The 57671-nt window shown below is 69.5% G+C and carries 54 protein-coding genes, 1 tRNA gene and 1 pseudogene (1 of these 56 running past the window's edge); 22 read left to right on the forward strand and 34 right to left on the reverse strand.

Features of this window, described 5'->3' with window-relative positions; genetic code table 11:
• Positions 1-273 precede the first annotated feature (273 nt).
• Both FJ108_06140 and FJ108_06145 read left to right on the forward strand, forming a co-directional pair.
• Positions 274-555, forward strand: a complete 282-nt coding sequence (locus tag FJ108_06140; protein MBM4335480.1) for an antibiotic biosynthesis monooxygenase — start codon at positions 274-276, stop codon at positions 553-555.
• A 40-nt stretch (positions 556-595) separates the two neighbouring features.
• Positions 596-1573 (forward strand): annotated as a pseudogene (locus FJ108_06145) (hypothetical protein).
• A gap of 73 nt (positions 1574-1646) precedes the next feature.
• On the opposite strand, the gene FJ108_06150 reads toward FJ108_06145, so the two are convergent.
• Positions 1647-1722: transfer RNA gene (locus FJ108_06150), tRNA-Ala, on the reverse strand.
• 90 nt (positions 1723-1812) lie between these two features.
• Between FJ108_06150 and FJ108_06155 the strand changes: the two genes are divergently transcribed.
• Positions 1813-3936: a hypothetical protein gene (locus FJ108_06155; GenBank protein ID MBM4335481.1), complete on the forward strand. Its 2124-nt coding sequence runs from the start codon at positions 1813-1815 to the stop codon at positions 3934-3936.
• Here the strand turns inward: FJ108_06155 and FJ108_06160 are convergent.
• From FJ108_06160 to FJ108_06180, 5 genes are read right to left on the reverse strand one after another with little or no spacing between them, the layout of a single operon-like run.
• Positions 3933-5573: an SIS domain-containing protein gene (locus tag FJ108_06160; protein ID MBM4335482.1), complete on the reverse strand. Its 1641-nt coding sequence runs from the start codon at positions 5571-5573 to the stop codon at positions 3933-3935. The two genes, FJ108_06155 and FJ108_06160, sit on opposite strands and share 4 nt — an antisense overlap.
• Positions 5555-6655 (reverse strand): dihydrodipicolinate synthase family protein, encoded by a 1101-nt coding sequence (locus tag FJ108_06165; GenBank protein ID MBM4335483.1) that lies wholly within the window; start codon positions 6653-6655, stop codon positions 5555-5557. The genes FJ108_06160 and FJ108_06165 overlap by 19 nt, the downstream gene beginning before the upstream one ends.
• Positions 6656-6664: 9 nt before the next feature.
• The gene (locus FJ108_06170; protein ID MBM4335484.1) at positions 6665-7609 is read right to left on the reverse strand and encodes an ABC transporter permease; all 945 of its coding nucleotides are present in this window, start codon (positions 7607-7609) and stop codon (positions 6665-6667) included.
• A 56-nt stretch (positions 7610-7665) separates the two neighbouring features.
• A complete protein-coding gene (locus tag FJ108_06175) occupies positions 7666-8694 on the reverse strand; it encodes an ABC transporter permease (GenBank protein ID MBM4335485.1) in 1029 nt (342 codons plus the stop codon).
• Between the two features lie 11 nt (positions 8695-8705).
• A complete protein-coding gene (locus FJ108_06180; GenBank protein ID MBM4335486.1) occupies positions 8706-10640 on the reverse strand; it encodes a hypothetical protein in 1935 nt (644 codons plus the stop codon).
• On the opposite strand from FJ108_06180, the gene FJ108_06185 reads away from it, so the two are divergent.
• Together FJ108_06185 and FJ108_06190 are read left to right on the forward strand one after the other, a co-directional pair.
• The gene (locus tag FJ108_06185) at positions 10639-10872 is read left to right on the forward strand and encodes a hypothetical protein (GenBank protein MBM4335487.1); all 234 of its coding nucleotides are present in this window, start codon (positions 10639-10641) and stop codon (positions 10870-10872) included. The two genes, FJ108_06180 and FJ108_06185, sit on opposite strands and share 2 nt — an antisense overlap.
• A 5-nt stretch (positions 10873-10877) precedes the next feature.
• Positions 10878-11630: a hypothetical protein gene (locus tag FJ108_06190; protein MBM4335488.1), complete on the forward strand. Its 753-nt coding sequence runs from the start codon at positions 10878-10880 to the stop codon at positions 11628-11630.
• Positions 11631-11658: 28 nt separating this feature from the next.
• On the opposite strand, the gene FJ108_06195 is transcribed toward FJ108_06190, so the two are convergent.
• The 7 genes from FJ108_06195 to FJ108_06225 all read right to left on the reverse strand — a co-directional run bounded on the left by FJ108_06195 (position 11659) and on the right by FJ108_06225 (position 17757).
• A complete protein-coding gene (locus tag FJ108_06195) occupies positions 11659-12318 on the reverse strand; it encodes a hypothetical protein (protein ID MBM4335489.1) in 660 nt (219 codons plus the stop codon).
• Complete coding sequence (locus FJ108_06200) at positions 12315-13604, reverse strand: phosphopyruvate hydratase (GenBank protein ID MBM4335490.1); 1290 nt, start codon at positions 13602-13604, stop codon at positions 12315-12317. Before FJ108_06200 ends, FJ108_06195 begins: the two co-directional genes overlap by 4 nt.
• Positions 13605-13614: 10 nt before the next feature.
• Complete coding sequence (locus tag FJ108_06205) at positions 13615-14442, reverse strand: ABC transporter ATP-binding protein (protein MBM4335491.1); 828 nt, start codon at positions 14440-14442, stop codon at positions 13615-13617.
• A complete protein-coding gene (locus FJ108_06210) occupies positions 14439-15530 on the reverse strand; it encodes an iron ABC transporter permease (GenBank protein MBM4335492.1) in 1092 nt (363 codons plus the stop codon). The genes FJ108_06205 and FJ108_06210 overlap by 4 nt, the downstream gene beginning before the upstream one ends.
• The gene (locus tag FJ108_06215; protein MBM4335493.1) at positions 15389-16258 is read right to left on the reverse strand and encodes a hypothetical protein; all 870 of its coding nucleotides are present in this window, start codon (positions 16256-16258) and stop codon (positions 15389-15391) included. The genes FJ108_06210 and FJ108_06215 overlap by 142 nt, the downstream gene beginning before the upstream one ends.
• Before the next feature lie 84 nt (positions 16259-16342).
• Complete coding sequence (locus FJ108_06220; GenBank protein MBM4335494.1) at positions 16343-16681, reverse strand: helix-hairpin-helix domain-containing protein; 339 nt, start codon at positions 16679-16681, stop codon at positions 16343-16345.
• 65 nt (positions 16682-16746) lie between these two features.
• A complete protein-coding gene (locus tag FJ108_06225; GenBank protein ID MBM4335495.1) occupies positions 16747-17757 on the reverse strand; it encodes a polyprenyl synthetase family protein in 1011 nt (336 codons plus the stop codon).
• Between FJ108_06225 and FJ108_06230 the strand changes: the two genes are divergently transcribed.
• The 4 genes from FJ108_06230 to FJ108_06245 all read left to right on the forward strand — a co-directional run bounded on the left by FJ108_06230 (position 17726) and on the right by FJ108_06245 (position 22823).
• Positions 17726-19021 (forward strand): 8-amino-7-oxononanoate synthase, encoded by a 1296-nt coding sequence (locus FJ108_06230; protein MBM4335496.1) that lies wholly within the window; start codon positions 17726-17728, stop codon positions 19019-19021. The two genes, FJ108_06225 and FJ108_06230, sit on opposite strands and share 32 nt — an antisense overlap.
• A 1099-nt stretch (positions 19022-20120) precedes the next feature.
• Positions 20121-21044 carry a dethiobiotin synthase gene (gene bioD / locus FJ108_06235; protein ID MBM4335497.1) on the forward strand — a complete coding sequence of 308 codons (924 nt, stop codon included), beginning with the start codon at positions 20121-20123 and terminating at the stop codon, positions 21042-21044.
• Between the two features lie 37 nt (positions 21045-21081).
• Positions 21082-21672 carry a hypothetical protein gene (locus tag FJ108_06240; protein ID MBM4335498.1) on the forward strand — a complete coding sequence of 197 codons (591 nt, stop codon included), beginning with the start codon at positions 21082-21084 and terminating at the stop codon, positions 21670-21672.
• Positions 21673-21737: 65 nt separating this feature from the next.
• Entirely contained in the window at positions 21738-22823 is a 1086-nt protein-coding gene (locus FJ108_06245; protein ID MBM4335499.1) for a DegT/DnrJ/EryC1/StrS family aminotransferase, read from the forward strand.
• A 21-nt stretch (positions 22824-22844) separates the two neighbouring features.
• Here FJ108_06245 and FJ108_06250 read toward each other — a convergent pair whose 3' ends face one another.
• From FJ108_06250 to FJ108_06345, 20 genes are all read right to left on the reverse strand, one after another.
• Positions 22845-23876 (reverse strand): ferritin-like domain-containing protein, encoded by a 1032-nt coding sequence (locus tag FJ108_06250; protein ID MBM4335500.1) that lies wholly within the window; start codon positions 23874-23876, stop codon positions 22845-22847.
• Positions 23809-24042 carry a ferredoxin gene (locus FJ108_06255; protein ID MBM4335501.1) on the reverse strand — a complete coding sequence of 78 codons (234 nt, stop codon included), beginning with the start codon at positions 24040-24042 and terminating at the stop codon, positions 23809-23811. The genes FJ108_06250 and FJ108_06255 overlap by 68 nt, the downstream gene beginning before the upstream one ends.
• A gap of 10 nt (positions 24043-24052) precedes the next feature.
• Positions 24053-24709 carry a TetR/AcrR family transcriptional regulator gene (locus FJ108_06260; GenBank protein MBM4335502.1) on the reverse strand — a complete coding sequence of 219 codons (657 nt, stop codon included), beginning with the start codon at positions 24707-24709 and terminating at the stop codon, positions 24053-24055.
• 88 nt (positions 24710-24797) lie between these two features.
• Entirely contained in the window at positions 24798-26300 is a 1503-nt protein-coding gene (locus tag FJ108_06265) for an arylsulfatase (protein MBM4335503.1), read from the reverse strand.
• Between the two features lies 1 nt (position 26301).
• A complete protein-coding gene (gene atpC, locus FJ108_06270) occupies positions 26302-26706 on the reverse strand; it encodes an ATP synthase F1 subunit epsilon (protein MBM4335504.1) in 405 nt (134 codons plus the stop codon).
• A gap of 6 nt (positions 26707-26712) precedes the next feature.
• A complete protein-coding gene (gene atpD, locus FJ108_06275) occupies positions 26713-28125 on the reverse strand; it encodes a F0F1 ATP synthase subunit beta (protein MBM4335505.1) in 1413 nt (470 codons plus the stop codon).
• 11 nt (positions 28126-28136) lie between these two features.
• Positions 28137-29003, reverse strand: coding sequence for an ATP synthase F1 subunit gamma (gene atpG, locus FJ108_06280; GenBank protein MBM4335506.1), 867 nt, complete (start codon positions 29001-29003; stop codon positions 28137-28139).
• Between the two features lie 6 nt (positions 29004-29009).
• A complete protein-coding gene (locus FJ108_06285) occupies positions 29010-30551 on the reverse strand; it encodes a F0F1 ATP synthase subunit alpha (GenBank protein MBM4335507.1) in 1542 nt (513 codons plus the stop codon).
• On the reverse strand, positions 30548-31102 hold the full coding sequence (atpH, locus tag FJ108_06290) for an ATP synthase F1 subunit delta (protein MBM4335508.1): 555 nt from the start codon (positions 31100-31102) through the stop codon (positions 30548-30550). The genes FJ108_06285 and atpH overlap by 4 nt, the downstream gene beginning before the upstream one ends.
• Positions 31099-31674, reverse strand: coding sequence for an ATP synthase F0 subunit B (locus FJ108_06295; GenBank protein ID MBM4335509.1), 576 nt, complete (start codon positions 31672-31674; stop codon positions 31099-31101). The genes atpH and FJ108_06295 overlap by 4 nt, the downstream gene beginning before the upstream one ends.
• Positions 31674-32315 carry a hypothetical protein gene (locus FJ108_06300; protein ID MBM4335510.1) on the reverse strand — a complete coding sequence of 214 codons (642 nt, stop codon included), beginning with the start codon at positions 32313-32315 and terminating at the stop codon, positions 31674-31676. The genes FJ108_06295 and FJ108_06300 overlap by 1 nt, the downstream gene beginning before the upstream one ends.
• Before the next feature lie 114 nt (positions 32316-32429).
• Positions 32430-32792 carry a polymer-forming cytoskeletal protein gene (locus FJ108_06305; protein MBM4335511.1) on the reverse strand — a complete coding sequence of 121 codons (363 nt, stop codon included), beginning with the start codon at positions 32790-32792 and terminating at the stop codon, positions 32430-32432.
• Complete coding sequence (locus tag FJ108_06310; GenBank protein MBM4335512.1) at positions 32786-33688, reverse strand: ParB/RepB/Spo0J family partition protein; 903 nt, start codon at positions 33686-33688, stop codon at positions 32786-32788. The genes FJ108_06305 and FJ108_06310 overlap by 7 nt, the downstream gene beginning before the upstream one ends.
• Positions 33675-34451, reverse strand: coding sequence for a ParA family protein (locus tag FJ108_06315; protein MBM4335513.1), 777 nt, complete (start codon positions 34449-34451; stop codon positions 33675-33677). Before FJ108_06315 ends, FJ108_06310 begins: the two co-directional genes overlap by 14 nt.
• An 83-nt stretch (positions 34452-34534) precedes the next feature.
• Positions 34535-35179: a 16S rRNA (guanine(527)-N(7))-methyltransferase RsmG gene (gene rsmG / locus FJ108_06320; protein MBM4335514.1), complete on the reverse strand. Its 645-nt coding sequence runs from the start codon at positions 35177-35179 to the stop codon at positions 34535-34537.
• Positions 35083-36042 (reverse strand): hypothetical protein, encoded by a 960-nt coding sequence (locus FJ108_06325; GenBank protein ID MBM4335515.1) that lies wholly within the window; start codon positions 36040-36042, stop codon positions 35083-35085. The genes rsmG and FJ108_06325 overlap by 97 nt, the downstream gene beginning before the upstream one ends.
• A gap of 22 nt (positions 36043-36064) precedes the next feature.
• Positions 36065-37738 carry a membrane protein insertase YidC gene (gene yidC / locus FJ108_06330; GenBank protein ID MBM4335516.1) on the reverse strand — a complete coding sequence of 558 codons (1674 nt, stop codon included), beginning with the start codon at positions 37736-37738 and terminating at the stop codon, positions 36065-36067.
• Positions 37739-37749: 11 nt separating this feature from the next.
• A complete protein-coding gene (gene yidD, locus FJ108_06335; GenBank protein MBM4335517.1) occupies positions 37750-38091 on the reverse strand; it encodes a membrane protein insertion efficiency factor YidD in 342 nt (113 codons plus the stop codon).
• Positions 37941-38381, reverse strand: a complete 441-nt coding sequence (gene rnpA, locus FJ108_06340) for a ribonuclease P protein component (protein ID MBM4335518.1) — start codon at positions 38379-38381, stop codon at positions 37941-37943. The genes yidD and rnpA overlap by 151 nt, the downstream gene beginning before the upstream one ends.
• Complete coding sequence (locus tag FJ108_06345) at positions 38317-38466, reverse strand: 50S ribosomal protein L34 (GenBank protein ID MBM4335519.1); 150 nt, start codon at positions 38464-38466, stop codon at positions 38317-38319. The genes rnpA and FJ108_06345 overlap by 65 nt, the downstream gene beginning before the upstream one ends.
• 188 nt (positions 38467-38654) lie before the next feature.
• Between FJ108_06345 and FJ108_06350 the strand changes: the two genes are divergently transcribed.
• From FJ108_06350 to FJ108_06405, 12 genes are all read left to right on the forward strand, one after another.
• Positions 38655-39971 carry a hypothetical protein gene (locus tag FJ108_06350; GenBank protein ID MBM4335520.1) on the forward strand — a complete coding sequence of 439 codons (1317 nt, stop codon included), beginning with the start codon at positions 38655-38657 and terminating at the stop codon, positions 39969-39971.
• Positions 39972-40167: 196 nt separating this feature from the next.
• Positions 40168-41274 carry a DNA polymerase III subunit beta gene (gene dnaN, locus FJ108_06355; GenBank protein ID MBM4335521.1) on the forward strand — a complete coding sequence of 369 codons (1107 nt, stop codon included), beginning with the start codon at positions 40168-40170 and terminating at the stop codon, positions 41272-41274.
• A 183-nt stretch (positions 41275-41457) separates the two neighbouring features.
• Positions 41458-43893: a DNA topoisomerase (ATP-hydrolyzing) subunit B gene (gene gyrB / locus FJ108_06360; protein MBM4335522.1), complete on the forward strand. Its 2436-nt coding sequence runs from the start codon at positions 41458-41460 to the stop codon at positions 43891-43893.
• A gap of 10 nt (positions 43894-43903) precedes the next feature.
• The gene (gyrA, locus tag FJ108_06365; protein MBM4335523.1) at positions 43904-46369 is read left to right on the forward strand and encodes a DNA gyrase subunit A; all 2466 of its coding nucleotides are present in this window, start codon (positions 43904-43906) and stop codon (positions 46367-46369) included.
• Positions 46366-47652: a glutamate-1-semialdehyde-2,1-aminomutase gene (gene hemL, locus FJ108_06370; protein MBM4335524.1), complete on the forward strand. Its 1287-nt coding sequence runs from the start codon at positions 46366-46368 to the stop codon at positions 47650-47652. The genes gyrA and hemL overlap by 4 nt, the downstream gene beginning before the upstream one ends.
• On the forward strand, positions 47653-47901 hold the full coding sequence (locus tag FJ108_06375; GenBank protein ID MBM4335525.1) for an AtpZ/AtpI family protein: 249 nt from the start codon (positions 47653-47655) through the stop codon (positions 47899-47901).
• A 76-nt stretch (positions 47902-47977) separates the two neighbouring features.
• Positions 47978-48955 carry a F0F1 ATP synthase subunit A gene (gene atpB / locus FJ108_06380; protein MBM4335526.1) on the forward strand — a complete coding sequence of 326 codons (978 nt, stop codon included), beginning with the start codon at positions 47978-47980 and terminating at the stop codon, positions 48953-48955.
• A 13-nt stretch (positions 48956-48968) separates the two neighbouring features.
• Positions 48969-49277 (forward strand): ATP synthase F0 subunit C, encoded by a 309-nt coding sequence (locus tag FJ108_06385; GenBank protein ID MBM4335527.1) that lies wholly within the window; start codon positions 48969-48971, stop codon positions 49275-49277.
• A gap of 72 nt (positions 49278-49349) precedes the next feature.
• Positions 49350-50111 carry a dTMP kinase gene (tmk, locus tag FJ108_06390; protein ID MBM4335528.1) on the forward strand — a complete coding sequence of 254 codons (762 nt, stop codon included), beginning with the start codon at positions 49350-49352 and terminating at the stop codon, positions 50109-50111.
• Positions 50108-50698, forward strand: a complete 591-nt coding sequence (locus FJ108_06395) for a nicotinamide mononucleotide transporter (GenBank protein MBM4335529.1) — start codon at positions 50108-50110, stop codon at positions 50696-50698. Before tmk ends, FJ108_06395 begins: the two co-directional genes overlap by 4 nt.
• A complete protein-coding gene (locus FJ108_06400) occupies positions 50533-51276 on the forward strand; it encodes an ATP-binding protein (protein MBM4335530.1) in 744 nt (247 codons plus the stop codon). Before FJ108_06395 ends, FJ108_06400 begins: the two co-directional genes overlap by 166 nt.
• A gap of 38 nt (positions 51277-51314) precedes the next feature.
• The gene (locus tag FJ108_06405; protein ID MBM4335531.1) at positions 51315-52553 is read left to right on the forward strand and encodes an ATP-binding protein; all 1239 of its coding nucleotides are present in this window, start codon (positions 51315-51317) and stop codon (positions 52551-52553) included.
• Positions 52554-52584: 31 nt separating this feature from the next.
• On the opposite strand, the gene FJ108_06410 is transcribed toward FJ108_06405, so the two are convergent.
• A complete protein-coding gene (locus FJ108_06410; protein MBM4335532.1) occupies positions 52585-56184 on the reverse strand; it encodes a hypothetical protein in 3600 nt (1199 codons plus the stop codon).
• Positions 56185-56356: 172 nt separating this feature from the next.
• Here FJ108_06410 and FJ108_06415 point away from each other — a divergent pair.
• The coding region annotated (locus FJ108_06415) for a hypothetical protein (protein ID MBM4335533.1) crosses the window boundary (this coding region is incomplete at its 3' end): on the forward strand, positions 56357-57671 show 1315 of its 1342 nt. 27 nt of the annotated region lie beyond the right edge of the window.

Raw genomic sequence — 57671 nt, forward strand, 5'->3', positions numbered from 1 at the left:
CCCCTCGAGCACGTGCACGACCATCGGCTTGCCGCCGACCTCGACGAACGCCTTGCTGCGGCCGCGAATCGCGCGGCTCGCGCCGCGGTCTCCGGCCACCAGAATCGCCTGCACGCGCATGCCCAATGGTGACCCGACACGAGGAAAAGTGATACCCCGCCCGGGCTTGCGGGAGTCCAACCGACGGCAGCAAGCGCGCGACCCGCCGCCCCAATTGCCCGTCGCGCGAGGCTTCGTGCAGACTACCGGCACGACGACTCGAGAGGAGCAGAGATGCCCAGCGTAGTGGCCACCCTGAAGGTGAAGAAGGACAAGATCGACGAGGCCAGGAGCTTCCTGCGCACGCTCGCGGCAACCGTGCGCGCGAACGAGCCGGGCACGACGGCCTACGTCTTCCACCAGCGCAAGGACGATCCCAGCGTCTTCGTCGTGTACGAGAAGTACGCCAGCGACGAGGCGTTCAAGAAGCACGGCGAGAACCTGCGCGCCCAGGGGGCCGGCTTCGTCGCGATCCTCGACGGGCGGCCCGAGATCGTGATGCTCGACGAGATCTAAGACCGGCCAAGCCGAAACAGCGCCGGGAGAGCGAGCCGCGATGATCCGCAACCTGGGGGTGAGCCTGCTCGCGATCCTGTTGGCGCTCGCCGTCTGTGAGGGGCTCTTGCGCCTGTTCGGCGCCGACGTTCTGCCCAAGCCGGACCTCTACGTGATGGATCCCGAGGTGGGCAAGCGCATGCGCCCCGGCTGGGAAGGCGACGAGTTCAAGGCGCCGGTCAAGATCAACTCGAAGGGCCTGCGCAACCCCGAGACGCCGTACGAGAAGCCCGAAGGCGTGTACCGGGTCCTGGCGGTCGGCGACTCCTGGACGTTCGGATTTCGCATGAACGAGCCGGACGCCTACCCGAGGCAGCTCGAGCGCATCCTGAACGAGCGCGCTTCGCTGCGCGGCGATCCGCGCCGCTTCGAGGTGATCAACGCCGGCGTGATCGGATACTCGACCGACCAGGAGGCCGCCTGGCTCCGGGTCGAGGGTTGGAAGTACCAGCCCGACGTGGTGCTGCTCAGCTACTACCCGGTGAACGACACCCACAACAAGCTCGCGATCTACAAGAAGCGCTTGGCGCTGCACGAGATCCACCCCTGGCTGCTCGAGCTGGCGGAGGCGCCCAAGCGCCTGTACCTGCGGCAGTTCTGGAAAGGGGCGAAGCGCACGGTCCAGCAGCGCTTCCGGGTGGCTCGAGCGGGCGGCGACCCGAAGGCCGGCGGGACGGACTGGACCCGCGCCTATCGCGAGGGCGGCGCGGGCTGGGAGGCAGTACGCACCGCGCTGGCCGAGATCGGCCGCGACGCGCGTCCCCGCCAGATACCGGTGCTTGCGGTGCTGCTGCCGGATGCCCAGAACCTGGAGCGCTACTCGTCCGAGTACCACCCGAAGGTCGCGCCGATGATCGCGGGAGCGGTCGCCGAGGCGGGCCTGGACTTCTTCGACCTCGAGCCGACGTTCGCGCCGTGGAAGAACAGGGAGGACGAGGTGCGCTTCGGGGTGCTCCGCCACCCGAACGCCAAAGGCTACGGCGTCATCGCCAGCGCGGTCGCCGACGAGCTCGGACGGCGCTACCTGGGGTGGAACGCGCCGCCGAAGGCGATGGTGGAGATGAGCGGGATCGAACCGCCGACCTCTGCGTTGCGAACGCAGCGCTCTCCCAGCTGAGCTACATCCCCTTCCGGTAGGGGCGTACCTTAGACCCCCGCTCCGCCGCGTGCCAGCGGGGCTCCCGCTCAACGGCTGCACATCCCTGCCGATAGGGAGGCGTGGCCGGGCCGGTCGTCGGTATCGATCTCGGAACGCTGAACAGCTGCGTCGCCGTCGTGAAGGACGGCAAGGCGGTGGTTCTGGCGGACGAGGCCCGCACCACGACCCCCTCCTGCGTGGCGATCCACCAGGGGCGGGAGCTGGTCGGAGCCGCCGCCCGACGCCACGCGGTCACCTCGCCGCAGAGCACGGTGATCGCCGTGAAGCGCCTGATGGGCCACGCCTTCGATTCGGACGAGGTCCGCGCCGCCGCCGCGCGCGTGCCCTACACGCTCTCGGCGAGCCCGCTCGGCGGCGTGGTGCTCGAGGTAGAGAACTCGCAGCTCACGCCCGTGGAGGTCTCGGCGAAGATCCTCGCGCGAGTCCGCGAGGTTGCCGAGAAGGCGCTCGGCGAGCCGGTGACGCGAGCGGTGATCTCCGTCCCCGCCCACTTCAACGACGTGCAGCGCAAGGCGACCAAGCTCGCCGCGGAGCGCGCCGGCCTCGAGGTCCTGCGGCTGATCAACGAGCCGACGGCCGCTGCGTTCGCCTACGGGTACAAGAAGCACCAGGACTTCACGCTCGCCGTCTACGATCTGGGCGGAGGCACGTTCGACGTCACCGTGATGCGCGCCCGCGGCGACACCTTCGAGGTGGTCGCGACCGACGGCGACTCGTACTTGGGCGGCGAGGACTTCGACTACGCGATCGCGGAGTGGCTCGAGAGCGAGTTCAACGCCGAGCACGGGAGCGATCTCTCGACCCAGCAGGCCGCGCGGCTGCGCCTGAAGGAGGCCGCCGAGAAGGCCAAGGTCGAGCTCGCCGCGGCCGAGGTCGCGCAGATCGACCTGCCGTTCCTCGCGGTGCTTCCGGACGGCAGTCGCGTGAACTTCTCGCGCACGCTCTCGCGCCAGAAGCTCGCGGACCTGTGCAAGCCCTTGATCGAGCGCACGCTCGAGCTCTGCGACCGCTGTCTCTCCACCGCCCGCATCGTGCGCGGCGAGGTCGGCGAGGTTCTTCTCGTCGGGGGTCAGAGCCGCATGCTCGCGGTGCGAGACGCGGTCAAGTCGTACTTCGCCAAGGAGCCGCGCCGGGACATCAACCCCGACGAGGTGGTCGCGATCGGCGCGGCGCTCTACGCATACTCGATCTCGGCCGACGAGCTCCAGCAGGCGGCCGTCGACGCCGCCGAGGACGCGTACGACGTCGCGGTGCGGCGCACCGAGGTCGCGCGCAAGATCGTGCGCGAGGTCGAGGATCTGCGCGCGAAGCCCCTGGATGATCGGGGTCTCGCGGCGCGCCTGCAGACGCTGCTCGCGGCCACGCAGGCGGACGGCACGATCCCGCCCGAGTTCAACGACACCACCGTTCCCGGCTCGATCGGGCCGATCACCTTCGGTGTCAGCGAGTCGCAGGAAGACGACTCGCCGCGCATGCTGGAGCCCGCGCACGAGCCGCTGCAGCTCGAGGGGCTGCTGGGAAACTCCGCCGGCGGCGACAGCGAGCTTCCATCGGCGGTCAAGGATCTCAAGGACGAGCTGCTGCAGCTCGACTACAAGGCCGCGGAGCTGATCGAGCAGCTCGCCGTCGACGTGCGCGACGGCGAGGCGTCGAAGCTGCTCGAGGTCGCGAAGGAGCGGCTCAGCGACAACCTCGAGGTCGCGAAGGACGCGTCCGACGAGGTCGTCGAGCAGATCAAATCCGCCGTCGAGCACAAGCAGGCGCGGCGCGTGAATCTTCGCGACGTGACGTCGCTTCCGCTGGGGATCGCCAGCGCCGGAAACATCTTCACCGTGCTGATCGATCAGAACGTCGTCGTTCCCACCGAGCTGAAGCGCGTCTTCACGACCCATCAGGACGGCCAGGCCGAGGTCGAGATCCGCGTCTTCCAGGGACGCGCCCGCAACGTCGGCGACAACCAGCTGCTCGGCTCCTTCGTGCTCGAGGGCATCGCTCCGGCCCGGCGCATGGAGCCGAAGATCGAGGTCGCCTTCCGCATCGACGAGAACGGCATCCTGGCGGTTCGCGCGTGCGATGCGGAGTCCGGCGCGCAGCAGGGCATCCGGATCGAGGACCCGCTCGGCCTGCAGCAGGTCGAGCCGGCCGAGCCCGCTGGCGAAGACGGTCTGGACGTCGAGCGCTAGGCGCCCGACCCGGAGCTCTTCTTGCCGAGCGCGCCCGCTGGATGCCGCCTGGCGTAGTCCTCGCGGGTGAATCCCTTCGCTTCCTGGAGCGCCACCGACAGCGCGGCCAGAACCAGCGTCTCGGCCAGGATGCTCGCGCGCGGCGCGAAGCCGAGCGCGTCGCCCTCCTCCGAGACGTGCGCCGCGAGCACGACGTCGGCCTCGCGCGCGAGCGCGGAGTCCGGGTTTCCGGTCACCGCGATCAGCTTCGCCCCGAAGCGCTGAAGCGCCGCGACCCCGCGCAGCAGCTCTTCGGTTCCGCCGCTGTTCGAGATCGCGATCACGACGTCGCCGGGCCGGGTCTGTCCGACGCTTCCGTGTGTCACTTCGGTGCCGTGCAGGAACGAGGCGGGCGTGCCCGTGCTCGAGAGCAGCGAAGCCGCGTAGCGCGCGACGTGCTCCGGCTTTCCCACACCCGTGACGTGCACGCGGCCACCCGCGCTCTCCGCGGCGAGGATCAGGTCCGCCGCCGCGGTGAGCGCCGCGAGGTCGGCGCGCGCGGCCACGTTCGCGAGCTCGCCCGGGACGACCTTCAGGAACTGCTCGAGCGCGCGGGTCGCCGAGTTCGCGTCGCGGCCGAGCGGCCGCAGCACGAGCGGGCCGCCACCGAGCGCGGCGTAGAGTTCGAGGACGCGCGCGCGCGCCTGCTCGGGCGCATCGGGGAAGGCTCCGATCTGCTCGCAGCAGGCGCCGCCGGCGGCATTCCCGAGCTTGGCCGCGCTCTCCAGATCGAGCCCCGCGTGCAGCCCGGCGAGCAGACCGCCGAGGAAGGCGTCGCCCGCGCCGGTGGTGTCGACGACGCGAACCTGCGCCGCCGGCACCGCGATCGCCTCGCCCTCGGCGAGCAGAAGCGAGCCGGCGGGGCCGAGCGTGAGCGCGATCAGCTTCGCGCCCGTGCGCTCGGCGAGCTCGAGCGCGCGCGAGCGAGCCGCGCCTGGTGCGACCAGCCCGTCGAGCGCGGCGAGCGACGGCTTGATCACGTCGGCGAGGCGGAGCACCGCGAGAAGCTCCTTTTCGCTGCCGAGCGCGGGCACCGCGTCGGCGAGCGAGACGTCGAGATCGACGACGGTCCGCGCGCCTGCCGCACGCGCCAGCTCGAGCACCCTTCGCACCGTCGCGAGCGGAAGCTGCGAGACTTCACTCGTGACCACGCTCGCATCCGCGACGATCGTCGCGTGCTGCGCCTCGACCTCGGCGGCGGTGTACTCACCGGTCGCCCCGCGCGCCATGTAGATCGCGCGCGCGCCGCTCGGATCGACGTAGACCTGCGCGAACGACGACGCGCTGCCGTCGCGCAGGATGCGATGCGCGATTCCGATCCGCTCCATTCCCGCACGCAGGAGGCGACCGTTCGGATCGTCGCCTTGTTTGCCGAAGATGACCGTGCGCAGCCCCAGCAATCGCGCCCAGCCCAGATGGTTCAGCACCACGCCGCCGACCAGTCTGCGCACGACGTTGCCGCGCTCGTCGCTGCGCAGCAGGCTCTTCTCGTCGGCGCCGAGGATGCGCTTGGCCAGGTGGATCTCGTCGACCACCATGCTGCCCGTGCCCGCGACGTCCCAGGACTTCGCGCGCGCGCTCACGGCTCCTCCGCGCATTCGGGGTCCGAGCACCAGCGGGCGGGCAGCGCCTTCGAGAAGCCCTGGCAGAGCCGCTCCAGCGCGTCGTCGAAACGCGCCGCTTCGTCGGCGGCGAATGCCGCGGTTCCGCGCGCGACGGCGTCGCTCGAGAGCACCCCGCGGCGCAGCAGCCCGCGCTTCAGCGCGGCCAGGCTCCGTTTGCCGGACGCGAAGCGGTAGCTGGCGGAGAAGGCGCGGAAGAGCGCGGCGAGCTCGTCCATGCGCTCGACATCGCCCGCGCTCGCCACCTGCCAGGCACGCCGCCACTCGCGAGGAAACAGGTTCGCGGGCCCGGAGACCACCCCGGCCGGGAGCAGATCGTGGAGCAGGAAGCGGTTCCAATGCTCGCGCAGAACGGCGAGCAGGCCGGTGCGGGGGCGCATCATCTCGAGGATGTGCATCGCTTCGCCGACGTAGATGCCGAACGCACCCAGGTCGCGGAACTGTCGCGCGGCCTTGGTGTAGTGGCCCAGCTTGCGCGCGGGCGCCGAGACCTTGATCCCGCGCACGAAGTCGAGCCGCGAGAGCTGCTTCACCCACTTCGTGCGCAGGTGCGCGACGTCACCCGCCGAGATGTCCGCGTTGTCGTACAGGAAGATCGGGAGCCGGTGGTCGCGCGCGTCGAGCAGGTCGGCGATGTCGCGCGTGACGAAGCGCACCGGATCGTCGACGTCGCGGATCGCCAGCGGAGCGATCACGCCGGCGTGCGCCCCGAGATCGAGCGCGAGCTCGAGCGTCTCGAGCGTCTCCTCGCGCGTCGGTGCGGTCAGACCGACCCAGGCTTCCACCGGCTGGTGCCCGGCCTGCGCGAGCCGCGCCTCGTGCTTGCGCGTCTCTTCGACCACGACACGGATCACGCGGTGGCGGCGCGTCTGGTCCAGGCGGTTCCACTCGCCGGTCGTGCCCATCACGAAGATCACGTCGGCGCCGCGGCCCTCCTGGATCAGGTAGCGCACCAGGCGACGCTGATCGGCGTCGATCGGCTCGCCGCCCGCGTCGAGGCAGGTGATGCAGGGGATCGAGAGACCGCTGCGCGGCCGGTAGTCCTCGAGCGTGCGCACGCCCCGAACTTACGTCCCCTGCCGGCGCGGGTCGAGGGCGTCGCGGAGCCCGTCGCCGAGCAGGTTGTAGGCGGTCACCGTGACGAAGATCGCGGCGCCCGGGAAGACGGCGAGCCACCAGGCGGTGGTGTTGGACTGCGCGACCGCCAGGATCGAGCCCCAGGTGACGACGTGCGCGGGCACTCCGATGCCCAGGAACGACAGCCCCGACTCGGTCAGGATCGCGCTCGCCACGCCGAACGACATCGACACCAGCACGGGCGCGATCGCGTTGGGCAGGATGTGGCGAAGCATGATCCGAGTGTCTCGCGCGCCGAGACTCTGGGCCGCCGCGACGTAGTCCATCGCGCGCACGCGCAGGAACTCGCTGCGGATCAGCCGTGCGATCCCGACCCAGCCCGTGAGTCCGAGAATGACCATGATGAGATAGATCGAGGGCTTGAAGACCGCGGCGACGGTGATGATCAGGAAGAAGGTCGGGATTCCGAGCATGACTTCGAAGATCCGCGAGAGCAGAAGGTCCGCCGGTCCACCGTAATAGCCGGCGATCCCCCCGAGCAGCACGCCGATCGACGCCTGGATCGCGACGACCACGAGACCGATCGTGAGCGAGACGCGTATGCCGTGGATCAGTCCGGCGGCGACGTCCCGCCCCAGGCCGTCGGTGCCGAGCCAGTGCGCGGAGGAGGGCGGCTCGAAGACGTCGCCGCTGATGTCCGGCACCGTCGCGCTGTAGGGGATCGGCGGCCAGAGCACGACGTCGGCCGATTCCGCGAGCTTGGAGAAGCGCTGATTCGCGAGCTGCGCCGGCCACTGCCGCAGGCCGAGCCAGACCTGGTAGTCGATCAGCACCGGGAAGTGGCTCTCGCCTTCGAGCTCGATGTAGTACGGCTTGTCGTTGGCCACGAAGTCGGCGGCCAGCGCGAGCGTCGCGAGCAGGCCGATCACGGCCATGCCGAACACCGCGCGCCGCTCGCGCAGGACTCCTCGCCAGACGCGGCCGCCGCCACTCACGCGTTCGACTTCCCGAAGCTGATGCGCGGGTCGACGAGCACGAGCGCGAGGTCCGCGAGCAGGATGCCGACGAGCGTGAGGAACGAGCTCGTCGCGAAGAGCGCGAGCACGACCGGATAGTCGCGCGCGAGCACGGCCTGGTAGCCGAGCTGTCCGATGCCGGGAATCGAGAACATCTTCTCGATGATCACCGAGCCGCCGATCATGCTCGGCAGGACTCCGGCGACGATCGTCACCATCGCGATCAGCGAGTTGCGCAGCATGTGCCTGAAGACCACCGTGCGCTCCGGAACCCCCTTCGCGCGCGCGGTTCGGATGAAATCCTGGCGGGCGTTCTCGAGCATCGCGGAGCGCATGTACCGCGACAGCTCGGTGTAGCTGCCGAGCGTGGTCACGAAGATCGGCAGCACCAGATGGTAGGAGAGGTCGCCCAGGCGCTGCCCGAGCGGCCAGTCCGCGCTGTACTCGAGCGAGCGCAGGCCGGCCGGCGGGAACCAATTGAAGTAGTCCCCGCCGCAGAAGTAGACGATCAGCAGCACGCCGAGCCAGAAGCTCGGCACCGAGTACTGCATGAAGATCGCGGCCGTGAGGAACCGATCGAGACGGGTGTCGGGGCGGACCGCGGAGTAGATGCCGAGCGGAATCGCGAACGCGTACATGATCAAGAGCGAGATCGACGCGATCGTGATCGTCACGGGCAGGCGCGGCCGGATCTTCTCCCAGACCGGCTGGCGGTCCTTCAGGCTCGTGCCGAGATCCGCGCGCACGAGCCGGCCGAGCCAACGCACGTACTGCACCGGGATCGGCTGATCGAGCCCGAGCTCGCGGCGCAGCTCCGCCTTGGCCTTCTCCACGTCGCCGAGCTTCTGCGTGCTGATCCCGCCTTGTCCGGCCGCGAGCCCGCCCGCGAAGAAGAGCTCGACCGGATCGCCCGGCGCCAGGTGGATGATCGCGAACCCGATGAATGTGATCCCGACGAAGGTCGGAACGAGCAGCAACAGGCGACGGGCGACGTATTGCAGCATCGCGCTCGTGCCTAGCGGTACTTCTGGCTCGCGACCGGAACCCACCACTCGGGCTCCTGCGTCGCGCCGGTCGGGTACCAGGTCACGCCCTGGAAGCGGCGGTCGTAGGCCGTGAGCGACTTCGGCGCGTACACCCAGGTGTAGGGCTGTTCGTCGTACAGGATCTCCTGCACGCGATCGTAGAGGCGCTTGCGCTCGGCCGCGTCGAACTCGACCCGGTACGCCTCGAGCAGCCCGTCGACCTCGTCGTTCTTGAACGAGATGTGGTTCGAGCCACCGGCGACCGCCTGCGACGAGTGCCAGATCTGGAACAGATCCGGCGGAATCGTTCCGCTGTTCGTCCAGCCCAGGATCACCGCGTCGTAGTCGAAGCTCTTCACCTTCTCGAGCAGGATCGACCAGTCGATCGCGCGGAAACTCGCGTCGATCCCCGCGCGCTTGAACTCGTCGACGACCACCAGGCCCAGATTCCGGCGATCGTCGTTGCCGGAGTTCGAGACGATCTCGAAGCGCAGTGGCACGCGCTCACCGTCGACCTCTTTGTCGAGGATCCCGTCGCCGTTCGAGTCGCTCCAGCCCGCCTCGGCGAGCAGGGCCTGCGCGCGCGCGGGATCGAAGGCCCACGGCGCGAGGCCGGAGTTGAACTCCGGCCGGCCCGGGTAGATCGGGGACTCGACCGGGTCGGCCAGGCCGAGCAGAAGCTTGTCGCAGACGTTGCGCTTGTCGACCAGGTGCGAGAGCGCCTGCCGCAGGCGCTTGTCCGAGAAGATCGCGCGCTTCTGGTTCCAGCCGATGTAGGTGTAGCTGCCGGCGCGATCGACGTGCTTCACGATCCGCTCCCCGAAGCGCGGGTCACCGGTCTGCTTCAGGTACTGCACCGGGCGCAGGCCCATGAAGTCGATCTTCCCGGCCTTCAGCGCCGCGAGCGCCGCGTCGAAATCGTTGATCACCCGGTACACGACGCGGTCCACCCATGGATCGCCGAGCAGCGGCTGCCCGGGCGCGAAATAGCCGGCGCGGTGGCGCAGCTCGATCTTCTCGCCCGTCACGTAGTCGCGCGCTGGATCTTCGAGCACCAGTGCCCCGGGGCCGAGCGGGCGGCGGTTGAAGCCCTCGTTGAAGGCCTTGGCGAAGCGCTGCGCGCGCTCCTTCTTCGCGGGCTCGAGCTCGTCCCAGTGGTTCAGCTCCGCGACGCTGATTCCGTCCAGCAAGTTCTCCGGGTCGTAGTAGGCGCGCGGGATCGGGGCGATTCCGCCCAGCATCCAGTCGTTCAGGAAGTACACCTCGCCGAGCGAGATCCGGACGGTGTGGGGATCGACGACCGCCGCGTCGGCCACCGAGTCGTAGTAGTTGCGCTGTGGAGCCGCGTTCACGATCGGGTGCCGGATCGCCTTCAGCGTGAAGACCAGGTCCTCGGCCGTGAGCGGCGTACCATCGCTGAACGAGACGTCCTCGCGCAGGCGGTAGGTGTAGGTCAGGTGGTTGCCCGAGACATCGGGAAGGGCGCTCGCGAGCAGCGGCTCGAGAGTCAACGTGTTCTGGTCGATCCGCACCAGCGTCGGAAAGATCCAGCCGAGAACCGCGCTCGCGCCCGCGTCGTTCGAGGTGAGCGGGTTGAGATTCTCGGGATCGGCGAGCGCGTGGATCACCAGCCAGTCGCCCCGCACCGGCGGGCCGGCATCCGCGGGCGCGGCCTTCGTCTCGGCGGTCGATTCGTCCGGCGCGGAGGTCGTCTTCTCGCTCTCGTCCGGTCCGCCGCAATTCAAGAGCGCAAGCGAGCAGACGAGCGTGCAAAGCCGCAATCGAATCATTGGTTCCCCCCGATGGACTCGCCCGAGATCTTGCCGCGGCAAGAAAGTCCTCGCACGGAGCATAGCTCGCGCTATGATCGGTCTCGTTCCTGATCGTCCTCCCCGATTCACAACTTCCCCCCTCGAGGGATGCATGAGCCGCAGCGCAGACTGCAGGGGTGGCGATCGCCGCGCGAATTCGCGCGGCGTACCGCTGGAGCTGGTGATTGGCCGAGAGACGATTCACGTCTGGCTCGACGACGCTGGAATCCACTTCCGACATGCCGACGGTTCGTCCACCGAAGGGCACCTTCCCTGGTCGGTCGCGATCGCGATGTCGCTGATTCCCGCGAATTCGCCGCGAATGGGAACGATCGAGGCCGCGTAGCTGGAATGGATCCCCTCTCGCTTCTCTTCGGACTTCTCGGATTCCTGGCAGGAGGCGGATTCGCCTGGCTGGTCCTGAGGCGTCGGGCGACGCTCGTGGCCGTCGACTCACCCGTGCAGCGAGAGCTCACGGAGGAGCGCAAGCCACTCACGCCGGTGCGCGAGGTCGCCGCGGAACGGGAGCCGGATCGCGCGCCGCCGCGCCATCTGGTCTCGCTGATCGGCGATGCGATTCGCGAGCCGCTGAGCCAGCTGCGCCGCTCGGGCGAGGTGCCCGGCGAGGCGCTGGCCCGGCTGGAGCGGATTGCCTGGCAGATGCGGATGTTGGTGACCCGGCCGCGGCCGATGCGCGCGGCGCCTACCGCTCCGATTGCGCTTCTGCAGGAGGCCGCCGAGCAGATCCCGCTCCTGCGCGACGGCTCGGTCGGGGCCTCGTGGTCGGTGCTGAACCGGCAGCCCGTCCACGTCGACCCGGAGCGGATGCGCGCGGCGTTCCGCGCGCTGCTCGAATCGGGCGCGGATCTCGCCGGCGTGGGCGGACGGATCGGAATCAAGATCCTGCGCGGGGACGTGCCAGGCTTCCCGGTCCAGATCGAGATCGAGATCGGCCGCCGCGGGACCGAGCTCGACGCTCTCTCGATGCTCGTGACTCGCCATCTGATCGAGAGCCAGGGCGGCCGGATCGAGATCGACGGGAACCTGACGCGCGTCTCGCTTCGCAACGCGGGCCCCGAGGAGCAGATCGCTTCGGTGGCGTAGCCGGCGCCGCGCGAGCGGCGACCCGGAGTTACTGCGCTGAAGGCGCGGCGCGCACCCACGCGGCGGAAAAGTCGCCGGCGCCGAGTGGCGGCGCGACGGCGACGCTCTCGACCGCGATCGTCGCGGTCGCCCCGTCGCTCGCGAGCTCGACCCGCGCCGGGAAGCGGATCCGCTCGAACGCGCGCCACTCCTCGAGATCCATCGGCCCGCGGCCCGGCAGGACCACGCGGCGGACCTCGAAGCCGCGCTTCTCCACCCAGAGCTGCGCCAGCGACTGGCGTGTGCCCAGCACGTAGCAGTCTCCGTCGCCGCAGCGCGCGAGCTCGTTCGCCGACGCGTCGATTCCCTGACCCACGAGCCAGGCGCGAAGCTCTGGCTCGCGCCGCAGCGCGAGCACCTCCAGATCCGGCAGCCACGCGGGCAAGGGCAGGAGCGTGCCGTCGAGCACGCGCCCGCGCTGGATCACCCAGCGCCCGCCGCGGTCGTCGGAGATGCGCGTACCGAAGTCGGGATGCAGGTCGATCGAGATTCGCGCGGGAGTGCCGGGCGCGGCGGCGGAGATGACGCCTTCGACGTGCAGCGGCGGCTGGCCCGCGCGCGCGGCCGCGAGCTGCGCGACCACGCGCTCGCCGGAGGCGAAGTACGCGAGCAAGCCGAGCGTGAGGAGCTTCGCGAGCGGACCGCTCAACGCAATCGGCGCAGCGCCGTGCGGCCGGCGAAGCGAGCGCGCGCGCCAAGCTCGCTCTCGATGCGCAGCAGCTGGTTGTACTTCGCGACGCGATCCGATCGGCACAGCGACCCGGTCTTGATCTGGCCCGCGGCGCGGCCCGCGGCGAGGTCGGCGATCGTCACATCCTCGGTCTCGCCCGAGCGGTGCGAGATCACGGCCGCGTAGCCCGCGGCCTCGGCGATCTGCACGGTCTCGAGCGTCTCGGTGAGCGTGCCGATCTGGGTCACCTTCACCAGCACCGCATTGGCCACGCCGCGCGCCACGCCCTCGCGCAGGATCTTCGGGTTGGTCACGAAGACGTCGTCGCCGACGAGCTGGACTCGGGCGCCGAGCGCGTCGGTCAGCGCCTTCCAGCCGTCCCAGTCGCCCTCCGCGAGCCCGTCTTCGATCGACACGATCGGGTAGCGCGCGACCCAGTCCCGGTAGAGCTCGATCATCTCGTCGCGGGTGCGAACCGTTCCCTCGCCGGTGAGCTCGTAGCGGCCGTTCTTGAAGAACTCGCTCGCAGCGACGTCGAGCCCGAGATGCACGTCGTGGCCGGGCCGATAGCCCGCGCGCTCGATGCCGCGCAGGACCATCTCGACGGCTTCCTGGTTCGAGTCGAGGTCCGGGGCGAACCCGCCCTCGTCTCCGACCCCGGTGGCGTAGCCAGCCTGGTGCAGGACCTCGCGCAGCGCGTGGAAGATCTCGGCTCCGTAGCGCAGGCACTCGGAGAAGCTCGGCGCGCCCGTCGGCAGGATCATGAACTCCTGGAAGTCGACCTTGTTCGCGGCGTGCTGTCCGCCGTTCAGGATGTTCATCATCGGCAGGGGCAGGAGCGGCTCGCGCCCGTCGGAGAGCCAGCGGAACAGCCCCTGTCGCGCGTCGTTCGCCGCGGCGTGCGCCGCGGCCAGCGAGACGCCCAGGATCGCGTTCGCGCCGAGCCGGGACTTGGTCTCGCTTCCGTCGAGGCGGATCATCGCCTCGTCCAGGGCGGCCTGCTCTTCGAGGCCCCCGAGCTCCATCCCGCGCACCGCGCGCAGCAGCTCGCCGCGCACGTTCTCGACCGCCCGCACCACGCCCTTGCCGCGGTAGCGCTTGCCGCCGTCGCGAAGCTCGAGCGCCTCGCGGCTTCCGGTCGACGCGCCCGAAGGCACCGCCGCTCGTCCGCGCGTGCCCGACTCGAGCCTGACCTCTACTTCCACCGTCGGATTGCCGCGCGAGTCGAGGATCTCCCGCGCGCGCACGTCTTCGATTCGACTCACGCGGCGCATTCTATCGGAAGTTCTCCGCGCGATCCCCCCGGCCGGAGCCGGCCAGCGAGCGCAGCGGCGAGACGACGAAGCGGCCCTCCGCATCGCGTCCGACCAGCGCCTCCACGCCGTAGACGCTCGCGATCCGCTCCGGGGTCAGCACCTGGGACGGCGGTCCGCTGGCCGCGACGCGGCCCTGGTCGAGCAGGACCAGCTCGTCCGCGAAGCGCGCCGCGAGCAGCAGGTCGTGGGTGACGAGCAGGCAGCCCCGGCCCGGCTCGGCCTCGATCCAGCCGCGCACGCGCTCCCAGCACTGCAGCCCGTGGCCGAGATCCATGTGGGCCGTGGGCTCGTCGAGAAGCCAGGTCGGCACGCCCTGCACCAGCGCGCGCGCGAGCAGAACGCGCTGCTTCTCGCCGCCCGAGAGCGTGGGATACGCCCGGCTGGCCAGGCCCTCGAGCTCGAGCTCGGCGAGCGCGCGCTCGGTCCGCTCCCGGTCGCTCGGCGCCTCGCGGCCGAGCGGACCGAGAAACGGCGCGCGGCCGAGCGCGACCATCTCGCGCACGCTGAAGGGAAACGGGACGTGGCTCTCCTGCGGAACCACCGCGAGCCGTCGCGCGATTTCGCGGCGGGACAGCTCGGCGAGCGCCGCGCCCTGGAGCCGGACCTCGCCAGCGTCCGGCCGCAGCGTCCCTGCGAGTACACGCAGGAGTGTCGTCTTTCCCGCGCCGTTGGGCCCGGCGACCACCAACAGCCGCCCTGGCGCGAGCGCGAGCGAGACGTCCGAGAGCACCTGCGCTCTCCCGAACGCGTGGCTCACGCCGCGCGCGACGAGAAGCGGATCGCTCATGACGGGAGCCGCGACAGCTCGCGGCGCAGGAGCACAAGGAAGAGCGGCCCGCCGACCAGCGCGGTGAGGGCACCGACCGGGAGCTCGATCGGCGCGAGCACGACCCTCGCCAGCGTGTCCGCGCTGACCAGGAACGCCGCGCCCGCGAGCGCCGATGCCGGAAGCAGCGTGCGGTGGTCGGAGCCGATCGTGAGCCGGACCAGATGCGGAACGATCAGGCCGACGAATCCGATCAGGCCGGAGACCGCGACCGAGGCGCCGATCAGCAGCGCGCTCGCGGCCAGCACGTTGCGGCGTACTTGCGGGACGTCGACACCGAGATGTGCCGCGGTCGCGTCGCCCTGCGCGAGCAGGTTCAATGCGTACGCGTGGCGCAGCGCGATCGCGAGCCCGATCGCGGAGAGCGCGGCCACGCCCGCGATCAGCGGCAGCTCGACGGGACGGATCGCGCCGATCAGCCACAGGAAGACGCTCGCGACGCGCGACAGGTCCGCTGCGCTGGTCACGAAGACGATCAGCGACGACGCGAACGCGTTGAACACGACGCCCGTGAGCAGCAGGCTGTGCGCGGGCGCGCGCCCGCCGGCGGCCGCGATCGCGTAGAGCAGCAGGCTCGCGCCGAGCGCTCCGGCAAACGCGACCAGTGGCACCGCGGACCCGCCCAGCCAGAGCCCGCCGCCGAGCGCGAGCGCCGCGACGCCGGCCAGCGCAGCGCCGCCCGAGATCCCGAGCACGTACGGATCGGCGAGCGGATTCTGCAGCAGCGCCTGGAGCAGGGCGCCCGCAGTCGCGAGGCCCGCGCCGACGATCGCGGCGAGCAGCGCGCGCGGCAGGCGGATCTGCAGCACGATCTCGGCCGTCGGGTTCTGCGCGGATCCGAGCAGCAGGCTCGAAGCGATGCAGGCCAGCAGAAGCAACGAGAGCCACGCGAGCGCAGGGCGGGACCTCACGGCGCCTGGCTCCACGTCCGGCCGGGATGCACACGAGCGCGCAGGATCTGCGCGCCCTCGGCAAGCCGGGTTCCTGGCAGCGTCGCGACTCCTGGCGCAACGATCTCCACGCGGCGCACGAAGCCGTAGCGCGACCAGTAGCCGTGCGCCTCGCTCTGCGCCTGCGGTCCCGTCGTCGGCTCGCGGGTCGAGTCGATCAGAACGTCGGGCGCGCGCTCGGCGAGCAGCTCGAGCGAGACCTGCGGGTACGCGCCCGAGAGATCGCCGAAGACGTTGCGGCCGCCGGCCAGCTCGATCAATGCGCTCGCGAAGCTGCCGCCGGCCGCGACGTAGAGCGGCTCGCGTTCGACGACCAGCGCCACGCTCGGGCGCTCGAGCCCTTCGACCGAGCGCGACACCTCGGCGAGCTGCTCGCGAACCCGCGCGACGAGCGCTCGGGCGTCGGGCTCGCGCCCGAGCTCCTTCCCGATCTGCGGGTAGGTTTCGAGCACCTGCTCGAGCGATCCGCTCGAGTCGATCTCCCGCACCCGTACGCCGCGCGCGCGAAGCTGAGCGAAGAACGCCGCCTGTGACTCGCTGCGCACGCCGAGCACCAGCGTCGGACGCAGCTCGAGCGCGCGCTCGAGGTCGGGCGCGAACAACCCTCCGAGTGATGGCAGCTCGCCGAGTCCGGAGAGCACCTTCGAGTACTGGTCTACGCCGACCAGCGCCTCCCGCCCGCCGAGCGCGACGACGACGTCCGTCGTCGACGGCGAGAGCGAGATCACACGAAGCTCGTCCGTCTGCGAGACGGGCTCACCCGCGCGGCACGCGCAGACGAGCGCGACGGCGAGCGAAATCCAGCGAGCGCTTCGGGGGGTGCGCACGGAGCTGTTCTAACACTTCGCTCCCGCGCCCGTCGCGAAAGCGGGGGCGCGACCGACCGGGTGGCGGCCGCGCCCCCGGACCGCTCAGTTACCGGGCTGCGCGGTCGTCTTGCCGTCGAGCGCCACGTGCGGCCTGATCCGCTCGAGCGCCTTGTCGCCGATCCCCTTCACTTCCCCAAGGTCGTCGACGCGCTTGAACGCGCCGTGCTCCTTGCGGTACTCGAGGATCGCCTGCGCCTTGGCCGGCCCGACGCCGGGCAGGAGCGCGAGCTCCTCCGCGGTCGCCGAGTTCACGTTCACGACGCCGACGATCGCGGCGCCTCCGGCACGCCCTGCGGGCTCGTTTCCCGCAGCGGCGGCCACGTTGCACAGAAGCGCCACCAGCGCGAACGCGCTCGTGGCCCGGACGATCGTTGCTCGCATCTTCATACCCTGCCTTTCCTTTGTTGGGGTGAGGAAAGCGGGTGAGGCGGGGGAAACCGGTGTGACTAGCTCTGCCGGCCGACGACGAAGTCCGCGAGCGCGAGCATCGCGTGCTTGGCCTCGCAATCGACGAACGGCTCGATCTGCGAACGCGCCTGGCTGCCGAGAAGCTGCGCTCGGGCGAGCGCGCTCTCGACGCCGCGGTGCCGCTCGACGCACTCGGCGACGCGCTGCACGCTCTCGCGGTCGGGGCTGCGCCCGGCCGCGCTCTGCAGCGCGAAGTCTTTCAGCAACGACGAGATCGCGTCGCGCTCGCCGGTGCTGCAGCGCTTCAGCGTCGCGATCAGCGGCAGGGTGAGCTTTCCCTCCGCGACGTCGGTGAGCGGCGCCTTGCCCAGGTCCCTCTCGCTGCCGGAGTAGTCGAGCGCGTCGTCGACGAGCTGGAAGGCGAGGCCGAGAAGCCAGCCGTACTCGCGAACCGCGCGTCGCTCGGAACGCGTGACGCCGCCCAGGATCGCGCCGGCCTCGGCGGCCGCAGCGAGCAGGCTCGAGGTCTTTCCGCCGATCACCTCGAGATAGGTCGACTCGCTCATCTCCGGATCGAAGCTGCGCGTGAGCTGCAGGACCTCGCCCTCGGCCATTGCGCGGATGCTCTCTGCGAAGGCCGCGAGTATGTCGGCATCCCCGTCCTCGACCAGGGTCTGGCAGGTTCGCGCGTACAGGAAGTCTCCGACCAGGATCGCGAGCTTGCTGCCGAACCGGGCGTTGACGCTCGGTCGACCGCGCCGGGTCTCCGCGCCGTCGACCACGTCGTCGTGCAGCAGCGAGGCGCTGTGCAGGTATTCGGCCGCGGCGGCGATCTGGATCGCGCGCGGCCCACGGTAGCCGCAGAGCCGAGCCGCGAGCAGAACCATGACGGGCCGGACGCGCTTGCCGCCGCTTCCGAAGGTGTGTTCCCCGATCGTGGGGATGACCGGCGCGACGGATCGCATGCCTGCGCGCATGACGCGCTCGACCTGATCGAGGTCTTCGCGCAGGAAGGAGATGATGCGCTCGAGATCGGGGGCGGCTGTCAACTCGCTTGCATCCGGTAGGAGGTTCGGCGAGTCTAGCCCGCGGCGGGGGGCGCTGTCAAAGAATCTGATGCCAAATCCGCTTGCATTCCAGGGAGTTAACGAAATTACTCGGCTCGATGCGGAGGTCGGCGTCGAGCTCGATCGGCTGCGCGAGCGAGGCCTGCACCGGCGCCTTCGACGTGTCGAGGGGCTGCAGGCGCCGCGGATGCGCGTCGACGGTCGCGACTGCCTGATGCTCGCGGGCTCGAACTACCTCGACCTGGCCGGCGACGCGCGCGTGATCGCGGCCGCGCAGAGGGCCGCCGAGGAGTACGGCACCGCGGCGGCCGGCTCGCGCCTGATCAACGGGAACCTCGCACTGCACGAGGAGCTCGAGGGCGAGCTTGCCCGCTTCACCGGCCACGCGGCCGCGCTCGTGTTCAGCAGCGGCTACATGGCGAATCTGGGCGTGCTCGGCGCGCTCTGCGGCCCGGACGACGTGATCGTCTCCGACTCGCTGAACCACGCCAGCATCATCGACGCCTGTCGGCTCGCTCGCGCGCAGACGCGCGTCTTCGCCCACAACGATCCCGAGGACCTCGCACGCGTGGCCGCGGGACTGGTCGGATTCCGGCGCCGCGTGCTGGTAGCCGACGGCGTGTACAGCATGGACGGCGACCGCGCACGCCTGTCCGAGCTCGTGCCGATCGCGCGCGACCACGAGATGATCGTCGTGCTCGACGATGCGCACGGTCTGGGCTGTCTCGGCGCGAGCGGCCGCGGTGCGAGCGAAGTGGAGGGCGTCGCGGTCGATCTCCTGATCGGGAATCTCGGCAAGGCGCTCGGCAGCTTCGGGGCGTTCGTCGCCTGCTCGACACGGGTGAGAGAGCATCTGGTGAACGCGTCGCGCAGCTTCATCTTCACCTGTGCGACCGCGCCGCCAGCGCTCGGCGCCGCGCTCGAGGCGCTGCGCATCGCGCAGTCCGAGCCCGAGCGCCGCAAGCTGCTGTTCGAACGCGCCGAGCAGCTTCGCGTCGGTCTGCGCTCGGCCGGCTACGACACCGGCGAGAGCACCACGCAGATCGTGCCCGCGATCGTCGGCGACAACGAAGCGGTGATGCGGCTCGCCGACGCCGCGCTCGAGCGCGGCGTGTACGCGCAGGGCATCCGCCACCCGTCGGTGCCGCACGGCACGGCCCGGATCCGCTTCACGCCCACCTGCGCGCACTCCGCGCAGGACGTCGCGCGGGTGATCGAGGTCTTCTCGGAGCTTCGCGCCAGATGAGCCGAACGCGCGAGCTTCGCGAGCGCGACCAGCGCGCGCTCTGGCACCCGTTCACCCAGATGAGCGACTGGATGGACGGCCATCCGGTCGTGATCGATCGCGGCGAGGGGAACTACCTGATCGACACAGACGGGAACCGCTACCTGGACGGCGTCTCCTCGCTCTGGGTCAACTTGCACGGCCACGATCACCCGATCCTGCGCGCGCGGATCCACGCGCAGCTCGACAAGCTCGCGCACTCGACGCTGCTCGGGCTGGCAGGAGTTCCGTCGATCGAGCTCGCCGAGAAGCTGGTCGCGATCGCGCCGCCGGGACTCACGCGCGTCTTCTACAGCGACAACGGCTCGACCGCCGTCGAGGTCGCGCTGAAGATCGCCTTCCAGTACTGGCAGCAGAAGAGCGAGGAGACGCGGGTGCGAACGCGCTTCGTCGCGCTTCGCGACGCGTACCACGGCGATACGCTCGGGGCCGTCGCGGTCGGCGGCATCGAGCGCTTCCACGAGGCCTTCCGGCCGCTCGTCTTCGACGTGCTGCGCGCACAGAACGCCTACTGCTATCGCTGCCCGTACGGGCTCGAGCAGCCAGGCTGCGGGATCCACTGCCTGGAGTCGCTGGAGGGAATCCTCGAGAGACACGGGCACGAGGTGGCCGGCGTGGTGGTCGAGCCGCTGCTGCAGGCGGCCGCGGGAATGCTCCTGCTCCCCGACGGCTGGCTGCGCCGCGTGCGCGAGCTCTGCGATCGCCACGGCACGCTCCTGATCGTGGACGAGGTCGCCACCGGCTTCGGGCGCACCGGGAGGATGTTCGCCTGCGAACACGAGAATGTGTCGCCCGACCTGATGGCGATCGCGAAGGGCATGACCGGCGGCTACCTGCCGCTCGCCGCCACGCTGGCGACCGAGGAGATCTTCTCGGCGTTCCTCGCGCCGACGCACGCGTCGCGCCAGCTCTTCCACGGGCACTCGTACTCCGGCAACGCGCTGGGCTGTGCTGCGGCGCTGGCGAATCTGGAGATCTTCGAGACGGAGGATGTGCTGGGCCGCGTCGCCCGCACCGGCGCGCGCCTGGCGCTACGGATGGATGAGCTCCGCGAGCGCGCCTGCGTGGGCGACATCCGCCAGCGCGGCCTGATCGCCGGCATCGAGCTGGTTCGCGATCGGGCGACCCGCGAACCCTTCGACCCGCGCGATCGCATCGGGCACCTGGTCTGCTCCGCGATGCGCAAGCACGGCATCATCCTGCGGCCGCTCGGCGACACGGTGGTGGTGATGCCGCCCCTCTCGGTGAGCGAGGCCGAGATCGACGCGATCATGGACGCGCTCTCGGCCTGCATTCGCGAAGTGACCGGCGCTTGAGGGCCGTCTTCGTCACAGGCACCGACACCGGCTGCGGCAAGACGACCTTCGCGTGCGCGCTCGCGCGAAGCGCCCGCGAGGCGGGACGCCGCGTCCGGATCCTGAAGCCGATCGAGACCGGCTGCGAGCGCGGAGTCCCCGCGGACGCGCTCGCGCTGGCGCGCGCCGCCGGAGACGACGCTCCGGTCGAGCGGCTCTGCCCGGTTCGACTCGCGCTTCCGGCTGCGCCCGAGTGCGCGGCGCGCGCCGAAGGAGTGGCGATCGAGCTCGCGCCGATCGAGGCGGCGTTCGCACGCGCGAAAGTGGACGCGGATCTGACCATCGTTGAAGGCGCCGGCGGGCTTCTGGTCCCGATCACGCCGGCGCTCGACATGGCCGGACTCGCCGGCCGGCTGCGGCTTCCGCTCGTGGTCGTCGCGCGTGCCGCGCTCGGCACGATCAACCACACGCTGCTCACGGTCGAAGCCGCGGGCGCCCGCGGCCTGCGGGTCGTGGGCGTCGTGATCGACCACGGCTGCGCCGACCTGTCCGCCGCGGATCGCCGCAATCTCGACCTGCTGATCGAGCGGCTGCCGGTTCCGCTGCTCTGCGAGCTGGCGTTTGGCGCGACCCGGCTCCCCGCGAGCTTCGATCTCGCGGCGTTTCTGGCTTCGGCCGGCAACTCCTGACTCAAGCCGCGGCCGGCTCTCGCCGAACCAAGCTCGGATGGCGCGCGGCCAGCAAGATCCGATTGACGAGGAGCTCGATGAGCTCGACCAGGGCCTGAAGCGCCTGCGCGTGGAGTACGACCAGTTCTTCCTGGGAATCCTGAAGCGCCCGCCCGAGGTGCTTCAGGGGCGGATGCAGAAGATCATCGTCAAGTACGCGAACCAGATCCTGCGCAAGACGCACCAGAAGTTCCGCTTCAACCAGCTCAACTCGAAGTTCCAGATCTACCGCCAGCAGTGGGGCCGAACGCTGCGCCAGATCGAGTCGGGCACGTACCGGGGACACCGCTTCAAGGCGAAGCTCCACGAGCGCGAGCGAGGGCTCGGCGCGGAGCCCGAGACTCCCGGAGCGGAAGCGAGCGAACCTTCGGCCAAGGCGAACCCGATGGATCAGCTCTACGACGCGCTGGTCGCGGCTCGAAGGCGCGCGGGGGAGTCCGGTCCGGACCCCGACCGCGCCAAGCTCGGCGAGCTCGTGCGCAAGCAGACCGCGGCGCTGCGCGCGAAGCACCCCGGCGCGAAGGTCCGCTTCCGCGTTGCGGTGGACGGGAAACGCGCGAAGCTCGTCGCGTCGGTCGTGAAGGACTGAGCTCGAGCTTGCGCTAATCTGCGCGGCTCGAGCGACGGGGTAGCGTGTTGACCGCGAAGATTCCGATGGTCGATCTCGAGCAGCAGACGCAGGCTCTCTGGCCGGAGCTCGAGAAGGCGGTGCTCGACGTGCTGCGCTCGGGCCGGTTCATTCTCGGCCCGAACGTCGAGGCGTTCGAGCGCGAGGCAGCCGAGTTCCTGCGCGTGCGCTTCGCGGTCGGCGTCGGCTCGGGCACCGACGCGCTCGTGGTTGGCCTGCGCGCGCTCGGAATCGGCCCCGGCGACGAGGTGATCGTTCCCTCGTTCACGTTCTTCGCGACGGCCGAAGCCGTGAGCCTGGTCGGCGCCACGCCGATCTTCGCCGAGATCGACCCGAAAAGCTTCTGCATCGACCCGGCAGCCGTGCGCGCGGCGCTCGGCTCGCGCACGCGCGCGGTCGTCCCGGTGCATCTCTTCGGCCACGCGGCGAACGTGCCGGCGCTTCGCGAGATCGTGCGCGGGAAGGGCATCGCGATCCTGGAAGACGCGGCCCAGGCGTTCGGCGCCGAGCTCGGCGGAAAGCGCATCGGCGGCCTCGGCGATGCAGCGGCGTTCTCGTTCTTCCCTTCGAAGAATCTGGGCGCATTCGGCGAGGCGGGCCTGATCGCGACCAACGACGAACGCATCGCGGACTCGGTGCGAAGCCTGCGCGCTCACGGCTCGCGGCAGCGTTACGTGAACACCGAGATCGGCTACAACGCGCGCCTCGACGAGATTCAGGCCGCGTTGTTGCGAGTGAAGCTTCCGCACGTGGAGCGCTGGAACGACGAGCGGCGTCGCGTAGCGGCCGAGTACACTTCGAGCCTCCGCGGCCTGCCGGGTCTGACACCCCCGAGTGTCGCGTCCGGCAGCACGCACGTCTTCCACCAGTACACCCTGCGCATCGATGGCGGGCGGCGCGATGCGGTCTCGCGCGCGCTTGGCCAGGCGGGCATCGCCACGCAGGTCTACTACCCGATCCCGATCCACCAGCTCCCGGTGTACGCGGACCGGAAGGTCTCGCTGCCGATCACCGAGCGAGCCGCCGCCGAGGTGCTCTCGCTGCCGATCTATCCGGAGCTCTCGAGCAGCGACGCGCGGGAGATCGCGCGCCGCGTGCGCGAGTCGCTCTAGCCGCTCCGGGGGCGGTGGCGTTCAGGCCACCAGGCCGATCTCCCGGTACTTGGGTGCCGTGCGCTCGGTGATGATCCCGAGCTTCTCCAGCTGCGGCATCACGTAGTCGCGGAACGGGCTGGGCTGCGTGGCGCGGAAAGCGGGATCCGAGAACTTCTCGCGCATCTCCGCGAGCGCCTTCTCGCGGTCGATGCCGACTTCGGCGAGCACGTTCAGCGTCGAGATTCCGCCCGAGCCCCCGCGCCCGACCACCGCCGAGACCGCGCCGAAGGCGAAGTCCTCGAGATCGTCGCGCGCGGCGTCGGTCATGCGGGGCAGCTCGTCCTTCATGTAGATCAGCCCGTACGAGACGTGGCGCGCCTCGTCCTGCGCGGTCAGCTCGACCACCTTGCGCAGGAGCTCGTCCTTGGAGCCCTCCTTCATCAGCTTGAAGGACCCCATCGCCAGGCTCTCGACGATGATCTGCATGCCGACACACTTCTTCTGCCAGGTGTCCGCGGCCAGGATCGCGTTCAGCACCGCCTGGAGCTGCGGATCGATCGGGTAGACCCGGTCGAGTCGGGTGATGTAGCGGTGGAACACCTCGACGTGGCGCGCCTCGTCGACCACCTGTGTGGCTGCGTAGAGCTTGCCGTCGGTGTCGGGCACCACGTCGACCAGCTGGCCGCAGCAGAGCAGCGCGCCCTGCTCGCCGTGCAGGAACTGCGAGAGCCGCCAGGCCGCGAGGCGGATCTGGAGGTCCTTGCGCGTGCGGTCGGGCAGCGCCTTCACGAAGTCGAACTGGCTCATCACGTTCTGGCGCGGGTCGAGAATGTCGCCGTCGCGGTCGATCTCGAGGCTCCAGTCGATGTCCGTCGCGGCGTTCCACTGCTGCTTCTTCGCGACCTCGTACAGCTCGCGAAGCGCCTTGATCTTCGGCTCGTAATCGAACTTCCAGAGGGTCTTGACCTGACTCGTGAGCTCATCGAACGACATGGCTTCTCCTTCATTCCTCGACCAGGATTCCCCCGGTCGGGCAGTATTCGGCGGCCTCATGACAGGCGGCCTCCTCATCCGGACTCTCAGGCTGCCGCACGACCCGCGCGACCGAAGTGTCCGCGGGCGTTTCCAGGTTGTCGGGGGCGCGCTCGCGGCAGAGCCCGCAGCCGATGCAGAGCCGCTCCTCGACGTGGAAGCGCGCGTAGACGGCGCTCTCCTCTTGCCTGGCGCGCGGGATCACGGTCGGCCACTCATCGCTGCGGCTCCTCCGCGAAGACGTAGCGGTGGAACATGTCGATCAGCTCCGCGAGCACCCGCTCCGGCGCGGGCTCGGTCATGCGGTGCACGAACACTTCGCGGGCGGCCACCTCGATCGAGCGCCGCAGCAGGAACGCGGCCGCCAGCGGGTCGAGCTCCGCGCGCACGATGCCGCGCTGCTGGCCGACCGCGAACAGGTCGCGCATTCGCTCGATCCCGATCTGGGTGATCCGGTCCAGCCGCGCGCGCACCTCGCCGTCGCGCTCGGCGAGCTCGAGCAGGACCAGGTAGAAGCTGCCCTCACGCCGGAGGCGCTCGTAGGACGCGCGCAGCCCCTCCGCGAGGCCGGCGCGCGGGTTCTCGGCGAGCAGCCACTCGACCCCGAGCCCGCCGCGGGCGCGCTCGATCTCGCGGTCGCCCCAGTCGTCGATCAGCGCCAGCAGAAGCGCGCGCTTGTCGGGGAAGTGGTGGTAGAGCGTGCCCACGCCGACACCGGCGCGCTGGGCGACGTCGGCCATGCTGGTCGGCTCGTATCCGCCGCGCGAGAACAAGAGCTCCGCCGCGTCGAGCACCTTGCGGCGGGTCGCGATCGCGCGCGCCTGCGGGCGCCTGCCGATCGGAGCGAGTCTCGTGCGAGCTGGATGCGCCACGACCCCGGAGGCTATCCGGGACCAAAACCGAACGCAAGCTCGACTTTGGTTCGCAACGCTCCGGAAACGCAGAACGATCGGAGCAGATCTAGTTCCGCGGCGGACCGCTCACGGCCGGCGGTTTTGACGGCCAGGCCTGGAAGGACCCGCGGTGGCGCATCAGCGCGCTGCGGATCACGTCGATGTAGACCAGCTTCCGGATCATGTACGAGTGCGTCTCTTTCGGGTCCAGGTACAGGTTGTAGAGACGCCCATACGGGTACTGCTGCAGCACGCCTGTGAAGCCGCCGGGATTCACGACGTCGGTCGAGTCGTCGGAGATCGCCGCCGTCATGTACTTGTACTCGCCGACTCGCACCGCCGAGAGGTGGAGCGTCAGCCAGTAGTAGTGGAATTTCCTGCAGGTGTCGCCGTCGGGCGCCAGCAGGAACGAGGTCTGGTCGATCGAGTCGATGAAACGGTCGGTCGGCACGCGCTCGGGGATGCCGGCCAGATTCAGGCAGGTCGCGAAGAGATCGAGCTGGTCGAAGATCCCGTCGCTGGCGCGCGGCTCGATCATTCCCGGCCAGGAGAAGACCCCGGGCACGCGCACGCCCCCTTCCCAGGTCGAGCCCTTGGCGCAGCGGAACGGCGTGACGCCGGCGTCGGGCCAGGTCTCCATCTCGGGACCGTTGTCGGAAGACACGAAGACCAGCGTGTTCTCGAGCTGTCCTGTCGCCTCGAGCTTGCGCACCAGCCGGCCGACGATGTCGTCGAGCTCGATGATCGTGTCCTTGTAGGGATGCTTCGACGGCGACTTGCCGAGGAACTTCTCGTGCGGGTAGTTGTCGAAGTGCGCGCCGCGCGTGCAGTGGTACAGGAACCACGGGCGCGAGTCGCGCGCCATGCGCTCGATGAAGCGCTCCGAGTAGCCCGCCCACTCGTCGTCCAGCCGCGAGAGCACCGGGATCGTGACCTCCTCGACCACCTCCGGCTGGCCGCCGCGCTGCGCGTGCACCCAGCACTTGTTGAACGGCAGGTTCTCGACCCAGCGCCGGCGCTCGTCGCTGTAGACGACTTCGGGGAAGAAGTACGGATCACGCCATTCGGTGTACATGTCCGAGACGCTCAGGAAGCCGAAGAAGTCGTCGAAGCCCGCGTTCTGCGGCTGCGAGGGCAGGTTCTCGCCCATGTGCCACTTGCCCACGGCCTGGGTCGCGTAGCCGGCGCCGTGGAGCAGCTGCGGCAGAGTGACCTCGCCCTCGAGCCCGCCGGGCATGCCGTACATGGGCGGAACCAGAAGTCCATGCCGCATCGGCAGCCGGCCGGTCATGAGCGACGCGCGCGACGGCGTGCACGAGGGCTCGGAGTAGCACGAGGTGAGCAGCAGCCCGTCACGGGCGAGGCGATCGATGTTCGGCGTGGGGGCACCGGCCATGACTCCGCCGCCGTAGCAGCCGAAGTCGCCCCAGCCCACGTCGTCCATGAGCACGATCAGGATGTTGGGCTTGCGGCCGGTGCGGCGTTCGAGGTCCGCGAGCTTGCGAGCCGCCGCTTCGGCTTGCGCAGGATGCGAGAAGACGGGCTCGATCGTGATCGGATCGAACGCCACGCTACCCCCGGAGCGCGTCCACGCGCGCCTGCGCGCACTCTACCGCATCGCGGAGCTTCGCCACCTGCTCGGGCGGTGCGTAGGTACCGGCATTGGCGAGTGCCGCGGCGGCATCGGAGCGCCTGCGCTCGGCCTCGGTCGCGTCGATCTGCTCGGAGAGCTCCGCGATCGGCGCGAGCACCGTGACTCGCTCCAGGGTCACTTCGGCGAAGCCGCCGGTGATCGCGGCGCGCCGATTGCGACCCGACTCGATCCAGCGCACGACGCCCGGCTTCAGCTCGACGAGCACCGGAGCATGACCGGGCAGGACGCCGAACTCGCCCTCGCTTCCGGGAGCCACCACCTGCTCGACGTCGCTGTCGACGAGCGGACGGGCGGGCGTGACGATCGAGAGCCGCATGCCCATCGCGGATCAGCCCACGCGCTTCAGGCGCTCGCCGGCCTCGCGCGCGTCGTCGATGCCGCCGACCATGAAGAACGCCTGCTCGGGCACGTCGTCGACCTTGCCATCGAGGATCTCGCGGAAGCTCTTCAGCGTCTCCGAGATGCGCACGTACTTCCCCGGCACGCCCGTGAACTGCTCCGCGACGAAGTTCGGCTGGCCGAGGAACTTCTGGATCTTGCGCGCGCGCGAGACCGCGATCTTGTCGTCCTCGGAGAGCTCGTCCATGCCCAGGATCGCGATGATGTCCTGGAGCTCCTTGTACTTCTGAAGCACCTGCTGCACGCCGCGCGCCACGCGGTAGTGCTCCTCGCCGACGATCAGCGGATCGAGGATGCGGCTGGTGGAGTCGAGCGGATCCACGGCAGGGTAGATGCCGAGCGACGCGATCTGGCGCGAGAGCGTGATGGTCGCGTCGATGTGAGCGAAGGTCGTCGCCGGCGCCGGATCGGTCAGATCGTCGGCGGGCACGTAGACCGCCTGCACCGAGGTGATCGCGCCCTTGCGCGTGGATGTGATGCGCTCCTGCAGCGCGCCCATGTCGGTGCCGAGCGTGGGCTGGTAGCCGACGGCGCTCGGGATGCGCCCGAGCAGCGCCGAGACCTCCGAGCCCGCCTGCGTGAAGCGGAAGATGTTGTCGATGAAGAGCAGGACGTCGCGCCCTTCCTCGTCGCGGAAGTACTCCGCGATCGTGAGCGCCGAGATGCCTACGCGCGCGCGCGCGCCCGGCGGTTCGTTCATCTGACCGTAGACGAGCGACGCCTTCTCGATGACGCCCGACTCCTTGAACTCGAGCCAGAGGTCGTTGCCCTCGCGCGTGCGCTCGCCGACGCCCGCGAAGACCGAGTAGCCGGAGTGTTCGGTGGCGATGTTGCGGATCAGCTCCTGCATGAGGACGGTCTTGCCGACGCCCGCGCCGCCGAAGAGGCCGATCTTGCCGCCGAGCGGGAACGGGCAGAGCAGGTCGATGACCTTGAGCCCGGTCTCGAACTGCTTGATCGTGGTCGACTGATCTTCCAGCTTCGGCGGGTCGCGGTGGATCGGCATGCGCTTGTCGCATTTGACCGGCCCGCCCTCGTCCACGGGCTCGCCGACCACGTTCACGATCCGGCCGAGCGTGCCCGCGCCGACCGGCACCGAGATCGCGGCCCCGGTGTTCTTCACCGGCATTCCGCGCACCAGACCGTCGGTGGTGTCCATCGCGATGCAGCGAACGTGATTCTCGCCGAGGTGCTGGGCGACCTCGATCACGAGATTGTCGGGTCGCGCATCGATCGCCGGGTTGCTGATGGTTAGCGCGTTGTACACCTCGGGGAGTTTCCCGGGGGGGAACTCCACGTCCACGACCGCGCCAAGCACCTGCAGAATCCGTCCATCGCTCATTCTCGTCTCTCCTACAGCGCCTCGGCGCCGGCCACGATCTCGGTCAGCTCCGTGGTGATCTGCGACTGCCGCGCCTTGTTCATCTCGAGCGTCAAGCTGCGAATCAGCTCGCGCGTGTTCTCGGTCGCGCTGTCCATCGAAGTCATTCGCGCGCCATGCTCGCTCGCGGCGTTCTCGAGCAGCGCACGCAGCACCATGAACTCGATCACGCTCGGCAGCACGCGCGCGAGCAGCGACGCAGCATCCGGCTCGATCTCGTAGGCGACGGCCGGCTCCTTCCCGGTCGCCTCCGGGAGCGCGGAAAGCACCGGAATGGCGGTCACGCGCGTCGGGACCTGTGTGAGCGCAGAGACGAAGCGGCCGTAGACGAAGATCGTCTCGTCGCTCGCGCCGGACAGGTAGCGCTCGATCAGGTACGAGGCGATCTCGTGCGCGACGGCCGGTGTCGGGACCGGGAGTCCGATCCATGAGCGGGGGATGTCGATGCGGCGGCGGCGGAAGAAGTCGCGCCCGCGCCGGCCGACCGGGATCACGGAGATCGATTCGGCTCCGTCGATCCGCTCGCCGATCACGGCGAGCGCCTGCTTGATCACGTTCGAGTTGAACGCGCCGCACAGCCCGCGGTCGCTGGTGACGACGACCACGTCGAGCTTTCGCACCTGCTCGCGCGGCGAGAGCAGCGGGTTCACGTCGGCCTCGATGCCGCCGGCCAGCGCGGAGAAGATCTCCGTGAGCTTGGCGCCGTAGGCCCGCGAGGCCTCGGCCGCCTGCTGCGCCCGCGCGAGCCGCGCCGCAGAGATCATCTTCATCGCCGAAGTGATCTTCTGCGTCTTCTGGATCGCGACGACGCGGCTCTTGATCTCGCGGATGGTGGCCACGGCCGGCTACGCCTGGGTGCTGCTCGGCTGGAAGGTCTTGCCGAACACGAGCAGAGCTTCATCGAGCTTCGTCCTGACCTGGTCCGAGAGTGCGCCGGTCGACTTGATCTCGGCCAGCACTTCGGGATGGCGCTGGCGCAGGAACGCGGTGACCTCGTCCGCGTAGCGCGCGATGTCCTCGGTCGGGTAGTTGCGCACGAACGACGCGCTGCCGTCGGCGCGCGGGGTCGCCGCGTAGATCTGGATCACCTGCTCCTCGACCGGCAGCGGCACGTACTGCCCCTGGCGCAGCATCATCGTCAGACGCTGGCCGTTCGCGAGCTGCTCCTGCGTCGCGCGGTCGAGGTCGCTGCCGAATTGCGCGAAGGCCTCGACCTCGCGGTACTGTGCGAGCGTCGTGCGCAGCGTGCCGGCGACGGCCTTCATCGCCTTGACCTGCGCGCTCGAGCCGACGCGCGAGACGGAGATGCCCGCGTTCATCGCCGGCCGCTGACCGGAATTGAACAGACCCGTCTCGAGGAAGATCTGCCCGTCGGTGATCGAGATGACGTTGGTCGGGATGTAGTCCGAAACGTCGTTCGCCTGCGTCTCGATGATCGGAAGCGCCGTCAGGCTGCCGCCGCCCTCGCTCGCGCTCATCTTCGCGGCGCGCTCGAGCAGCCGCGAGTGCAGGTAGAAGACGTCACCCGGGTACGCCTGCCGTCCCGGCGGGCGGCGCAGCAGCAGCGAGAGCTGCCGGTACGCGGTCGCATGCTTGGAGAGATCGTCGTAGATGATCACCGCGTGCTTGCCGCTGTCGCGGAACCACTCGCCCATCGTGCAACCGGTGTAGGGGGCGATGTACTGCAGCGGCGCCGGATCCGCGGCGCCCGCGGAGACCACGATGGTGTAGTCCATCGCTCCCTGCTCGGTCAGTTTCTGGACCACCTGCGCGACGGTCGACTGCTTCTGGCCGATCGCGACGTAGATGCAGAACACATCCGTGTTCTTCTGGTTGATGATCGTGTCGAGTGCGATCGCCGTCTTACCGGTCTGGCGATCGCCGATGATCAGCTCGCGCTGTCCGCGCCCGATCGGCGTCATCGCGTCGATGCACTTGAGCCCGGTCTGGAGCGGCTCCTTCACCGGCTGGCGCTTCACGATGCCCGGAGCCTTGATCTCGACCAAGCGCGACTCGGTCGATTTGATCTCGCCCTTGCCGTCGATCGGCTCGCCGAGCGCGTTCACGACCCGGCCGCACATCGACTCACCGACGGGAACCTGCATGATCTCGCCGAGGCGCTTCACCAGGTGCCCCTCGCGGATCTGCCCGCCGGTGCCCATCAGCGCGATGCCGACGTTGTCGTCCTCGAGGTTCAGCACGAGACCCCGCACGCCGCCGGCGAACTCGACCAGCTCTCCGGCCATTGCGTTGGCGAGTCCGTAGACGCGCGCGATGCCGTCGCCGACGGAGAGCACGGTTCCGGTTTCGGCGATGTCGACTTCGCGGTCGTAGTCGCGGATCTGCCGCCGGATGATCTCGCTGATCTCCGCTGCCTTGATCTTCATGTCACGGGCCCTTTCCTGAGAGTTTCGCCGAGAATGCCGAGCTGGGTGCGGATGCTGCCGTCGAGCAGCAGATCGCCGACTCGCGCGACGATGCCACCGATCAGTGTTGGGTCGATCTCGACCGAGAGAGTCACGCTCGCGTTCACTCGTCGGGAGATCGCCTGCCGCAGCTGCTCTTCCGCATCGGGTGCGAGCGGCCGCGCGCTCTTGACGCGGGCCTCCACGCGGCCGGCCTCGGAATCGACGAGCGCGCGCAGCTCGTCGCGGATCGCGAAGAGCAGCGGCATCCGGTTGTGGTCGACGAGCAGCTCGCTCACCACCAGCACCTGCTGCGAGATGCCCAGCCGTTCCGAGAGCGCCTGGATCAACGCCTTGCGCTCGGTCCTCGGATGGATCGGCGTGAGCAGAACGTGCTGGAGTTCGGAGCTGTCCGAAATCTCCTGCGCGAGCGTGGTGAGCTCGTCGAGCAGCTGCCTGCGGGCGGCCGCATCCTGGCCGAGTCCGAAGACGGCTTGCGCGTAGCGCCGCGCGATCTCCCCGCCGCCGATCAAGTTCGCCTCTCGATCTGCTGGACGAACTCACCGACCAGGCGACGGTCGTCGTCCGGGGTCATCCCTTCGCGAAGGATCTCGGCGGCGAGGCTCGTGGCGAGCTGCGCGGCCTCCGCCTGTAGCTCGCGGCGCGCGCGCGCGATCTCCTGATCGGCGGCCCGGCGCGCCTCCTGACGGATCCGCTCGGCCGCGAGCGTCGCGCGCTCCATCGCGAGCGCACGCTCGGACTCGGCCTGCTCGCCGGCGAGGCGGAGGAACTCCTCGTGCTCCGCGCTCGCTCGCGCGAGCCGGGCGTTCAACTCGGCGGTCTCGACCCGAGCCGCCGCGAGCGCGGCCTCGGCATCCTGGATCTGGCGCCGGATGCCGTCGCTGCGGTCGAGCATGAAAGCCTTTAGCGGCTCGCGGGAGAAGTACGCGATCACGCCGAGCAGGATGGCCAGGCCCAGCGCGTGGAAGAAGAAATAGGACCAATCGAGTCCGGCTTCGCCGTGCTCTGCGGAAGACGCGGCGGCGAGAGCGGGGACGGCCGCGAGCGCGGCACACCAGATCGACATGGGAAGCGAGCGCCTCATCAAAGCGCCCTGCCGAGGATTCGAGCCGCGGCTTCGCGGGCGAGCACGCGAGCATCCGCAGGTAGGGCGCCTCTGGCTTCGGCTAGCTCCACCTGGACGGACTGGCGGACGCTCTCGACGATTCCATTGGCGTCGGCCCGAGCTGCCTCGAGGAGGGCGCGTTCGCGTGGTTCGCCGTCGGAGAGGATCGCGTTTCGCCGCGCTTGAGCAGCCGCACGCGCCTCTACGAGGCGAGCTTCGATCGCGGTCCGCGCCGCGCGCGCCTCTTCTCCCAGCTGTTCCACCTGCGCGAGCGCTCCGGCCGTGCGGGCCTCTCGCTCGTCGAGCACTTGGAGCAGCGGCTGCACGAGGAGGCGGTTCACCGGATAGATCAGCAGCAGGAACAGCGCGATGTTGGTCGCCACCGTCGTGACGTCCGGATACAGGTTCAGCTCGGAGGCCAGCGCGGGGACTGGAATCGCCGCCCCAGCCACGATAGCGATCGGGAGGAGCCAGGAGCCAGGCTCGGAACGCACGGTGATCCCCTCTTGTATCGCAGGTCCCTCACCGCGGACCACGGATGCTGACGACAGTCCTGAGCCCACGATGACTCGCCTCCGCGCGCTCGCTTCGCGCGCGCGGACAGAGCCCCAGCGGGTCACGACCCCGCCTCGGCGGCCGGCAGTATGGCAAAGGCCCTTTCCAAGTCAATCAGCGCAAGTGCCACATTTCGCTGCCTATCTCGCAGAGATCGGGTGTCGGAGCGATCGGGTGGTTCAGCGTCGGGGTGCGCCGATCGGCCCGCCTCCCGTGGGCTCGCCCATCTCGATGCGCGCGGTAATCCGCGCGCCGTCGTCGATGCGAATCCGAGGAGTCCGAACTACACCGTCCAGGCGGCCCTGCGGGCCGACCTCGACGCGCTCCTTCGCAGTCACATCTCCAACGACGGACCCGCGCACGATCAGACAGCGGACGTCGAGCTTTGCGTCGATCGTCCCGCTCTCGCCCACGATCAGGGTGCCGTCCGCGTTTGCCGTGCCGCGGAAGTGCCCGTCGATCCGAACCGAGCCGGTGAACGAGATCTTTCCCTCGAACGAGGTGCCGCTGTCGAGGAAGGTCTGAAGCTCCGCCTTCACGATTCGTCTCCCAGGAGCCGATCGCTGAGGCGCTCGAGCTCGCTCTCGCCGTGGAACTCGATCTCGATTCGCCCGCGAGCTCGTCGCCCGACGATGCGGACCTTCGTCTTCAGATCTTTCCTCAAGCGCTCTTCGAGATCGATCACGTGTACGTCTCTCGAAGGACCGGGCCGCGGCCGTTGACGCGCGCTAGACGCAGCGCGTCGGCCAAGCTCCTCGGCTGCCCGCACCGAGAGCCCCTGGCGAACGATCTGGTCGCGCAGCATTGCGCGCTGCGGCGCCGGGACCTGCAGGATGGCCTTCGCATGGCCCATGGAGATGCGCTGGTCAATCAGATCTTGCTGAATCGGGCCCGTGAGCTCGAGAAGTCGTAGGTGATTCGACACACTCGAGCGATCCAAGCCCACTCGGCGCCCGACTTCGTCCTGCGTCATTTCCTCGTCTTCGACGAGCACCTTGAACGCCTGCGCGAGCTCCATCGGGTTCAGGTCAGCGCGCTGAACGTTCTCGACCAGCGCCATCTCGACGACTTGCCGATCGCTCGCGTCGAGCACGACCACGGGCACCTCGTCGAGGCCCGCGATCTGCGAAGCCCGCCAGCGGCGCTCGCCGATGATCAGCTCGTAGCCGTCACCGCGCTTTCGGACGACCAGCGGCTGGAGCACTCCCTGCTCGCGAATCGACGCCGCCAGGGCGGAGAGGTCGCTCTCGCGAAACGTCTTCCGCGGCTGACTGGGATTCGGCGCGATTCGCGAGATCGACACGAAGAGGGGCGCCGCCGCGGAATCCTCGTGGGCGAGGATCTCGCGGTCGCCCGGAGCCGTCCCCACCGATGCCGAAGCTGCTGTCGACGGAATCAGGGCAGAGAGACCGCGTCCGAGCGCCTTACGTGTGGCCATGATTGATCCTCTCCAGAATCTCCTCGGCGAGCTGCAGATAGCTGAGCGCGCCCTTGGAGTTGATGTCGTAGAGAAGCGCCGGCTTGCCGAAGCTCGGCGCCTCGGACAGCCGGACGTTCCGGGGAATCACCGTCCGAAACACCTTTCCCGGGAAGTGCTCGCGGGTCTCTCGCGCGACCTGCATCGCCAGGTTGTTGCGCACGTCGTACATGGTCAGCAGCAGGCCCTCGATCTCGAGCGTCGGATTCAGAGACGAGCGGACGAGATCGATCGTCTGGGTGAGCTTTGCAAGGCCCTCTAGCGCGAGATACTCGCATTGCAGAGGGACCAGAAAAAAGTCGGCGGCCACCAGGGCGTTCAGCGTGAGGAGCCCGAGCGAAGGCGGCGTATCGATCAGAACTACTCGAAAGTGCTCACGAATTTCCGATATCGCGCGCTTCAGCCGTTGCTCGCGATCCACGGCCGTGGCGAGCTCGACCTCTGCGCCGACGAGTTCCGTCGACGAGGGCGCGAGCTTCAGGAACTGAAGCTGCGTCTCCAGCAACACCTCTCCGAGCTTCGCGTCTCCGAGCAGGGCGTCGTAGGTGTCGCCGGAATAGTCCGACGGCGAGAAGCCAAGGCTCGACGTCGCGTTCGCCTGTGGGTCCAGGTCGATCAGGAGTGTCGGGCACTCTGCTGCCGCCAGCGAAGCCGCAAGATTCACCGCGGTCGTCGTCTTGCCGACGCCGCCCTTCTGGTTCGCAACGACGATGACTCGAGCCACTCTCCACCCCACGGCGTACCGCGTCCGGATACTACCTCATCGTTCCACGTGCAATGGGCGGAAAACTCGAAGGCCTAGGGACTTCAATCCGTTCCACGGGAAACCGCCGCCGCAGGGATGCGCAAGATGGCTCCACCCGAGGCCAGCGGGATCGATCGCGCGTCCGGGCGCTCGACGCCGGGCCCGGCCCAGACCCAGATCTCGCCGCCCTCGGACACCCATCCCCGGCCGAGCTCCGCGGAGCGCTCCGGGTGGGCAACTGCGCGAAGCAGCACACGATCGAAGCGCTTCGGCGCGGGAGCTTCGATCGACCGACGAAGGATGTCGACCTCGAGCGTGAGAGCCCGAGCGACGTGCCGGAGAAAGGCCACGCGCTTCTCGCGGATCTCAACCAGACTCACGCGGAGGTCGCGGCGCGAGATCGCGATCGGAAGCCCGGGGAAGCCCGCGCCACTGCCCAGATCCACGACGGAGAGGCCCTGGTCCAGGTGGGGAACGGCGGCGAGCGCATCATCCACATGCCTAGCGATCGCCGCCGGGTCGGTCGACCCGACCAGGTTCATCCGCTCACCCCAGAGGGTGAGCTCCTGAATGAAGCGAGAGAGAGCCGCTTCCGAGGTCGCCTCTCGACTCAATCGGGCGTAATTCGAACCCGCTTGCGCGGACCCTCGCCCTCGCTCTCGGAGCGAACCCCGCGCTCGTCCTTCAGGGTGTTGTGCACGACCCACCGCTCGCGCGAATTCATCGGCCGCAGAAGCTCCGGCTCTCCGGAGCGACGCACGATCTCCGCGGCCTCCCGAGCCATTCGTTCGAGCGCCGCCTCGTCGATCCCGCTGCGATCGTCGGAGTCACGTCGGGAGTCCGACCGCTCGCGTCGACCCTCTTCGCGCCGTCCGTTGCGGCGCGGCCGCTCGTCGCGCTCTTCGCTCGCGGCGCGGCGCGCGCCTCGGATGTCCACGCGCGCGGCCACTTCCTCATCGACGAGGACTTCGGCCGCGCGATGGGCCAGATGGGAAATCGCGGCCGCGAAGCGCGGCTCTCGATCGTTCAGTGCCGTAATCGCCTTTCCGTCCAGCGTGATGATGATGTCGCCCTCTTCGGTCTCCGTCTCCGTGAGACCGATGCCGCGAAGCTTCATCCGCTCCAGAATCCCGGCTACGAACTCGCCGACCGGGCCGAGATCTCCTTCCTCGAGATCCTCCTCGGTTTCCTCGGGCTCCGGCGCAGCTCGAGGAGCCGGGGGAGGCGGCGCGGGGCGCTCGCTTCGGGGACGCTCCTCGCGCCTCGGCCGCTCGGGCCGCTCAGATCGGGCCGTGCGTTCGTCCCGCCGTTCGTCTCGTCGCTCGGGGCGCTCGGATCGCTGCTGCGGACGCTCCTCGGAGCGCCGCTGCTCGCGCGCGACAGGCCGGGCCGAGAGCGGCGCGGCGATGACGAGCACGTTCGAGCCCAGACCCGAAACTGTTACTGTGGCGGGAACCACCCAGAAATCGATCTGGTCGGGCGCTACCCGGAAGAAGCTGGCTGCCTTGGCCAAGGCTTCGTCCCGGGTCTCGGCCACGAATTCCCGAGCGTCGTCCACGGATGCGTTCATTTCTCGATCCTCCGAGCTCCGGTCAAGTCGCCGGCGCCGTCGGCGTCGGCGTCCGGTTGACGTAGAGCTGCTGCGCGATCCCGAGAAGGTTGCTCACGAACCAATAGAGCACGAGCCCCGACGGGAACTGGTAGAACATGAAGGTGAATGCGACACTCATCAGTGTCATCATCTGCCTTTGCTGAGGATCCGCGTTCGGCGCCGGAGTCAGCCTCTGCTGCAGGAGCATGGAGCCGCCCATCAGCAATGGAAGCACGCGGATCGGAAGACCCGCGATCGCGAAGAAATCCTCTGCGGCCGACAGGTCGTTGATCCAGAGCGCAAATGGAGCATGGCGCAGCTCGATCGAGGTCTGCAACGCGAAGTACAGCGCGATCATGAAGGGCATCTGGACCAGGATCGGCACGCATCCGCCGCCCATCGCCGAGAGCGGATTCATCCCTTTCTGGCGGTAGAGCTTCATCATCTCCTCTTGGAGCTTCTCGCGGTCGCTGCCGTACTTGGTCTGAAGCTCCTTCATCTGCGGCGCGATCACCGCGAATCGCTTCATCGACTTCATCGAGCGCTGCGTCAACGGGAACGTCACGACGCGGACGAGCAGGGTGATCAGGATGATCGCGATCCCGTAGTTCGCGACGACGTTCGCGTGGGTCCAGCGAAGCATCGCCTCGAACGCATGCACCAGCGGGCGCACCAGCGCCCAGCCGGCATCGATCGAATTCTCCAGACGCGGGTCGACGGTGGCTACGAGCTCGGGGGTCTTGGGGCCGAAGAACAGCCGGTAGCTCCGCTCCACGCCGGTCCCAGGCGGCACGTCGAAGCTCGCCGCTCCGAGCGCGGCCTGTCCCAGATCGCGGCCGAGCGGCCCTAGAAAAGCCGTGCTGTCTCGCGGGCTGTCGGGAATCGCGGCGATCAGGAAGTACTGGCTGTCGACCCCCACCCACTCGACGGGCGCCGGGTACGCGGTCCCCGTCGGAGCCGCGCGCCCGAGCAGACCGCCGAGGAAACCCGCCGTGCCGATGCCGGCCACCGGCATGCGCTTCGCCTCGCCGTCCACCGAGGCCACCACGCTGTAGTTCAAGAAGAAGTCCGGCGCTCCGTCGTTTCTCTGCTGGCCGTAGCCCACGACGTCGAGCTTCGGCCTGACCGCGGCAGAGCTCTGATTCTGGATTGACACGGTCGCCCGACCGCCGTAGCCCGTGTCATCGACTTCGACACGACGCGTCACCGCGACCCCGTCTCGCTCCGCGCGGAGCTCCACCGAGCGCGGACCAGAAGCGACGATCTCGTACACCGAGCCCTCGAGCGAGCGAAGCGGCTCGGGACCGAGGAAGATGAAGAGCGCCCCCCGGGGCTCGCTGGTCACCAGCTCCACTGGCCCGGAGTGCTTGTCGACCGTGGCGCGGTACTTGAGCAGCTCGACGCGCTCCAGACGGCCGCCGAGATTGCTGACGCTGACCCTGACCGCGTCATTCTCCAGCGTCACAGTCTTCGCCTTCACTTCGTCCAAGGCCCGCTCGATCGGGACGGGAGGCTCGGCCTGTCCCTCGCCGCTCGGGGCCGCCGCGGGCGGCTCTTCGGAGGACTTCGGCTCGACCGCCGGCAGATCCGCGGGAGGAGGCGCCGGTGCGAACACGAATGACGCGACCATCAGTGCGACGGCGGCGGCAATAGCTGCGATCTGTACGCGATCCACTGCCGAACTCCCTAGGGAAGATCCAGCCCGCCACCGCCGAGCGGGTGGCAGCGCGCGATCCTGCGCAGCGCACGCAATCCCCCGCGCGCCGCGCCATCGCGCTCGATCACGGCGACTGCAAACTGGGAGCAGCTCGGGTTGAATCGACACGCCGATCCGAGCCAGGGTGAAATCACGAGCCGATACCCGCGGACCAGCGCGATCAACGCGGCGCTTCCGACCCGTCGGGCGGCGCGAGTCTCAGATCGAGATCCTGGCGCAGCTCCGCCAACCGCAAGGACGGCGGGATGTCGCGCTTGGCGATGAGGACTAAATCGCACGATCCGAACTCTCGGGAACGACTGCGAAACCATTCGCGGGCGAGGCGCTTGATCCGGTTGCGCCGCACGGCGCCGCCGACCTTGCGCGTGACGGTGATGCCTAGGCGGGTGGGTCCGCCGTCCTTTCGATCCATGAGCAGTGCAATGAAGAATCGGGTCGACCGGCGTCGACCGGACTCGGAGACCGCGACGAAGTCACTTCTGCGCATTCTCCGACGAAGAACCCCGCGGCCAGTGCCGTCCGGCGCCGACGGATGGCTACCTCTTCTTCGAGACCCGCGTGAGCTCGTGACGACCCTTCGCGCGCCGACGCGAGAGCACATTGCGCCCGGCTGTGGTGCTCATCCGGGCGCGGAAACCGTGATTGCGTGCGCGCCGGATTCGGCTGGGTTGGAACGTGCGTTTCATCAGAATGCCTCTAGAGCCGAGCGACTCGGTGGGCGTGTATAGAAGCACCGGCCCCGAGCAGTGTCAACGTCGTCTCGGCCGAGGCTTTCTCGACGAGAATCCGCGCGGCGTTCTTGCTTTGCTGCGCGCCGCTTTGATATGAGCACGAAGTCCCACCCGTCATCGCCTCGTGAAAGGTCCGAACCCCCATGACTGCCAGCGCTCCTGGCCTCGTCTGCACGGACGCGGCGACCTCGCTCTGGAAGTCGGTGCTTGGCGCCCTGTCGCATCGACTTTCCCCCGCGACCCGCGACTCGCTCTCGCAGAGCACCCGCTGTCTGGAGCAGGCCGTGGGTTCGCTGCGCCTCGCAGTGAATCGAAGCGAGATCGAGACCTGGATTCGGGCCGGCCACGTCGCTGCGATCGAGTCTTCGCTCGCGAGCCTGACGGATGGAGCGGTTGCGCTTGCGCTGATACCGGTCGACGACGTCCGGGCGCTTTCGGGCGACCCGAGCTCGAGCTTCGAGGGCTTCGTCGCAGGCCCTGCGAACTCAGCGGCTCTCGCTCGCGCGCGCAGGTTCGCTGGCGACGGCGTTGCCGAAGGCGGCGGGCTCGTGATGAGCGGCGCTCCCGGTTCCGGAAAGACGCACCTGCTGCGCGCGATCGCGGCGCGCCGCGAGGGCTTCGACCCCGAATCAGCCGTTCTGTACCGGCGCGCGGACCAGCTGTCGCTGGACCTCGTCGGCGCGATCTCGACCGGAGACCTCTCTTCGTTCCGCGAGCACCTGCTCGCCTCGGCCGCCCTGCTTCTAGACGACGTGCACGACCTGAAGGGCCGGGAAGCGACACAGGAAGAGCTGGTTCGCGTGCTCGAGCTGGTCGAAGAGCGCGGCATCCCGGTCGCGGTCGCGACTGCAAAACCTCCGGAACGCTGCGCGGGCCTGATCGAGCCGCTGCGCCGGCGTCTCGGGCGCCTCGAGTCGGTCGCGGTCCGACCGCCCGAATGGGAGACCCGTGTAGCGATCGTTCTCGCGAGAGCGCGCCAGTGGGGCGTCGAGCCGGCGCCCGCGGTCGCCGCCCTGCTCGCCAGCGGCGTGCGGGGCGACCTCGGTCGCCTCGACGCCCTGCTCACCAGGTTGCTCAGCCAGTCGTCCTGGTGCGGCGGCCTCGAGGCCGCCGAGGCCGTCAAGCTTCTGCTCAGTCACGCGAGCGACCCGCCGATCCGCATCACGCCCGAAGAGGTGATGAGCGCGGTCTCGCAGCAGTTCAACCTGCGCCCGCGCGACCTGCGTTCCGGCAAGCGCAGCGCGCGCTTCACCACGCCGCGACAGATCGCGATGTACCTGGTCCGGCGGCACTGCGGACTCTCCTACCCGGAGATCGGCCGGCGATTCGCGAAGCACCATACGACTGCGCTGCACTCCGATCGCGTGATCCAGAGCCAGCTGAGCGAGAACGCCAGCCTGCGAGCGGCGGTGCTCCTGGTGGAGAAGGAGCTGATGCGCGTATCGGAGGACGGTGGATGAGCGGTGGAGAACTCGAGCCCGAATCGGCACTCCACCGTCGGCCCACGGATCCTCCCGGCCGGCACCGGGATCGCCGTGGAAAGATCGTCGAGCCCGATCGCCAGGTTCGAGGAGTTTTCCAGATTTCCACCGCTCTCCCTCCTACTCCTACTCAACTTGCTTTAAGATCAGGATCAGAGGTGGGAGGAGAGTGGACATGAAGCTTTCGATCGAACGAGACGAGCTTCTGAGAGCCCTGGGGCGCGTCCAGGCCATCGTCGAACGACGCGGCACGATGCCGATTCTCGCGAACGTGTTGATCGAGGCGCGCGAAGACGGCCTGACGCTCGCCGCCACCGACCTCGAGGTCGCCGTGATCGCCAATCACCCCGCGGCGGTGAAGACCCCGGGGACGGTCACTCTCGGCGCCAAGAAGCTCTTCGAGATCGTCCGCGAGCTCGAGGGCCCGGAGGTCGTGCTCGGCAGCGAGGATGGCGCGCGTGTGACGCTCGCGTGCGGTCCGGCCAAGTTCTCGCTGCTCTCGACCTCGCCAGAGGAGTACCCGTCGGTTCCGAGCGCAGAGGGAGTTGCGTTCGCGCAGATCGATACCGCGCTTCTCGGCGAGCTGATCGACCACACGCTCTACGCCACCTCGAGCGACGAGACCCGCTACAACCTGAACGGCGTTTTCATCGAGAGCGTCGACGGCAAGCGGATCCGGTTCGTCGCCACCGACGGGCATCGGCTGGCGATGATCGAGCGTCCCGTGCCCACGGCGGTCGGATTCCTAGCCAAGGGCGTGATCGTGCCGCGCAAGGGCGTGGCGGAGATTCGCAAGCTCTGCGACGAGGGCGAAGGGGCTCTCGATCTCGGTCTCGGGGACGGTTTCCTGATGGTCCGGCGACCCGACCTGCTGCTCACGACCCGGCTGATCGACGGCGAGTTCCCGAACTACCGCCAGATCCTGCCCAAGGGCCACAAGGTGCGGCAGGTCGTCGAGCGGGAGCGCCTGCAGCACGCCGTTCGCCGCGTTGCCCTGATGGCGCACGAGCGCTCGCGGGGCTTCCGCTTCGTCCTGAGCGACGGGCAGGTCGACCTCTCGGCGAGCAACCCCGACCTCGGCGAGGCGCGCGAGGTGCTGCCCGTCGAGTATCAGGGCGCGCGCTTCGAGACCGCGTTCAACGCGCGCTACCTGCTCGACGTGCTCGGCTCGATGTCGGCCAAGGAGGTCGTGCTCGAGCTATCCGAGGAGCTCAGCCCCGCCCAGTTCCGACCCGCGGACGACCCGGACGAAATTGCCGTGATCATGCCGATGAGGCTCTAGCCGAGAGCTTCGCGCTGGGCTAGTTTTCCGAGCGTTTGCAGCACCTTGCGCCGCAACGGGCCCCTTGCATCCGTCGCCTGACGTCTGCGGGACGAGGCCGCTGCCAAAGCAGGGTATATCGCAGGGTTGCGGTCCTCCCCCGCTGCGGCGTTGGACTCAGGTCCTAGAGGCGAAGAAGCGCTTATGAGCGAGTACGACGCGAGATCCATCGAGGTTCTCGAGGGTCTCGATCCGGTCCGGAAACGGCCCGCGATGTACATCGGGTCGACGGGTCCGGGCGGGTTGCACCACCTGGTCTACGAGGTGGTCGACAACTCGATCGACGAAGCCGTCGCAGGCTTCTGCGACACGATTCGAGTCACGATCCACAGTGACAACTCGGTCACGGTCGAGGACAACGGGCGCGGCATTCCGATCGACCCACACGCCAAGCTCGGCCGCCCCGCCGCCGAAGTCGTGCTCACGACGCTGCACTCCGGCGGGAAGTTCAACAACAAGTCGTACAAGGTCTCGAGCGGTCTGCACGGGGTCGGCGTCTCGTGCGTGAACGCGCTCTCGGAGAAGCTCGACCTCGAGATCAAGCTCGGCGGCAAGGTGTACCGGCAGCACTACGCGCGCGGAGTTCCGCAGGAGGACCTGCACTCCGTCGGCACGACCGACAAGACCGGCACGACGATCACGTTCCAGCCCGACTCCGCGATCTTCGACGTCACCGAATACAGCTTCGACACGCTGGCCAACCGGCTGCGCGAGCTCTCGTTCCTGAACGCCGGGATCCGCATCCACCTCGAGGACGAGCGCAACGGGAAGAAGCACGAATTCCACTACGAGGGCGGGATCGCCTCGTTCGTCGAGTACCTGAATCGCGGGACGGTGTCCGTCCACCCGGTGATCCTGCTCGTCGGAGACCGCAGCTACGAGCAGTCGACCGGCGAGGGAATGGTCACCACCGACGTCCACATCGAAGCCGCCCTCCAGTACAACGACGGGTACAACGAGAGCGTCTACAGCTTCGCGAACAACGTGAACACGATCGAAGGCGGGACGCACCTGACCGGCTTCCGGAACGCGCTCACGCGCGCGATGAATCGCTGGATCGCCGAGCACCTGCCCGAGAAAGAAGTCGTGACCGTCACCGGCGAGGACACGCGCGAAGGCCTGGCCGCGGTCGTCTCGGTGAAGCTCTCGCACCCGCAGTTCGAGGGCCAGACCAAGGCCAAGCTCGGCAACAGCGAGGTGGCGGGGCTGGTCGGAAATCTCGTCTACGAGCAGCTCTCGAGCTACCTCGAGGAGAACCCGGCCGCCGCGAAATCCGTCGCGATGAAGTGCACCGACGCCGTGCGAGCGAGAGAGGCGGCGCGAAAGGCGCGCGATCTCACGCGCCGGAAAGGGGCGCTCGGCGACGCGAGCCTGCCGGGAAAACTCGCAGACTGCCAGGAGCGCGACCCCGCGAAGGCGGAGATCTTCATCGTCGAGGGCGACTCGGCCGGTGGCTCCGCGAAGCAGGGCCGAGACCGCTACAACCAGGCGATCCTTCCGATCCGCGGCAAGCTCATCAACGTCGAGAAGGCGCGTCTCGATCGGATGCTCGCGAACAACGAGATCCAGATCATGATCGCCGCGCTCGGAACCGGAATCGGCGAGGACTTCGACGCCAACAAGCTCCGCTACCACAAAGTCGTCCTGATGACCGACGCCGACGTCGACGGCTCGCACATCCAGACGCTCCTGCTCACCTTCTTCTTCCGCCACATGCCCGATCTGATCACGCGGGGGCACCTGTACCTGGCGCAGCCGCCGCTCTACAAGGTGAAGCGCGGCAAGCACGAGCAGTACATCCAGAGCGACAACGAGCTCTCTCAGCACCTGCTCGGGATCGGCCTCGGCGAGTCTCGCGTCTTCGCCAGCGGACGCGATGCGCCGCTCGACGAGGCCAGCCTGCGCGAGCTGCTATCGCACGCGCAGCGCTGTGAGCGCGTGAGCGTCTCGATGGAGCGCCGCGGCATCGACGCGCGAATCGTCGAGGCGGCGGCGGCCTGCGGTCTGACCAGCGCGGAGGCGAACGCGGACGCCGCCGCGCGCAGCGACTTCGAGCGCCGACTCGTCGCGTATCTGGAGCAGAGCTATGCAGAGGCGCTCCCGGTTCGGATCGAATGGTCCCAGGACGCCGAGCACAGCCGCTGGAAGCCGGCGGTGCACGTGATGCAGACGGCGGTGCAGCGCTCGGTCGAGTTCGATCAGGCGCTGCTCGAGTCACCCGACTACCAGCGCTTCGTCGCGCTCTTCGAGTGCGCGGTCGCGGTCGGAAACGCTCCGTACCGGCTCGTCGTGGGCGGCGAGGAGCGCGTCATCGCATCGCCGCGCCAGCTCCTGATCGAGCTGCTCCAGATCGCCGGCAAAGGCCAGTACATCCAGCGCTACAAGGGCCTCGGCGAGATGAACCCCGAGCAGCTCTGGGAGACGACGATGGACCCGGGCAAGCGCACGCTTCTGCACGTCCGCGTCGAGGACGGGCCAGAAGCGAACCAGACCTTCAGCATCCTGATGGGCGACCTCGTCGAGCCTCGCAAGGAGTTCATCGAGAAGAACGCCCTGAACGCCGTGAACCTCGACATCTGAGCGGGAACGCATGACCGACACGCCAGAGACTCCCGCGCTGCCACCAGTGAACCCTCCGATCCCCGTCGCGATCGAGGACGAGATGCGCCGCTCGTTCCTCGACTACTCGATGTCGGTCATCATCAGCCGCGCGCTGCCCGACGTGCGCGACGGGCTCAAGCCCTCGCAGCGGCGCATCCTGGTCACGTTCAACGACCTGAACCTGACCTCCGACCGGCCCTACCGGAAGTGCGCGAAGATCGCCGGCGACGTCTCGGGCAACTACCACCCGCACGGCGAGGCGGTGATCTACCCGTCGATCGTGCGCCTCGCCCAGCCGTTCTCGCTGCGTTACCCGCTCGTCGACGGTCAGGGGAACTTCGGATCGGTCGACGGCGATCCCCCGGCGGCCATGCGCTACACCGAAGCGCGTCTCACGCGGATCGCGGCAGAGATGCTCGCCGATCTCGAGCGCGAGACCGTCGACTTCGTACCGAACTACGACAACACGCGCACCGAGCCGATCGTCCTGCCGACGCGCATCCCGAACCTGGTGATCAACGGCTCGTCGGGAATCGCGGTCGGCATGGCCACGAACATCCCGCCGCACAACCTCGGCGAGACGGCCGACGCGCTGATCCTGCTCGCTCGAAATCCGCGCGTCGGGCTCGACGAGCTGATGGAGAAGCTGCCCGGGCCCGACTTCCCCACCGGCGCGCTGATCTGCGGCGGAAGCGGAATTCGCGAGGCCTATCGCACCGGCCGGGGCCTGCTCACCGTGCGCGCGCGAGCGGCGACCGAGGAGATGCGCGGCGGCCGCGTGCGCATCGTGCTCGACGAGATCCCGTACATGGTCAACAAGGCTTCGATGATCGAGAAGATCGCGGAGCTGGTGCGCGACGGGCGGATCGACGGCATCTCCGACGTCCGCGACGAGTCCGACCGCCGCGGCATGCGCGTCGTGGTGGAGCTGAAGAAGGACGCGGACGACCAGGTCGTGCTGAATCAGCTCTTCAAGATGACGCCGATGCAGACCACGTTCGGCGTGAACATGGTGGCGCTGGTGCGCAACCGGCCGCAGACGCTCGGCCTGATCGCACTGCTGCAGCACTTCCTCGACTTCCGCCGCGAGGTCGTGCGCCGGCGCGCGGCCTTCGACCTTCGCCAGGCCGAGGCGCGCGCACACATCCTCGAGGGCTTCAATGTCGCGCTCGACCACCTCGACGCGCTGATCGCGCTGATCCGCGCCAGCCAGAGCCCGGCCGAGGCCCGCGAAGCGCTGATGGCGCGCTTCTCGCTCTCGGAGCGACAGGCGCAGGCGATCCTGGAGCTGCGCCTGCAGCGGCTCACCGCGATGGAGCGCCAGAAGATCCTCGACGAGCTCGCCGAGGTGCGCGCGAAGATCGAGGAGCTGAAGGCGCTGCTCGCCAGCGACGAGAAGGTCACCGAGCTGATCGTCCGCGAGCTCGAGGAGATGCGCGAGAAGTACGCGGACCCGCGCCGAACCGAGCTCGCCGCCGCGGTCGAGGACTTCACGACCGAGGATCTGATCGCGGAAGAGGACATGGTCGTGACCATCACCCACCGCGGCTACGCCAAGCGGCACGTGCCCACGCTCTACCGGGCGCAGCGCCGCGGCGGAAAGGGAAAGGTCGCCGCATCGACGGCCGACGAGGACTTCGTGTCGATGGTCTTCGTGGCCTCGACGCACGCCTATCTGCTCTGCTTCACCAACAAGGGCCGCGTGCACTGGCTGAAGGTCCACGAGCTTCCCGAGCTCTCGCGCGGCGCGAAGGGCAAGGCGCTGGTGAACCTGCTTCAGCTCGCCGAGGGCGAGCGGATCCAGGCGATCCTGCCGGTGCGCGACTTCGGCGAGGGCGGCTACGTGGTGCTCGCGACACGGGACGGAACGATCAAGAAGACCGAGCTCGCGCAGTACTCGAACCCGCGCCGCGGCGGCATCATCGCGATCCACATCGCCGACGGAGACGAGCTGATCGCGGCCTCGCGCACGAGCGGAGGCGAGCAGATCCTGCTCGCCACGCAGGACGGAAAATCGATCCGCTTCAACGAGGAGCAGGTCCGGCCGATGGGCCGCGCGGCGACGGGCGTGCGCGGCATCTCCACGCGCGAGGGTGACGCCACCGTCGGAATGGAAGTGCTGAAGCCCGGCAAGACCATCCTCACCGTGAGCGAGAACGGCTTCGGCAAGCGCTCGCCGCTCGAGGAGTACCGCGAGCAGAACCGCGGCGGGCAGGGGATCATCACCATCAAGACGACCGAGCGGAACGGCCAGGTCGTGGGGATCATGCAGGTCGACGATCGCGACGAGATCATGCTGATCACGAGCGGCGGAAAGATGATCCGCACGCGCGTCGCCGAGATCCCCAGCATGAGCCGCAACACCCAGGGCGTGCGGCTGATGGAGCCGTCCGAGGGCGAGCGCGTGGTCTCGGTCGCCAAGCTCGGCGAGGAAGACGAGGTCGAGGGCGCATGAACACGTCGCGCTCCAAGCAGCTTCTCGAGCGGGCGCGCAACGTGATCCCGGGCGGTGTCAACAGCCCGGTCCGCGCGTTCGGATCGGTGGGCGGGCAGGCGCGCTTCATCCGCTCGGCCTCGGGCGCGCGCATCGTCGACGAGGACGGCAACTCCTACATCGACTACGTCGCGTCGTGGGGCGCGATCCTGCACGGGCACGCGCACCCGGTCGTGCTCGAGGCGATCGCGCGAGCGGCCGCGCGCGGCACGAGCTTCGGCGCCCCGACCGAGGCCGAGATCGCGCTCGCGGAACGCGTCTGCCAGCTCGTGCCGTCGCTCGAGATGGTGCGATTGGTCTGCTCGGGCACCGAGGCGACCATGAGCGCGATCCGCCTCGCGCGCGGAGCGACCGGCCGCGACCGGGTCCTGAAGTTCGACGGCTGCTACCACGGCCACCCCGATCACATGCTCGCCGCGGCGGGCTCGGGGGTCGCGACGCTCGGCATCCCCGGCACCGACGGCGTGCCTCGCGCGGCGGTCGCCGACACGGTGGTGCTGCCGTTCAACGATCTCGAAGCGGTCGAATCGCTCTTCGCCTCGCGCGGCGCCGAGATCGCGGCGGTGATCGTGGAGCCGGTCGCCGCGAACATGGGACTGGTGCCTCCCGTCGCCGGTTTCCTTTCGGGACTGCGCTCGATCTGCGACCGGCACGGGGCGCTGTTGATCTTCGACGAGGTGATCACGGGCTTCCGCGTCGCGCTCGGCGGAGCACAGGCGCGCTTCGGCGTCGCGCCCGACCTGACCACGTTCGGCAAGGTGATCGGCGGCGGCCTGCCGGTCGGCGCCTACGGCGGCCGTCGCGCGCTGATGGAGCGAATGGCTCCACTGGGCCCGGTCTACCAGGCGGGCACGCTCTCCGGAAATCCGCTCGCCACCGCCGCGGGCCTGGCCGCGCTCGAGCTCGCCGCGCAGCCGGGCGTCTACGAGCGACTCGAAGCCGGCACGAAGAGGATGGCGGACGGGCTCGCTGGACTCGCGCGAGAAGCGGGCGTGCCATTCACCGCGAGCTCGCTCGGCGGCGTCTTCGGCTTCTTCTTCCACCCGGGGCCGGTGCGAAGCTACGCGGACGCTCAGAAGTGCGACACCGCGGCGTTCCGCAGCTTCTTCCACTCCATGCTCGAGCAGGGCATCTACCTGGCGCCGTCCCCGTTCGAGGCTGGCTTTCTCACCTGCGCTCACGGCGACTCCGAGCTCGACCAGACCCTCGAAGCCGCCCGGCGCGCATTCGCGCGGGCGACCTGAATGGCCGACGAGCCGCGCCGCGGCCCTCGTCTGCCGGCGGTCCGGATGGGCCGGGGGATCGAAGCGGCCTGGGAGGCGGCGCTCTCGATCGTGCTCGGCGCGGTGCTCGGGATCTACGGCGACCGCTGGCTCGGCACCTCGCCGGTCCTGATGATGGTGTTCCTCGCGCTCGGCGCGACCGTCGCCTTCCGGCGGCTGATCGCGCTCGGAAAGCAGTCCACGAAGGACGAGGAAACTCCTCCGCGTTGAGTCGGCGCAGCGCTTCGTTGCACGCCAAGTACTTGATCGTGCTCGCGCTTGCAATCGCGGGGGCGATTCCGTATGGATGCGACGCCGCTTGGAGCGCGGCCGCGGGCGGAGGGATCCAACTCTTGAATCTGAGCGTCCTGGAGCGAGGCGTGCGCGCCGCGTTTTCGACCGGCGCCGCGGATCAAGCGACCGCGATCGCGCAGGTCATGCTCGTGCTTCGCACCGTTCTCTTCTTCACCGCGGTGATCTACGTGCTCGCAGCCACTCCCGTTCTGCCGCTCGCGTTCCTGGCCGGCCTGCTCGCGATCGTTCCGGCGGCGATCTGGCACGGGCTCACCCCGCAGGCGCCGCAGGCCCCCCGATGAGCCACCCCCCCTCCATCTTCATGATCCTCGAGGCCGCGGTGCCGCTGCTGCTGCAGACGGTCGTCGCCGCGATCCTGCTGGTGCTGCTGGTCTCGTGGCGCGTGCGCGCGGGGCTGGGTCCCGACGCGGTGGTTCCCGACGGGCGCGTGTCGCTTCGCAACTGCTTCGAGGTCATGTTCGAGGGCATCGCCACGCTGGCCCACGACTCGATCGGCCATGATTGGCGCAAGTACATGCCCATGCTCGGAACGCTGGGCGTCTTCATCCTGATCGGGAACCTGATGGGGCTCGTGCCAGGGCTCGGCGGTCCGACTTCCTACATCGAGACGAACCTGTCCTGGGCGATCGTCTCGGTCGTCACCTCCGAGGCGGCGGCGATCCGGGTGAACGGTTTCGGGGGCTGGCTCAAGCACATGTCGCCGGGCCCGATCTGGATGGCGCCGCTGATGCTGCCGATCGAGCTGTTCAGCCACCTGATCCGCTTCGTCTCGCTCACCATCCGCCTCACCGCCAACATGTTCGCGGACCACACGCTCGCGGCGATCTTCATCGGCTTTGGCGGGGTGGTCTCGATCTTCGTGCCCTGGATCGTGCTCGGTCTCGGGGTCTTCATCTGCTTCGTGCAGGCGTTCATCTTCACTTTCCTCACCAACATCTACATTGGGATGGGGCTCGAGGAAGCTCACTAGAAAGGGAGTAGCGATGCGTGCGTTCTTCTTCGTGGCGGCCGTTCTGGCCATGGCTCTCTCGCCGGACCTGGCCTTCGCCGCCGAGGGTGGCGGCGACTCGAGCTGGGGGATCGCGATCGGCTCGGGCCTCGCGATCGGCCTGGCGATTCTCGGCGCCGGCATTGCGCAGGGCATGACCGCCGCGAACGCCGTCCAGGGCATCGCGCGCAATCCCGGCGCGGCGGGCGCGATCCAGACGCCGATGATCATCGGTCTGGCGCTGATCGAGTCGATCGCGCTGCTCGCCTTCGTCATCGCCTTCTTGATTCAAGGCAAGATCTAACGCGGCCTCCGTGCCACGACTCCGCGCCCGGGCGTTCTCACGAGCGCCCGGGCGCGCTCGTTTTTCGCGTGCTTGCGCGCGGCACGCGCCTTGCTCTCTCGATCCGTCGGGTGGAACGGAACTCCCTCTAACGGGACCAGGGACTCCGGGAAGCCCACGTCGGATGGGGAACGGGGAAAGGCGCACGATGAACGGGGTGAGGCGTGCGCATTCCCCATCCGGCAACCCCGGTGTCAGACTGAGCGCGTGACGGCGCGCGGCAGATTCCTGGTGCTCGAGGGCATCGACGGCTCGGGAAAGACCGAGCAGACGCGGCGCCTGGCCGCCTGGCTCGAGCAGCGGGGACACCGCGTGGTGTCGACCCGCGAGCCCACCGACGGCCCCCACGGCCGGCGCTACCGCGCCTGGGCGCGCGGCGAGTTCGAGGCCAGCCCGGACGACGTGCTCGAGATGTTCCTCGCAGACCGCCGCGAGCACCTCTCGCGCGTGGTGCTTCCCGCGCTCGTGCGCGGCGAGATCGTCGTCTGCGACCGCTACAAGCATTCGACGCTCGCCTACCAGGCCGCGCAGGGGATCGACCGCGCGCGGCTGCGCGCGCTCTTCGTCACGCCCGAGTTCCCGGAGCCGGATCTCGTGCTCTGGCTGCGCCTGCCCGTAGCACAGGCGCTGTTGCGGATGGGCGCGAACGCGACCGAGCGCTTCGAGCGCGCCGAGTTCCTGGAGCGCGTGGACGCGGAGTACGCGAGGCTCGGGCTCGAGGCGATCGACGCGAGCCTTCCGCCCGACCGCGTCGAGCGCGCGATCCGCGAGCGCGTCGAGCGCGCGCTGGCGTGAGCGAGGCGAGCGCGATCGAGTGGATCGGCGCGGCCGCCGGCCTGGCCTGCGTCTGGCTGCTCGCGCGCGCCAGCATCTGGAACTGGCCGGTCTCGATCCTGAACACCACGCTGTACTTCGCGGTCTTCCTGCGCGCGCGGCTCTACGCCGAGGCGCTGCTGCAGATCGTCTTCACACTTCTCGGTGTCTACGGCTGGTGGAGCTGGCGCTTCGGCGGCTCGCTCGGCGCGGAACTCGCGATCCGCCGCGCCACGCGCTCCGAGCTCGCCGCCGCCGCCGCGCTCGCGCTGGCCGGCACCGCCCTCTCCGCTCTCCTGCTCGCGCGCGCGACCGATTCCCCCGCGCCGATCTGGGACTCGAGCGTGCTCGTGCTCTCGCTGCTCGCGACCTGGGCCCAGGCCCGCAAGATCCTCGAGAACTGGTGGATCTGGATCGCCGTCGACCTGATCTCGGTCCCGCTCTACGTCACGCGCGAGCTGTACCCGACCGCCCTTCTCTACACGCTCTTCCTGCTGATCTGCCTGTCCGGCCTGCGACGCTGGACGGTGTTGCTGCGCGAGCAGCCCGCCGCGGAGGCCCGACCGTGACCGCCCGCCGCGTGGTGCTGGTCGGCGCGGAGTCGACGGGCAAGACCACCCTCGCCCAGGACTTGTGCGCCGCGCTGCGCCGCCGCGGCGGCGCGCTCGCCGCTACGCGCTGGATTCCGGAGTACGGCCGCGAGTACACGATCGAGAAGCTCGCGCGCGAAGGCGGCCCCGACGCGCGGATGGACGCCCTCGTCTGGACCAGCGCCGACTTCGTCGCGATCGCGCGCGAGCAGAACGCGCTCGAAGCGCGCGCCGCGCTAGATACCGGCCCCGTCCTGCTCTGCGACACCGACGCATTCGCGGTCGGCGTCTGGCACGAGCGCTACCTGGGCAATTGCTCGCCCAAAGTCGAATCCCTCGCGATCACCGAGCCCTCGCTCTACCTGCTCACCCACCACGACGATGTGGCGTTCGAAGCCGACGAGATCCGCGACGGCGAGCGCTTCCGCGCCTGGATGACCGACGCGTTCGTCGAGCGGCTGCGCGGAAGCGCACACTGGCTGGCGTGGGTGCGCGGGGGGCGCGAGGAGCGGGTCGAAACGGGCCTTCGGGAGATCGAGCGGTTCTTGCGGCCATAGCCCCAGCATGGCGATGTGGATAATCCTGGATTATCCACATGTGCATGTTTCACAGGCGTTGGATCGAGGCTGCGCTTCGCGGTCGCGTTTCGGCCAGCAAGGTGCGCATCCTGCTCGGCGCGCGGCAGACCGGGAAGACGGCGCTGCTTGCGAAGCTTCTGGCCGGCCCCGGCACGCACGTCGTGAACCTGCAGGACACGGGGCTGCGCCGCCGCTTCGAGGCCGACCCCGCGGCTTTCGCACGCGAGGTTCGGGCGCTGCCGCGCGGCGCCCGCAACGTCCTGGTCGACGAGATCCAGAAGGTTCCCGCGCTTCTCGACGAAGTGCAGGCGCTGTATGACGCCTCGCCATCGCGCTGGCAGTTCTTCCTGACGGGAAGCTCGGCGCGCCGACTCAAATCTCACTCCGCGAATCTGCTCCCCGGCCGCAGCCATCTGTATCGCCTCTTCCCGGTCAGTGCCTGGGAGCTGGCGCGCGAGGACGACCGCCCGGCACTCGCTCTGTCCGCGGGCTCGAGCGCTGGCCCCGCGCCGGAATTCCCGACGCGCTCGCTGGCGCGCACGCTGCAGCTCGGCTGCCTCCCCGGAGTCCGGGCGGAGCGTCCGGAGACCGCAAAGGCCACGCTCGCCGCGTACGTCGAGCACTACCTAGAGGAAGAGATCCGCCGCGAGGCGCTGGTGCGCGACGTCGGGCCCTTCATCGTGTTCCTCCGCCTGGCCGCGATCGAGTCCGGCGGGCAGATCAACCTGGCGCGCCTCTCGCAGGAGAGCGGCATCCCCGCCAGCACGCTCAAGAACTTCTACCAGGTCCTGGTCGACACGTTCGTTGGCTACTGGATCCCTGCCTACTCCCGCCGCTCGCGCAAGCGCCTGCTCACCGCGCCCCGCTTCTATTTCTTCGACGTCGGCGTGCGAAATGCCGCGGCGGAGCTGCCGCAGTCCGGCCCGATCGCCGCCGAGCTCGCGGGTCCGCTTCTCGAGCAGTGGGTGGCGCAAGAGCTGGTCGCGCGCGCCGCTTACCTGGGCCGGGGCCAGCGCGTGAGTTTCTGGCGCACCACCTACGGCGTCGAAGTCGACTTCGTGTGGGAGACCCCGCGCGGAGACATCCCCATCGAGGTCAAGTGGACCGAGCGCCCGCGTCCAGGCGACGCGCGCCACCTCGAGATCTTCCTCGACGAGTTCCCCTCGCGCGCCCGCCGTGGCCTGATCGTCTGCCGCTGCGAGCGCGCGCAGCAGCTCACCGACCGCGTCCGCGCGATTCCGTGGCACGACCTGTGAGGGTTCCGCGCCGCGCACGGCGGCCCGCGCGTCAGACCTCGGCGAACAGGAACTCCAGATCATCACGCGAAAGGCTGCGGGCGAACGCCTCGTCTCCGAGCACGTCGCGCACGATCGCCTGCTTGCGCTCCTGCAGCTCGAGCACCTTCTCTTCGATCGTCCCGCGCGCGACCACAAGGTACGCGACGACCGTGCGCGTCTGGCCGATCCGGTGCGTTCGGTCGATCGCCTGCGCCTCGACCGCTGGATTCCACCACGGGTCGAGCAGCACCACGTAGCTCGCGCTGGCCAGGTTGAGGCCGCTCCCACCGGCTTTGAGCGAGATCAGGAAGGCGCACGGCGAGGGATCGTCCGTGAACTCCGCGACGACCTTCTCGCGCTTCACCGTCGCGCCGGTGAGCAGGTGCGAGCGGATGCCCTGGAGCGTGAGCTCGCGGCGCACAAGCTCCAGAAAGCGCACGAACTGCGAGAACACGAGCACCTTGTGGCCCTCCGCGACGAGCGGCTCGATCAGCTCGACCAGCGCCTCGAGCTTGCCGCTGCGCTGTGCGCTGCCGCCGCCGGCCAGCGCGGGGTGGCAGCAGATTTGTCGAAGGCGAAGCAGCGCGGCGAGCACCGCGATGCGCTTGCGCGCGTTCGCCTGCGCCGACGTCGCCCGGGCCCCGGCGATCGCCCTCGCGCGCGCGAGCTCGAGCGCGTAGCGCTTGCGCTGCTCGCCCGACAGCTCGCAGTCGCGCCGCTCCTCGATCCGCGCCGGCAGCTCCGGCGCGACCTCCTGCTTCAGCCTGCGCAGCAGAACCGGTCGCAGGCGGGCGGCCAGCAGGGCGCGCGAGCGCGGCGCGGATTCGTCGCGCTCGAAGCGCGCCACGAAGGACTTGCGCGTGCCCAGGTAGCCCGGGTTCGCGAACTGCATCAAGCTCCAAAGGTCGAGCGGTCGGTTCTCGAGTGGAGTGCCGGTCATCACCAGCCGGTGTCGCGCTTCGAGCTCGCGAACCGCGCGCGACACTCCCGAGTCGGGGTTCTTCACGAACTGACCCTCGTCGAGGATCGCGGCGTGAAGCGGCACGCCGCGCCAGGCTTCGATGTCGCGGCGCAGCAGCGAGTAGCTCGTGATCGCCAGGTCGCAGCGCTCGAGGGATCCGAGCCGCGCGGCACGCTCGGCTCCGCGCTCGAGCGCGAGCACGCGCAGCCCGGGCGCGAAGCGCTCGGCCTCGCGCAGCCAGTTGTGCGCGACCGAGGTCGGACACACGACCAGGCTCGGGCCTGCGGACGGCTCCAGCTCGCGCAGGTGCAGCAGCCACGCGAGCGCCTGGAGCGTCTTGCCCAGCCCCATGTCGTCCGCGAGCAGCGCGCCCATGCCGAGCGAGGAGACGTACGCGAGAAAGTCGACGCCCGAGCGTTGGTACGGCCGGAGCTTGCCGCGCAGGCCCGCGGGTCTCTTCACGCGCGGAACCCCCGCAAAGCGAGCCACGCGCTGCCGGAGCGCGCGCGCGTGCTCGGCGGCGGCGGGATCCACCGCGAGCCGCTGCAGGAGATCGAGGCTGCCCTCGCTCGCGCCGGCGAGCGCAAGCGCCCCGACGCGGCGCGGCCCCGCACCGGGCTCGACGCCCAGCTCGGCCAGCGCAGCGAGCAGCGCCTCCTGTTCCTCGCCCGCCGCGCGCCGCACCCAACCCGAGCGCAGGCGGACGAAGCGCTCGGTCGACGCCAGCAGCTGCGCGCGCTCCCCGTCGCTGAGCGCCGCAGCCTCGTCCTCCCAGGCGACGTCGATCTCGAAGAAATCGATTCCCGAAGGGGCGAGCGACGCTCGCACCCGGCGCGCCGCATCCGGCTCGAGCAGGCGCCGGACTCGCGGCGACGCCAGAACCGTGACCTCGCCGCGCGATTCCGCGACGGCGTCGGCCAGCTGCGCGAGCACCGCGCCGTTCACGGGCACGAACCAGCCGATCGTGTCCTTCGGGATTCGCGCGCCCGTTGCGCTCGCGAAGCGCGCGAGCAGTTCGTCGACGAAGCGCCGCGCAGGCGCGACCGCCGCCGGGTCGGGCTCTTCGAGCCCGATGCCCGCCTTCTCGTCGCCGTCGCTCGGGTGCTCGTGCCAACCGCCGCTCGCGCGCGCATCGAACTCGCGCGCGCCCGCGGGAAACGAGCCCTGCCGGTACCAATCCGGCGGTCCCGTGTGCGCCACGAGCCGAAGCTCGAGCGCGGCCTCGTCGACCAGATCGACAATGACCTGCGCCGTCACCGGAACGTGTCGCACGAGCGGCGCCAGGCTTCGCGCGAGCTCCGGTATGCGGCCTGCGAGTCGCCGCACGAGCGGAAGCACCTCGGCGCGAAGCTCGATCCCGCCGGCCAGCAGCGCGCTCTCGACCAGCTCGATCGGCGGCGCCGTCTCGACGCGAGCGAACCCGCCGTCCGCGGCGACCGCGGCCACCCGCGCCGCCACCCCGTCGCGCGTCCGCGCCGGCAGCACCAGCACGCGGTCGAGCCGCAGGCATCGCCCGTCGGCGAAGAAACAGTGCAGCGCGAGGCGCGGTGCCGCCGCGTCGCTCTCGAGCGCGGGCGCGATCCGGGCCGCGCCGGGCGCGAGGCGCACCGGCCCGCCGGGCACGAGCCCGGTCCTCTGCGCCAGCGCAGGATCCAGGTCCGCCGCGATGCTGAAGAGCGGGCTCTCCGCCGCGCGCTCGAGCAATCGGCGGGGGTCGGGCGGCGCCGCCGCGTAGTGCTGCGGGCGCTCCGAGAGGTAGCCGCCGTCGAGCACGAAGCGAAGCAGATCGCGCTCGTCGTCCGCCAGCACGTCGCGCCTGGAGTCCGCTTGGCGAAGCAGACCGAGGAGCGCGGATTCGGCGCGCAGCTCGTCGTGAATCTTCGGCGACGTGAGCCGCACGCGCGCGCCGAGCCGCACGCCGCCCCAGGTCGAAGTAAGGCAGAGCTCGAAACGCAATCGCCTCGCGAACCCCGGAGCCGAGCCGGCCGTCCAGGCGTCGAGCGCCTCGAGCGCACGCTCCGCGCTGCGGCGCGCGTTGCGCTCGGCCAGATCGCGCCGCGCCAGGAACGGCGCGAGCGCGGGCGGCAGCTCGAGCTGCCCCGCCCGCTCGATCTCGAACGCGAGCCGAAAGCAGCGGAGCTCCGGGTCCGCCTCTTCGAAGCAGCCGCGCAGCGCGTTGCGCAGCTCCCCGTACGCGAGCCGCGAGCCCACGGAATGCGCGAGCGCATCGAGCGCGAGCTCGGCGTGCCACGGTTCGCTCGCGCTCTGCACTCGCGCCACGATCTCCGCCGGCGTCGGCTCGGCCGGAGCGGCGCGTGCGCGGCGTTCGACGGCGCCCTCCACCTCGATCCCGCTCAGCGCCTCGAGGCCGAGCGCGTACAGGTGCTTGCAGTCCATGGTCATCGGGCAGCTGCAGCTCCCCAGCCAGCGCCCGCCCCCGAACGACCACTCGCACTCGTACGTCTCGGTGCCCTCGACGAGCGCGAACAGCACCTGCCCGTCGAACTCGATCTGACCCACGCGCCCGTCGCGCGCATACCGCGTTCCGCGCCCGCGGATCAGACTCGGAAACGCGCGGATGCCCTTCTCGAGGCTCCGCCGCTGATCCGCGGAGAGCGAGACCGGTGAGTCGCTAGCCGAAGACGTCATGGATCGGGCCGCTTCCTCACGGGCTTCGAAGGGGAGGTTCCCCGGAACCATACCCGCGTCGCGGAGGGAAGATCCAGCGCCGGGCGGGGCTGTGATCCAGCGAGCCCGCGTGGGAGACTACGTACCCTGCAACGCGATCGACGGCGCGGGGTCCAAGGGAGGTGCCGATTCTATGGCAGGCGAGGGACGCATCGATGCCGATGAGCTCCGCGCCAGGCTCGCGCGGACCGCGCCCGAATCACTCGCCGCCTTCCTCTCGCGTCTCGCCGAGGAGGACGAGGCCCTGCGCGACCGGATCGAGACGCTCGCGCTGGGCGCCGATCCCGCCGCGCTCGCCGCCGCCTTGGACCACCGGCTGAAGCGATTCCGCAGCGGGCGTTCGTTCATCACGTACGGCGAGAGCGGCGCCTTCGCCCGCGAGCTGCAGGGATGGCTCGACGACGTCGAGACGCAGCTCCTGGCCACGGACGCGGAAGCCGCGTGGAAGCTCGTCGACCGCTTCATCCGCGCGGACGAGCGGATTCTCGGGCGCGCCGACGATTCGAACGGGTCGATCGGCGGCGCCTTCCGCCGCGCGTGCGGCCTCTGGCATCGCGCGGCCGCGGCGCTGCCCGCCGAGCCCGCGTGGGTCGAGCGCGTCCACGAGCTGCACGCGGGGGACGAGTACGGCACGCGCGACGCGCTTCTCGACCACGCGGCGACGCTCCTCTCGGAGCTGGAGCTCCGCCGGCTCGCCCGCATCTACGAGCGCGAGGCCGAGTCGGCGCCGCACGACCGCGAGAGCTACCGGAGCCTCGCCGCCGGCGCGGCCCTGGGCCAGATCGCGTGCGCTCTGGGGGACGCCGCCCTCTACGAGAGATCGGTGACGATCCGCTCGCCGCACCCCAACCCCCTGCAGAGGCAGGCCATCGCCGAGCAGTATCTGCGCTTCGGCCCCGTGGAGCGCGCCGTCGAGTGGCTGATGCGAGCCGACAGCGCGGACCGCGCGGATTTCTCCGGCAAACGCCTCGAGCTGCTCGCGCGCGCCTACGAGAAGCTCGGAGATCGCGACGCACTTCTCGACGCGCGCCGGCAGATCTCCGAGGCCTCGTTCAGCGCGCGGGTCTTCGACGCCTACGCCGCTCTCCTGCCTCCCGAGTCGAGAGCGGCCGCTCGCGAGGCCGCCATCGCGCGCGCGGAGCGGAGCGACCGCATCGCCAGCGCGAGCGCATTCCTTCTCGATCTAGGCGCCGATGAACGGGCGGCGGCCAAGGTGTTGCGCGGCCGCGCGCAGCTCGCCGACGGTCCCTACGACGCGCTCCTCTCGCTCGCGCAGCGCTTCGAATCGGCCGGCCACCCGCTGCCCGCGATCGCCTGCTACCGCGCTCTCACGGACCAGATCCTCAGCGAGAAGCGAACCAGCGCCTACCGGCACCCTCAGTGGCCACCTCAAAACCGGCCAGTCGTGGCCGGGTCAAAACCGGCCAGTCGCGCGTCCGGGACAGGGT

Source organism: Deltaproteobacteria bacterium (assembly GCA_016875225.1).
Taxonomy (GTDB): domain Bacteria; phylum Myxococcota_A; class UBA9160; order SZUA-336; family SZUA-336; genus VGRW01.

Bases quoted from the DNA above. Each gene is read 5' to 3' on its own strand.
- FJ108_06190 (MBM4335488.1), top strand. From the start codon at position 10,878: ATGGATCCCCTCTCGCTTCTCTTCGGACTTCTCGGATTCCTGGCAGGA.
- FJ108_06345 (MBM4335519.1), bottom strand. From the start codon at position 38,466: ATGAAACGCACGTTCCAACCCAGCCGAATCCGGCGCGCACGCAATCAC.
- FJ108_06325 (MBM4335515.1), bottom strand. From the start codon at position 36,042: ATGAACGCATCCGTGGACGACGCTCGGGAATTCGTGGCCGAGACCCGG.
- FJ108_06160 (MBM4335482.1), bottom strand. From the start codon at position 5,573: ATGCGCGGAGGAGCCGTGAGCGCGCGCGCGAAGTCCTGGGACGTCGCG.
- FJ108_06140 (MBM4335480.1), top strand. From the start codon at position 274: ATGCCCAGCGTAGTGGCCACCCTGAAGGTGAAGAAGGACAAGATCGAC.
- atpB (MBM4335526.1), top strand. From the start codon at position 47,978: ATGCGACGCCGCTTGGAGCGCGGCCGCGGGCGGAGGGATCCAACTCTT.
- atpC (MBM4335504.1), bottom strand. From the start codon at position 26,706: ATGGGCATGCGGCTCTCGATCGTCACGCCCGCCCGTCCGCTCGTCGAC.
- FJ108_06310 (MBM4335512.1), bottom strand. From the start codon at position 33,688: ATGGCCACACGTAAGGCGCTCGGACGCGGTCTCTCTGCCCTGATTCCG.
- FJ108_06180 (MBM4335486.1), bottom strand. From the start codon at position 10,640: ATGCATCCCTCGAGGGGGGAAGTTGTGAATCGGGGAGGACGATCAGGA.
- FJ108_06230 (MBM4335496.1), top strand. From the start codon at position 17,726: ATGATGCGCTCGAGATCGGGGGCGGCTGTCAACTCGCTTGCATCCGGT.
- FJ108_06170 (MBM4335484.1), bottom strand. From the start codon at position 7,609: ATGGCCGTGATCGGCCTGCTCGCGACGCTCGCGCTGGCCGCCGACTTC.
- FJ108_06405 (MBM4335531.1), top strand. From the start codon at position 51,315: ATGTGCATGTTTCACAGGCGTTGGATCGAGGCTGCGCTTCGCGGTCGC.
- FJ108_06220 (MBM4335494.1), bottom strand. From the start codon at position 16,681: ATGCGAGCAACGATCGTCCGGGCCACGAGCGCGTTCGCGCTGGTGGCG.
- FJ108_06285 (MBM4335507.1), bottom strand. From the start codon at position 30,551: ATGAAGATCAAGGCAGCGGAGATCAGCGAGATCATCCGGCGGCAGATC.
- FJ108_06175 (MBM4335485.1), bottom strand. From the start codon at position 8,694: ATGCTGCAATACGTCGCCCGTCGCCTGTTGCTGCTCGTTCCGACCTTC.
- FJ108_06295 (MBM4335509.1), bottom strand. From the start codon at position 31,674: ATGAGGCGCTCGCTTCCCATGTCGATCTGGTGTGCCGCGCTCGCGGCC.
- gyrA (MBM4335523.1), top strand. From the start codon at position 43,904: ATGACCGACACGCCAGAGACTCCCGCGCTGCCACCAGTGAACCCTCCG.
- FJ108_06245 (MBM4335499.1), top strand. From the start codon at position 21,738: ATGGTCGATCTCGAGCAGCAGACGCAGGCTCTCTGGCCGGAGCTCGAG.
- FJ108_06240 (MBM4335498.1), top strand. From the start codon at position 21,082: ATGGCGCGCGGCCAGCAAGATCCGATTGACGAGGAGCTCGATGAGCTC.
- dnaN (MBM4335521.1), top strand. From the start codon at position 40,168: ATGAAGCTTTCGATCGAACGAGACGAGCTTCTGAGAGCCCTGGGGCGC.
- FJ108_06205 (MBM4335491.1), bottom strand. From the start codon at position 14,442: ATGAGCGATCCGCTTCTCGTCGCGCGCGGCGTGAGCCACGCGTTCGGG.
- atpD (MBM4335505.1), bottom strand. From the start codon at position 28,125: ATGAGCGATGGACGGATTCTGCAGGTGCTTGGCGCGGTCGTGGACGTG.
- FJ108_06375 (MBM4335525.1), top strand. From the start codon at position 47,653: ATGGCCGACGAGCCGCGCCGCGGCCCTCGTCTGCCGGCGGTCCGGATG.
- rnpA (MBM4335518.1), bottom strand. From the start codon at position 38,381: ATGTGCTCTCGCGTCGGCGCGCGAAGGGTCGTCACGAGCTCACGCGGG.
- FJ108_06250 (MBM4335500.1), bottom strand. From the start codon at position 23,876: ATGAGGAGGCCGCCTGTCATGAGGCCGCCGAATACTGCCCGACCGGGG.
- FJ108_06350 (MBM4335520.1), top strand. From the start codon at position 38,655: ATGACTGCCAGCGCTCCTGGCCTCGTCTGCACGGACGCGGCGACCTCG.
- FJ108_06410 (MBM4335532.1), bottom strand. From the start codon at position 56,184: ATGACGTCTTCGGCTAGCGACTCACCGGTCTCGCTCTCCGCGGATCAG.
- gyrB (MBM4335522.1), top strand. From the start codon at position 41,458: ATGAGCGAGTACGACGCGAGATCCATCGAGGTTCTCGAGGGTCTCGAT.
- yidD (MBM4335517.1), bottom strand. From the start codon at position 38,091: ATGGTTTCGCAGTCGTTCCCGAGAGTTCGGATCGTGCGATTTAGTCCT.
- FJ108_06385 (MBM4335527.1), top strand. From the start codon at position 48,969: ATGCGTGCGTTCTTCTTCGTGGCGGCCGTTCTGGCCATGGCTCTCTCG.
- FJ108_06185 (MBM4335487.1), top strand. From the start codon at position 10,639: ATGAGCCGCAGCGCAGACTGCAGGGGTGGCGATCGCCGCGCGAATTCG.
- hemL (MBM4335524.1), top strand. From the start codon at position 46,366: ATGAACACGTCGCGCTCCAAGCAGCTTCTCGAGCGGGCGCGCAACGTG.